Source organism: Epilithonimonas sp. 33E (assembly GCF_059372615.1).
Genome location: NZ_CM182009.1, coordinates 2306857 through 2364527 on the forward strand (window position 1 = coordinate 2306857; position 57671 = coordinate 2364527).

Below are 57671 nucleotides of genomic sequence, written 5' to 3' on the forward strand. Positions count from 1 at the left end.
TAATCGCTGGCATTTTCGGTTTTATTATAAATTTCCAAAGCTTCATTCAACTGATTGTTTGCGTAATAGGTGTCAGCCAAACGCAATTCTGCATCCGCTTTGAATTCCTGTTTCGGGAATCTCAGATATTCCTTAAAATATTCCTGGGCCTGCGCAAAATCCTTAGACTTGAAATAAGCATAACCTAAGTCATAGTCCAATTGTTCTCTTTCCGGAAAACCTTCTGCAGTTTCGTTTTCAAGTTTGGTGTAAGTTGCAATGGCAGATTTATAATCACCTTTCTGGTAGTAAGTCTGTCCTAACCAATATTGTGCTTTTTTATAAAAATCTTTATTGAGATTGAATTGAAGACTTCTTTTAAAATACGTTTCGGCGGCATCAAAATTCCCTTTATTGAATTCCTCAGAACCTAAAAGATAAGAAACCTCCTGCTCTATCTTTTTAGTCTCATTCGTTTTCTGGTCAAGTTTCGAAAGGGCATCCAGAGTTGCTTTATAATCTCCGGAATACAGATAAGATTTAACCAAAAGCGACCTCATTTCCTGAGATTTAGAGTTAGGATATTTATCCAGATATCTCTGAATTACTTTTGAAGAGTTCTCAAATGGATTTCCCAATTCATAACTCAATTTGGCGTATTGTTCCAAAGCCAGTTGCTGAACTTTTGCATCATAATTCATCTGTGACGCATTACGATAAGCAGAAAGCGCTTCTTGTTTTTGATTATTTTGCAGATAAGCATTCCCGAGCTGATAATAAGCGTTTTGAGCCAGCGGAGATTGGCTGTTAATTAATTGATTATAATACCCTACTGCTTCGGCATTTTTACCCATTTGAGAAGAAACAAACCCCATTTCGTAAAGGTCGGTTTCCGACGGCGTTTGTTCTTTATCAAGGAACAATTTCAGATGTGGATAAGCTGACTGGTAATCGCCTTTCATAAAGTAGCTCTCTCCTACTATTTTGTGGATTTCTGTATCGTAAGCAGTTGTTTTTCCGTTGTTCAGGATTTCATTCCCTTCAGAGATTGCCAGATCATAGTTTTTCTGATTGTAGTACATCTGCACATAATAAGGCTTTACCAGATGTGCATAGTCTTCATTATTCTTGATTTGGTCAAAGTAAACAAATGCATTTTCATTTTGCTTGTCAGCATAATAAAGATGTCCTAACATATAAGAAATTGCGGGCTTGCTATTTTCATCAGCATTTTTAAATGATTCTTCCAAAGCTTCGATTGCTCCTGCTGAATCTCCTGTCATAAACTTGGCGTAGCCGAGCTTCATAATATGTTGCGTATTTTCTTCTTTGCTCAGCTGGTATTGATTGACTTTCTGCAAAGTTTCCAAAGCTTTTTCAAAATCCTTTTTTGCCAGGTAATAATCTGCCAAAGGTCCGTTGGCCTGAGCAAAATACGCCGACTTTGGATATTCTTTCATAAAAGCATTCAGGCCTTCTTCCGCATATTGCTGCTGCAAAATCACGCCAATCACATTGCTGAAAAACAATGATGCTTCCTTCCTGGATTGACTTAGATTTTTGTTATAAAAATATTGGTTGGAATATTCGTATTGGGAAGCGTTGTAAACTTTGGTGTTGTAAAGATTCTCTGCCAAACCAAAATGATAGTCTTCTTTCTGCGTAAAATATTGAGATTGTTGCGCCTCAGAAATCCCGTAAAGCGATAACATCGAAGCCAGTATTACTTTTTTTGAATTCATATAGATTTTCAAAATTATTGTCAAAGCCTCAGCTTCAACAAAGTTTGTTCCTTTTTCAACGAAAATAGCGAAAAGATATTATTTAAAGGAAACTTAAATGGAAATTATTAATATAATACTTTGATCTCCTCATCGGGATATCTTCAATAGCAATTGTATTCATAGGTTGTCCGTCTGAGGCTCTCGAAGACTTTCTGAACTAAATTTCCTTTAGCTGAATCGATATAATTCAAAAATACCTGATGTCGCGGATTTGTAATCCGAGATCAATAACTTTTTAATAGTAAAAAGCACAGATTGTAAATCCGCACTATCTGGGTCCCAACGCAAGCATTGTCGGCAAGATCACGATCGGCAATAATGTTTTGATTACGCCTAATTCTTATGTCAATACCGATGTTTCCGACAATTCTGTCGTCGTGGGTAACCCTGCCGTGATTACGCCTAAACAAATGCGACGGAGGGTTATATTAACAACAAAGTTCAAATTAATTCATTTAGAATTACCGAAGATTATATAAAGTAGTCATTTGGTGATCTTGTAATGGTGACAAACGTGCTTAGTAATTTCCGTAATCGTGACTCATTCGATAGAAAATACTCTTATCACACCATAAGAGTTATTCTTATGCACCGATAAGAGTAAGACTTATGCACCGATAAGAGTAGGACTTATGCCTCGATAAGAGCAAGACTTATGGCTCGATAAGACTTGAACGGAAGCTCGAGATTATCTCTAATAATACCCTCGCATTGATATTTACAGTACTTCCTTAGACCAACACATCTGGAACACCTGTTATGGTTCTCAATATTTTAGATAGCCTGTTTTCTAATTTCCCCTGTTCTGGCTATCTACAATACCATTTCAAACTTTATTTTCCTATCTTATTTCTATAAAAATAGTATTGAATATCAACACTATTTTTATTTACCAACTTGTTTGGAACATGACCCATTTGGAACACCTGTTATGGTTCTCAATATTTTAGATAGTCTGTTTTCTAATTTCCCCTGTTCTGGCTATCTACAATACCATTTCAAACTTTATTTTCCTATCCTATTTCTATAAAAATAGTATTGAATGTCAATACTATTTTTATTTACCAACTTGTTTGGAACACTACCAGATTAGTTCTAACTATTTAATATTATTATCTTCTAATTTACCTATTCTAATAGCTTTTTCTAAATCACCCAAGGTTAATTCTTTTTCCTTTAGAGGTTTTTTCTTGGAAAAAATATTTATAAAAAAAGTGCTTCCTTCTGGTTCAAAATATTTTGATAGATTAATATTCTCAATATTAACATTAAATTTTTTACTAAATTCATAAATCACTTCATCCGCATCGTCTCCATAAATTCCAAGATCTTTGTTTAATGTAGTGGATTGTTTCAACTCTATATTGTGATTAAATGGCCATATTTTATTAATAAAAGATATTAATTCATTCCAAGTATTATTTTCCATTTCGTTTTTTAGGTTTAGTTTTTATCTTTTTATTATGCACTAATATTTGACTCTTTGTAATATAGTAATTATGATTTCCCGAAACTTCAATATTATAAACTGCCGTTCTTTCCTGCAAGATCTTAATATTGATAATTATCTTATTAGAACCGTCTTTAGTTTTAACAACATCTTTTAATTTCAGATTCCCGGCTTTTATCCAGCCTTTATTTTCTACATAAAAAGGATGTTCTTCTGTAACAAAGATAGATTCTTTACCTATTGTTATTTCAAGGATTTTGTCTGTAAATCTTTCAGATGTTTTTTCAACCTTTGAAATTTCTGTCTGTTGTAATTTTTCGTTATAGGATAAAACAGAATCACCTTCTTTTATTTCTTCAATCTTATAAAACCCTTTTTTTCCTAAAACTAAGGTTCCTGCCTTAAAACAAACACCTGCTTCCATCATCCATCCTCTGTTATCAGGGTGTGCTCCTTCATATTGCGGTATAATATCCATCCATTGTTCTGCAAGCCAAGGGGCAAAATTGTATGAATAATCCCAAACCATCATTCCTATACCAACAACAGGAACAGTTCTGCCTAATTGTCCTCCTAAATTCCTTGCTGTAGCGGGTAGTATATCCCACGTTTTCCAAGTAGAAGGTATGATTTTCCTAAAAGCAATAGAAGCGACTGAAGTATTTCGTGTTGCTCCTTCCATAACAAATCCTCTCATTCCGATTTTAGGAAGTAAACTTTTAGGAATCAAAGGTGATCCTAATGCTGTAAGAGTAGGACCTACCATATGTTTCCAATTATCTGCAAGACTAAAATTATTAAGCCCAAGCCCCGCATTTTTTTGGTTCATAAAACTATCAAAACTACCTTGATCCATTTTAGTTCTGTGTCCTACCAATCCTTGTATGTTTTGGTAATTTTGTCCACCTATATTAGTGTATCCGCTTGCAGGAGCTCCATTTGTCCACCAAGAAAGGTAGCCTTTGTTCACATTTACCCCACCAAATGTATCTCCTCCGCTAAAACTACTCCAAAAATTACTAATGCCACCGCTTCCAAAACTTCCTCTGTAACTTCCTAACTGGTCGGTAAGATTACTAAAGCTTCCACCACTTGTGAGGTAACTGTGAATTAAATTGATGTCGCTTCCTGTGAACTGCCATCCTCCGTCAATTGGTTTTATATCTCTCCCATCAGGGTCGGTAAACATTATCGGGTTGTTTGCTACATAAGCATATGGAGATATAGAAGTAAAGTCTTCCGCTAATTGGTCTATGCCGAACCAACGCCCTAAGTCAGGAAAGTATTGACGCCATCCGTAATCGTATGCGCCCGTTTCTTGTAGTTCCTTCCCGTTGTACTTGTAATTGACATAATTACCACCCGCACCAAAATAACTCTGCGTGTCCTCCTTCCTGTGGTTCATCCCAAACGGATAGTAGTCATTACTGTCGATCGTTTCCAGAACACCTGTGCTGCCCTTGGAGTAGCTCAGCCGTACATTCCCCAAATGGTCTTTGTACTGGTAAATATAACGCTTATTCTCATAATCATAAAAGCCTTCGGCATCTTGTAATGGTGGCAAACGTGTTTAGTAATTTTCGTAATCGTGACTCATTCGATAGAAAATACTCTTATCACACCATAAGAGTTATTCTTATGCTTCGATAAGAGTAGGACTTATGCCTCGATAAGAGCAGGACTTATGCCTCGATAAGAGCAAGACTTATGGCTCGATAAGACTTGAACGGAAGCTCGAGGTTATCTCCAATAGTACCCTCGCATTGATATTTACAGTACTTTCTTAGACCAACACATCTGGAACATCTTTTATGGTTCTCAGTATTTTAGATGGCCTGTTTTCTAATTTCTCCTTTTCTGGCTATCTGCAATACCATTTCAAACTTTATTTCTCTATCTTATTTCTATAAAAATAGTATTGAAATTCAATACTATTTTTATTTACCAACTTGTTTGGAACACTACCCTTTTTATAAAAAAGATGTTCTTGCAAATAGCATTCATAATAAGCATACAGATATGCTTTCTTAAATTTTAGAATTATTATCCTAATCATAATCATACCTAATCGCAAAAACCCAAAATAATACACATAGAATAACAAATACTAAAACAATTCTTTTAGATTGTTTTACCGTTTTTTTATCTGAGTAGAAGGTGTTTATTTTTTCAGTTAAATCATTATCTCCTATCATTTTCGTTGTTGAAAATAACTGAAAAGCGGCAATACCTACTATAATAGGATAGAGATATATTTTTTGAGGAAGACCAATCGTCTTATCAACCGTCATTAATATAGGAAGTTCTAATAAAAATATTAATATCGCTCCAAGGGTTGTAATAGCATAAAAATTTTTATTCCTATGATCTCTATAATAATGATGCTGTTGTAAATAACACTCATAATAGGCATACAGATATGCGTTCTTTAATTTATTCATTACCATACATAATTACCCATACCCAAAATAATACACATAATATCACAAAACCAAATACAATCCTTTTAGACTCTTTTACTATTTTCTTATCTGCATAAAAGGCATTGATATCTTCAGTCAAATCTTTATCACCGCCTACCAATTTTGATGTTAAGAATATATACCCATATGCAATTATTGTCAAAATAATATACATCCATTTTCCTATATTAAGTTTATTTCCAAAAAAAATTGTCATTGGAAACCATAGTAGTAACCATATGGGGAAACCTAGTGCAAGTACCGAATAAAAATTTTTATTTTTATGACTTTCATAATAATGATGTGTCTGTAAATAGCATTCATAATATGCGAATAGATATGCATTCTTTAATTTTAGAATTATTTTCCTAATCATAATCATACCTAATCGCAAAAACCCAAAATAACACACATAGAATAACGAATCCTAAAACAATTCTTTTAGATTGTTTTACCGTTTTTTTATCTGCATAAAATTTATTTATGTTTTCTGTCAAGTCATTATCATTTCCTGTTATTCTTGATGTAAAAAAAATGTGAACATATGCTATAATAACAAGTAAAATATACATATATTTTTTTATTCCAATTGTTTTATTCACTAATATCATAATTGGAAACAAAAACAAAAATACTAATACAACTCCCAAAGTTGTATTAGCGTTGAAATTTTTATTATGGTTACTCTTGTACAAAAAATGTTCTTGCAAATAACACTCATAATAGGCATACAGATATGCATTCTTTAATTTATTCATTACCATACATAATTACCCATACCCAAAATAATACACATAATATCACAAAACCAAATACAATCCTTTTAGACTCTTTTACTATTTTCTTTTCTGCATAAAAGGCATTGATATCTTCAGTCAAATCTTTATCCCCACCTACCAATTTTGATGTTAAGAATATGTGTGAATAAGCAATTATAATAAGGAACACATACATTAATTTTCCTATATTAAACTTATTTCCGAAAAAAATAACGGAAGGAAAAATTAGTAAAAAACCAATAACAGCACCAAGAGTCGTTATTGAATAAAAATTTTTATTTCTATGGTCTCTATAATAATAATGCTGTTGTAGATAACACTCATAATAGGCATACAGATATGCATTCTTGATTTTTAAAATTATATTTCTCATTTTAATAATTATCATATTTATGGGTTCCCTGGATTTCATCTACCATTGTCCAAATATTCCAGTAATCAACATTGGTCTGATCGATGCCCATTGCTATAGCCGGTCCTACGTAAGGTATATCACCTGCAAGAAATCCAACAATACCCCTAGAAATATATCCGGGATGATGTGATTGTCTAAATTGTTCAAACGAAAGAAATAATCCGGCATAACTAACCCCCTTTACAACTTTACTATCAGAAACATACCTTAACATCCTTGCACGGCTGATAAATTTGTTCGCAGAGATGTAACGGTTACCATTAAGGGCACCATTCACTCTTCTAAGGTTATAAAGATTAAATGGGTTAGAAGCTTTTATCATCTTACCACTATTTAACAGATCTCCTGCAATCTGGTCGGCTAGCCCTAATGTGCTTCCTATTGCAAAATCTGTCTTAGCCTGTACACTACTGGCATCATTCAGGAATGACCAGTAATTACCACCTGATTGCGAAACTTTAACCTTATTCTGAATAACTCCATACATTCTTATATCAGCTTCGTCATTTCCAATAATTTCCATAGTATCAACACCTGGCGCATTTGTCCACCAACTCATATATCCATTCTTAAATGACACAGCACCTCCATCGCGAAGATAATTAAATATAGATCCGGCATTAGCTCCTGTAAATGTAGCCCCACTACTAGTTGCAGAATAATATTGATATAAAGGATTACTCATCATACCATTATTGCCCATGGACAATAATGGCTGGTAAGACTGTCCGTGTAAAAAACTCGTCTGTCCAGATCTGTCACTCATATTTCCATTCTCATTTATCCATCTCCCATCGGGATCTGTCAACATTGTTGGGTTGTTAACTACATAAGCATACGGTGAAAAGCTTTGGTACATCTCAGACAATTGGTCCATCCCGTTCCACTTCCCGATATCCGGCATATACTGCCTCCAGCCATAGTCATACATTCCCGTTTCCTGCAGCTCCTTCTGGTTGTACTTGTAATTATACGGTGTTCCGGTAGCATCATATACAGAATAATAGCCCGTCCCCACAAAGTTCATCCCAAATGGATAATAATCATTACGGTCAAGAACTTCTGCGCTGCCTGTATACGGGTTCTTAGCGTAGCTCAAACGAACATTACTCAGATGGTCTGCTTAGTAAAAATAAAATATTTTTTTTAAAGTTTAACTTTATTCATATTTTTGATGAAATAATTAAGATGAAATATATATCAATTTTTTTTCTCTTATTCTTTTCCAACTGTACTTTTAATACATCTCGTGAGAATAGAGAAGAGGATAAAAAAGAAGCAGAAAAAGTCACGCAAAAATTCTTTACTTTAATTAAAGAAAATAATAAACAAGCATTATATAATTTGTTCAGTGATAAGTTTTTTAATGTAACCAGTAATGATCAACTAAATCAAATGTTAGATATTGCGGATAAGGAGGGAGGAAAAATAAAAAAAATAACCTTATCACACTGGGAAACAAATGTTGTCAAAGGAACCGATCCTAAATCTGAATACTATCTTGCTTATTATAATATAAGAGATAAAATGAATACCGAAGAAATTTTTTCTCTCCAAAAAGAAAATAACGATATAAAAATAGTAGGATATAAAATAAATTTGGATAATAGAAAAAGAGATACTATTAAATAGCATCTCTTTTCAGTCTGTCATATGAAGTTTTTATCTATCCGTAAAGCCAACAAATAGTGCACATAAAACCATAAAATAATAATCATAATCATTATTTTCTAAAAAAGTTACTTCATATTTATACGAAGAAAAAGAGAATTTTCGTTGAACATTTCCAATAACTTTATTATTAAACAATAAGTTCGCTTTATATGTCCCTACTGTAAGCAAATTTTCTCTTATTGTAAGTTCATTTCTATTTATCAATATGCTATTCTTTTTAAACTTTATTTCATTCTCTAGATTTTGTTTTAAAATTATAACTCTTCGAAAAAATAAGAAACTAAATGACTTATATATCAGTAATTCCTCGTTTTTATTTCCAACAATTTTAACATCATCAAAGAAAAAAAATCTATTTAATCTTTTAAATATCAAATCTCTTCCTTTATAGAATCCAGTAAATGATGTACCTGTTTCAAAATAGTATTCCATTTTACTTAAAACCTACGATTATATTAATATCTAAGCCCAGAAATGCTTTGAAACCACCTCCAAATGTTGCACAAGCAGAGCAATTTTCTGCATTTCCTACTTTTATTTTTGGACCAATAGAAGTATCTAGTCCCATCTTTCTGTTATTTGCTTGAGATGGTCCAATATTTCCTTCCCATTCTAAACTACCGTTGTTAGGATAATATTCTAATAAATCTGAGCCTTCTGTAGGCATAATATCATTAGTGATATAGTCTAATTTACCACCAGCGGATAAACGATCTGCAAGCAATTTTATACTACCGCCAGCAAAATTATGTCCTTTACTGTCTCCACCAACAGCATATGCTCCCTTACGGTTGCTCCAGCCGAAACTGCCTAAATCACCTGTCATAATACCCCCTTCAAGAGATCCGAAAGGCATTTCTAAACCTAATTGTACTCCAAAAGTTCCTTTACCGTCTACTTGAAAAACGAAACTATTCATAAAATTAACAGCTTTATTCCACACATGATTCCAAAAGCCATTGTTTTTAATCCCGCCCTTCAACTTAAGCATCCAATAATGCCCAATACTAGTGCCAGATTCATCTGTCCACCATTTTAAGACTCCATTTGTTACCTGTGCTCCAGCAGTGCCCCCACTATAGTAGGCAGACATAATGTCCCTATAAGCATCAGTACTCCCAAAAGTAGGGTTGTTACTAGAGTTACTGTACATTCTACCATCTGCATCTAACTGTAAATGTGGCTTAAAGGAATTCCCCATCAGGAAGAAAGTCTGCCCTGATCTGTCACTCATATTTCCATTCTCATTTATCCATCTCCCATCGGGATCTGTCAACATTGTTGGGTTGTTAACTACATAAGCATACGGTGAAAAGCTTTGGTACATCTCAGACAATTGGTCCATCCCGTTCCACTTCCCGATATCCGGCATATACTGCCTCCAGCCATAGTCATACATTCCCGTTTCCTGCAGCTCCTTCTGGTTGTACTTGTAATTCTACAATCCCGCTCAACTTTTCGCAAACTTCCTACTCAAAGTTTCCTCGCGCGAGGCTTTACACTGTGAACGCCTGCTCTTGCCCGCTTTTCCAAAGATATAGGTTTCAGTTGAACAAAAAATAAGGTTTCTACTGTTTTTTCTTTCAATTGAAAAAAAAGATGTAATAAAAGACGCTTTAAAAACATAAATCTTTAAAGCATTGACTTACGCACTTGATTTTACATTGCAACAAACTTAAGTTGTAATTACATTTGCCCTATGGAAAATACAATTACCATTTTAGCCCTACTTTTCCTTGTTATTTTAGCAATGACAGCCTTTGTTATTGTGTCTAAGAATACAGGAAAAGCAAAAAAGTGACTGCGTAAATAATAGTAACGCAATCACTCCCTTTCAATTTAGTTTTAGATAGTCCGCCGTGCAGAGCGGACTATCTTTTTACAAAGATATAGTTTTTTCTTATTGATTGGTTTTGTGGTTCAGGTGGACTTTCTTTTGGCGGTGTGTTTATTGAAATATGGAAAACTCAGCCCTGCATTTGCCCCGGAGTTTCCCACATTCCAACAAAGTTCTCACAACAACAGCGACAACCTTTATAAATTCAATAGATGGGTAAATGAGATACACGTAAATACGGAAGGTGGGTAAAATAGATACAGGCTTTCCGCCAGCCTGCGTAAAAAAGATACAGGTAAGATCAGAAGGTGGGTAAAATAACTACACGTTATCTGTCAGCCTGCGTAAAATAGATATAAGCCGGCATCGTCTTAAAAAAGCCCCAGCTGTCAGTTTACCCATTTCAGAGCTCTAAAAAAACGTTTACAAAAAATAAATACTGATTTTCAATAAATTACAAAATTTTTACAATTTGATCTCCCGATTTTCAGAGCTTCTGAAAAAATAACACCGATTTAACCGCAAGATGTGTCTTTGTATATACAAACTTTTCAAGTTTGATATCCTAAGACCCTCTTGCCTTTTTTTCAAAAAGGGGAAAAAACTTCGGAACTCGTTTTTTTCTTGACTGGCGATTTTTCTTATATTGGTCTTATGGATTTTTGGACAATAATTTTTAAGGTTTCAGCGATTATCGGCATTGCAATATTTTGCTGGGATGTCGCATTGGCTGTTTATAGGTATTTTAAAAATCCTTGTTCCGGATTTTTGTTCGCATAATTATTAAAAAGAGTCGATTTCAGACCCAAAAGATGCTCATTTTGTCGCAAAAACCATTTTACTACCTCATTGGGTGGAATTGATTGATTGCGGTCTGTAATGCATCGATTCCCGTCTCTTTATATTTCTCGGTGGTGTCTGCGTGCTTATGTCCAGCAAAATATTGGACTTTTCTAAGGTTCTCACCTTGGTCTAATCTCAGTTTAATAACGCTCTGGCGGATTCTTACACTGGTTATTTTCTTTGTAAAATCCTTTTGATAGGTTGATACAAGATAATTGATATCGTCTTTAGTGATTCCCGAACCGAGTTTATTCAGTAGAAAAAAAGAAGTTCTTTGTCTTTCTAATTGATTTCTGTCTTTCTGCAAATACTGATAGAACAACATTATCTGCTCTGCTTTCAGATCCAAAATTCTTTCGTTGGTTATTCCTGTTTTATGAACTTTTATTTTTGCGTTTTGTAAATCCAAGTCCTCGATTTTCAGTTTCTCGATATCTCCTACCAGCAAAGCCTGATTGACAATCAGGCTCATTACGATTTGGTTTCTTTTCGCAAGTATCGGATAACGTTCTTCCCTCGGTTCTAAAAGCTTCTTTAATTCCTGTTCCGTGAGCAGTTCTTGTAATTGTATTGGATTTTCCTTGCCGTCCTTTATCTTGATATGGGTTGCTGTATTCGTTTTGACCTTTCCTGTCTTTACCAAATAATCGTAGTATTTCTTGATGGCGTAAATCGTTCTCTTTACACTTTGGGGATTGTAGTTCTTCCTTAGCAATTCTATATAGTCCATCAACTTTTGGTAACCGATTTTTTCGGGATTTTTATAGTGCTTTTTGAACTTTGATATTTCGTAGAGATAGTTTTTTACCGTTCCTTCAGATAATTCATTGTTTAAATATTGTTCCAGTTCCATAATTGATTCTTGTATAGATTTGAGTTGTGCCTAAATATTGGTGTCCTAAAAAATCTCTTACTTTCTCAAGTTCCATTCCCTGCTGTAAAAGTTGTGTCGCAATAGTATGTCGCAGACAGTGCAGTGTAAATCCCTGTCGGTATAGTCCTGATTTTTTGAGAAGGTTTTTAAACTCGATGTAAATTCTTTCCGCAGTAATATCCAGAAGGCTGTCATTGTCATTTTTTAAACGTCGGACTTCGGCTTCAGATGAAAAAATAAAATGTTCTATATCCGTTTTCACTTGCTTTGTAAATGGGACAACTCTTCGCTTTTTACCTTTCCCTCTTCTGATGTATAATAAATTGTTTTCTAAATCAATGTCTTTTAGTAACAGAACAGCAGCTTCTGCCCGTCTGAGTCCGCAGGCATAACACAGGTGCAGGATGATTATCTGTAACGAGCTGCTTTTGTTGTATAATCTTTGGATTTCCTCTTTCGTAAATACTTTTCTTTCCTCGGTTTTTGCGGTCTTTATTTTCAGTTGATAAGGACTGGTTTTTATTTGTCCGGTTCTTTGCACGTAATCAAAGTAAAGTTTGATGGCCAGTAAAATAGAGTGAATATAACTTTCACTTAAAAACTTGTTTGTCTTCTTGCTTTTGATGGTTTTCAGATAGGTATAATATTCTAAAATATCTATATTGGTAATTTCTGCAAGGTCTTTCCCAAGATGCCGTAAAAGTTCTTCTACCCGTCTTGGATAGGTATTAACAACGGTTTTGCAATATCCTAAGTTCTGTAGTTCTTTTCTAAATTGAAGTATGATATCTTCATTCATTTTATTAAGTATGACGGTTTTACTTTTGTAATATTTTGGATTCTGGATCGCCAGATTCATTTCTAATATTTTATAATTGGTTTTCAATGACTTAAAACATCATAGATGTTCATTCTTGTGAACCATTGGCGAACCACAGTGACCCATACCTTATTTTTTATTGGTTTTTAAGTTCTTTAATCTGTTTCAACAGATATTCTTTTATCTCTGTCCTAAGCTTTTGATAATTATCCCAATAACTTACTTTATAGCGGATTCCTGTATTGTTATAACCGCCAACCTGCTTGACGTATTCCAGCTCCAAAAGAGTGTTGATGTATCGCTGTAACTGCGTTTTGGACAGATTGAACTCCTGTCGGATTTCTCTTTGTACAAAGTCTTTTTCAGGACTTTTTATAAATTTCTTCAGCTTTTCGAAGAACTGTCTCAGACTTCCGTCCAGTTCGTCAACTTTCAGAACGATGCTCTCAAACAGTACTTCTGTTGCCTGTTCTATGTCCTCAATAGCTGTAATTAGATAATTGTTTTTGACCTCTCGCTGATACTGGTTTAAAAATGTGACCTGTTTTATCACCGCCTGATACATTTCATTTAATCTCCTTATTTTATGGACTTTATCAGGAAGATTGAGTTTTGTTGCATAGGGATTGATGACCTCGTAATATTTCAGATTTCGTACTAATTTCTGTATAAAACCGATGGCTTTTTGTTGTTCCTCCGAACTTACTTCGCCTGCATTTCTTCGGTTTTGATAATTGATAATTCTCTGCGTTTGTTCCTTGCTTTCATCGACTGCCAGTAAAAAACTCCTACTCATATTATCCTCGTAGGTTTCGCCTTTTGTTGTTGCAGATAAAGAACTGAATTGTCCTTTCACGATTTTATGGGAAGATTTGTTGTTTCCTTTTTTGTCTTTAATGGTTACTGAACTTCTCAGAACCTGATTGCTTATAAATTCACGAAGCGCATATAGGGCATCTTCCTTTAATCCGTCCAAGTCTTCGATGATGATTATTTTCTGGAACAGGTCGAACTCGCCCCAGTTGTACAAGCTTGATTCCGTGATTCTCGTAAACCGAAGTACGTCCTCCTGTGGCATCAAGTCCGCTATTCTTGAGATAATATGCGTTTTTCCGCTTCCGCTCGAACCTTGTACCAATGCGTGAAGAGGATTTTTATTGAGATAGCTGATGATAATTAAAAAAAGTAACATCCTGCTGTTTTCTTCCCCGATAATTCCTGCTTTCTCTATCATCTGGTTTAGGGATTTCAATAAATCTTTCTGCTCTAAAAAGTTTATTACGGACAAATTCGGGGATACTTTCGGGGGCACACTCTTGCTTACTTCCGTAAAGTCAGTATTTTTTGTAATCCTGTCAGGACTCGAACCTTTTTCTTTTTCAACTGAAAGAAAAATATCTTTCCGTTTTTCCAACAGCTCTATAAAGATATTTTCATCGTGCAGTTGCAGGGTCTCGTTAACATCCTTGCTAGGAAGTTCAACTGTAGATACTTTGTAATTCTTAAATTCTTCCGCATATTTATCGATCGCTTTTTTTCCTGCATCATCATTATCAAAACAGAAGATAATTTCTTCAAGTTCCTTTAATTGGCTGATGGCTTCAGTTATTTCCGCAGTAAGTCCGTTTGCTCCAAAACAGCTTATCAAACTGTAATTATCTCTGATTTCTTTCATTTGGAGCAGGCTTGCACAGTCTATTATCGCTTCGGTCAATATCAATTTCTTGGTGTCTGATTTTGGGTAACCAGGATAAATGCCTTTTCGGTCTTTTAAATAATAATGTTTGTATTTGTCATCGTTAAGGATAGAGCGGAAGTACATTCCTGCAACTTGATTCTTCTGATTTCTAAGCGCAAAACAGAGACACCATTTAGCAAAGGGGCTGTAGCATTTTTCCTTGGTTCTGCTGTTGATGAGTCCTTTGTCCTGCAATAAACCAACTTCCAAAGCCTGCTTCAAAAGTTCTTCCGTTTTTCGTTCCCCGTGGTGGAACTGCCCTGAGTTATAGCCGATTTCTGTTCTCGTAAGATCCAATCCTCGTTTTTCCAGATATTCTCTTGCAGGTTTTGAGTTGTTGATGGCATTTCTAAAATAAGTAAACATATTCGTTAGGAACTGCTCTCTGCTTACGGTTAAATTTCCGGAACTTGAATTTAAAATCTCTTCAGCTTTTTTTATCGCTTCGTGCTTACTCAGGTTTTCTTTGTGCATAATAAAATCTATCACATCGATACTTTTTCCGTGGGTCTTGCAGTTCGAGGAAAAACAATACACCGTCTGTGTTTTGTAATACACCTGCATCGATGGTGTTTTGTCCTCGTGGAACGGACAGCACATTTTGGCGCTCTTGTCAGGCTTTAATCCATAGTAATGTAGGATGGTGGAGATAGACAGCTGGGATTTTATTTCAGTGATTTCCATAAAAACTTACGTTGTGTTATTTTGATACATTACAAAAGTAAAATAAAAGTATCATTTTAACAACATTAAAATTATCAAAATTACACATATTGCATAATTTGTGCTTTTTAGATAACTTCGTATAAAGTTTTATTTTATGCAAAACATCGGTAAAAACATAAAGAAAATACGTGAGACAAAGGGCTTGACACAGCAAACCATAGCAGACTTAATCTCAATGCACCGCTCTAACTATTCTCGTGTAGAGGCGGGCGACCGTGATGTATCCATTGAAGCTGTTGGGAAAATTGCAAAGTTCTTTAATATGTCTATTGATGATTTAGTAAACTTTGAAGGCGAGATCCCCAATGAAGTAACTTTTGAGGACAAAAACACGATTGAGCAAATGCAACTTATTCAACAACTTGATGAAGAAGATAAAACGACCGTTTTTAAGATTGTCGAGACTATGCTCACAAAGAAAAAATTCAAAGACTTTTTCAATAAAAATGTAGCCGCTTTGTAAATGAAAAGTATCTTATTTTTCTTCTGCTTATCTATTGGTGTTCTTGCCTCTGCTCAGGAAAAGAAAAAAGATTCCGCTACGACTGATAAACTATATGAGTATAAGGCTCGTATCTTTTATCCGACTGATTGCTCTTGCACTGATAGAGTAATTTATAAAGAACTCAAAAAAGGAGACAAGGATTTCAGTCCATATCAATACAAATATCAAAATCCGATTAAATTGGATTCTATTGCTGATGAAAAGAAAAAAGAAGAGATACTTTCCTTTATCCGTAAAATATAATCTCTTTCCATAATAAAAAATCAAACCGCCCCAAGCAGGCGGTTTTTTTGTGCCTAAAATTTCGCTTTTACATCAGCTGACGCTTTTGGACGTCTTAAACCGTTACAATAAATTCAATCACTTTTTTTTCAGAAAAACCGCTTTTGAAGTCGTTCTAAACGACTTTTTCCAACAATCCAGCTTTTGGCGAGGGGTAACCCCTGTACCGTAAATTAAGCAAAAAGTGCTTCGCTCATTTCGCGATGTATCTTGTGAAGTTTTGCGTCACAACTTTTTTTAAGCAGTATTTCTAAGATTGCAAAAAGATGTCCTTTCGGGGGAAGTTTAGCAAAACGTCCTTTGCTCCAAAGTGATATTATTTTTGACCCAGTTGATTTTTTTGATTTTATGTTTTCGTGTAACACATCTTTTCCGGAAGTCAGTGTAAAATTGCACAAAACCCGATGGATACAGACTTTGCAAAACGTGTCCTTTCGTATGAAAAACACTTTTTGGTCTTTTGTCTTTCAATTGAAAAAGGAAAAATAACATCATTATAAGATTGAACAAAGATTTCAATTTTATAAAAACACATAAAAAACGGATAGTATAGAATACTAAAAAAATACAGATATGGAAGCAATAGATTTCAATATAGATACAATTTATAATTTTTTAAACCCCATTATTATGCAAACACTTTCTATTTTAGTAGCAGTTGCATTACTGCTTGTGTTTTTCGTTGGCTTCATCCTGCCACGATTTTTAAGGAGTGACAAGAACATTTTCTTGCGTATGAAGAACCGCCTGTTCGGCGAGTTCGAGTATCATCAAAAGGATAAGGACACTCCTTAACCACAAAAGCAAAAGCGTAACCTTTGGGTTACGCTTTTGTTATTTTATTAATCAGCTCCTCGATGAGCCTGCTCTTTTCTTTCTCTGATTCCAACAGGCGTTCGTATAGCTTTTTGTTCTCCTCATAAGATTCCAGCAGTTTGTCTATTGGATTAAAAGTTGGTTGATAAATCTCTGTTCTCAAAATAGCAATACCGTTATCGTTGGTATTAAATGTATTTGAGATAATATTAAAAAAAGCATCCTCCGAAAAATTCTTCAAAGCTTCAACCGATATTTCCAGCGCCTTGGCGATAGGTTCTAACTTTACATCTTCCAGTTCTTCCGCATTCTCAAACAGGGATACCTTTTGCTGGCTTACACCCAGCAGTTCTGCTAAGGTCTCCTGTTTCATTCCTCGCATTTCCCTGATTCTTGCAATGTTCCTTCCTATATGTTTTTTCACTGTTTCCGCCATTGGTTATGATTTTATCTTACCAAAGATATAAAATTACAGGTCATTCCGCAAAGTCCGTTTTTTACATATTTTATCTTGTAACATACACTTTCCTTTGGTTCAGTACTCGGATTTGTAGGCTCAACTTGCTGTAAAATATTACCAGCATGTCACACAAAATTATTATCCCGAACACACATCCGCAACATCAAAGATTGTCGGATATGATTAACACTTTCGCAAGTAAACACAACGTACTACGTGTATTTATGAGCTATTCCAAGACCTGCCAAAAGCATCTTATCATCATCCATATCAGTGACAGGAACGTTCCTGAAGAAGTTAAAAAAAGCAGATGGGTCAGAAAGGCTCTGGAGCAATGTAATACCCATATCCTCATAATGGGCGAGCAAAATATCAGGGTACACATAAGATTTGGAAGCCTGTATATCAATAGGTATTGTAATGCTTCCACCTTGATGTATAAAAAAGAAGACCACGAGTTTACATATCCTGAACTACCTGAACAACTTAAAAAATTCAAGCAGTTCAGAGAGGATTATTATAATACCCACGACCTTCTGAGTACCGAGATTCGCAAGGCTAAAAAAAGCAGTTCCCTGACAATGGAATATCACATCTATCTATCTCTTTTCGAACATCACGTTCATTTTTTGGAGATTCTCTGCATAGGCGAGTATTTCTCCAATGGTTCGCTTAGCGAACGCCTTATCAGATTGGAAGATTTTCTGCCGGAGATTAAAACGCTGATGTTGAAAAAGACAGAGACTACCTACTTTATTACCGAAGCGTTAAACAGTGCTCAAAAGGCAGACGACCACGAAGATTATATGTACGTTAAAGATGAGTTTGGGGATGCTATTACTGATACGGAACAGAAGTTTTATTATTTGGTAGACCGCATTTTCAGAGAGACAAAAAGAGCGGTCAAAAAACCCGAACAAAAGCCAATATTGATTGAGAACAAAACGGTTTCCCCTTACGAGCCTGTGGTTAAAATATTGACCAAGCATTTCAATATCGAGGAGATTTTCCTTTTCAATCAGCAGGAGATTTATTCTGCCGACCAAAAGACCACTGTTCTATATCTTCTGCTGATAAGCAATAAAATTAGCAATCAAGACCATTTCGATATGATGCAGATGGTCTCTCAACAGACAGAAGGAAGATTCAATATTGTTCCCATTGCGCACTCAAAGGCGTGGATACAGGAGCATCTGTGGGTGTACCAAGAGTTTTTCCAAAAAGTGATGATTCCTGAAAAATCTATTTTCATCTCCGACGTTTCCTCGATAATTCACTGGCATAAAGAGCCATCTAACTATGATACTGACGAGGGCATATACTACAGGCTTTGCAGTGAGCTACTCGAAAATTATAAAATATTGCGCTCACAGGAAGAGCTAAAATCTAATGAAGGAATAGGGCTGATCCTGAGTGGATTCTTCTACAGGGCTTGCGTGATATTCCTATATGTTACCCTTCGATATCGTCCCAATCAAATCAACATCCGTATCTTGTGGAAGCTCTGCCAGTACGTAGACCCTAAGGTAAAAAACCTTGATTACCTTATCCAAAAACTACCCTTTGATTTCTTTGAGTTCCTCAACCCTTCCAAAAACTTGTTCCGGAACTTCTATAATCTTCAGGAGGAACACCTTTCCATACTCGACGAGTTAGCGCAAGGCTTTCTTGACTTCGTGGATAAACAGTTTGATTATTAAAAAATCACTGCAAAAGCAGTGATTTTTTAATAATCTCAACGATTACTACACCTTTTCCCAAGATAATAAAAGGTGGTTAAGTAAATTTAACTCTTCCCTTTTCGATTCATCATTATAAATCGCTTCAATATAACTCATTATCAAACGATATTCATCTTCATTGGATATTTTACCTGTTTCCTTTATTTGAGTAATTTTCCTCTGTATCTTTTTAGAATAAGTCATTAAATCCTTACCAAATTTTTCCCGCAATATTTTATTAAGATCTTCCTGCATTACTGGTGGTCCATCCATTGCCATTTCATTGGTATCATTAAATGCCATTCGTAAACCTTTTAGATAGATCGAGGGACCCACCTCTCTTAAAATTCTTTCTTTTGTTTCTTCACTAAAAGCATCTTTAAACATTTCTCCAAAAGAAGCTTGCTCACTATATTTAGAGTATATAAAATCGATAACCGTAGTACACCAATCTTTTATAAAAGTGGCTTCGATTTCTTGTTTTTCATTTAATTCCTTTTTCATTAGTTCTTTTTTAATAACCTGTAAACGGTGCTAAAGGTCCAAAATATGCGTCTGACATTGAATGATACACTCTACCATAAGGATTAAATTTAGAAACTCCCCTTATAGAGTTTCCTACATTTGGACTACCCACACCGCCATAAGAATCTATTAACTGTTGTTCCCTTCCTCTTATTGCAGAATATCCTGTTGGATATCCTTGAGCTGAAGCATCAAGAACAGGATTACCATATCCGGATAATCTCATATGATGCATTGAAAATCTATTCATCATTATTGAATATGGATCTCCAAAACCACTTGCTCTTCCGGCATATTTTTGTCCATTAGGACCCGTCAAGGTATAAGTTACATATGTTCTATAAGTTGCATCGTAAACTAATGCTCCTGCTAAAACACCAACGATTGCAACATCATCTACAGCTCCTACTACTGTTGCATCATCAGCCAATAATACTCCTGATGTAGCCCAAGCTGCTCCCCAAGGGCTGGTATTCCCCCATCCACCTTTCTGGCTTCCTAAATTAAATCCACCTTGTGCATTCCACTTATCCATATAGGAATTAAACTGACTTTGTATCTGTTGTCCCCATCCAGAACTCTTTCCTGTAAGATAAACAGTCGGAATATTGATAGTTGGCATTCCGCCACCACCGCCTACGCCACGACCTCCGTAAAAGCCTAAAGAAGAATCAAAGTTAAGACCTATCCCGTCGTTATTCATCATATCTCCCCAGTTATTGGAGAATGTCCCGTCGTTGTTATTGGTCCACGTTGTCCCCGAAGCAGAGTGCAGGATTTCATTCATAAATGCCTGCGTGAGCATTCCATTAGGATCAAAGAAGAAAACAGGATTGTTTAATACATAAGCGTAGGGTGATGCAGAATGATAATCTTCTGCTAATTTGTCTATCCCGAACCATCTTCCTAAATCAGGCATATACTGTCTCCAGCCGTAGTCATAAAAACCAGTCTCCTGAAGCTCCTTCTGGTTGTACTTGTAATTCTACAATCCCGCTCAACTTTTCGCAAACTTCCTACTCAAAGTTTCCTCGCGCGAGGCTTTACACTGTGAACGCCTGCTCTTGCCCGCTTTTCCAAAGATATAGGTTTCAGTTGAACAAAAAATAAGGTTTCTACTGTTTTTTCTTTCAATTGAAAAAAAAGATGTAATAAAAGACGCTTTAAAAACATAAATCTTTAAAGCATTGACTTACGCACTTGATTTTACATTGCAACAAACTTAAGTTGTAATTACATTTGCCCTATGGAAAATACAATTACCATTTTAGCCCTACTTTTCCTTGTTATTTTAGCAATGACAGCCTTTGTTATTGTGTCTAAGAATACAGGAAAAGCAAAAAAGTGACTGCGTAAATAATAGTAACGCAATCACTCCCTTTCAATTTAGTTTTAGATAGTCCGCCGTGCAGAGCGGACTATCTTTTTACAAAGATATAGTTTTTTCTTATTGATTGGTTTTGTGGTTCAGGTGGACTTTCTTTTGGCGGTGTGTTTATTGAAATATGGAAAACTCAGCCCTGCATTTGCCCCGGAGTTTCCCACATTCCAACAAAGTTCTCACAACAACAGCGACAACCTTTATAAATTCAATAGATGGGTAAATGAGATACACGTAAATACGGAAGGTGGGTAAAATAGATACAGGCTTTCCGCCAGCCTGCGTAAAAAAGATACAGGTAAGATCAGAAGGTGGGTAAAATAACTACACGTTATCTGTCAGCCTGCGTAAAATAGATATAAGCCGGCATCGTCTTAAAAAAGCCCCAGCTGTCAGTTTACCCATTTCAGAGCTCTAAAAAAACGTTTACAAAAAATAAATACTGATTTTCAATAAATTACAAAATTTTTACAATTTGATCTCCCGATTTTCAGAGCTTCTGAAAAAATAACACCGATTTAACCGCAAGATGTGTCTTTGTATATACAAACTTTTCAAGTTTGATATCCTAAGACCCTCTTGCCTTTTTTTCAAAAAGGGGAAAAAACTTCGGAACTCGTTTTTTTCTTGACTGGCGATTTTTCTTATATTGGTCTTATGGATTTTTGGACAATAATTTTTAAGGTTTCAGCGATTATCGGCATTGCAATATTTTGCTGGGATGTCGCATTGGCTGTTTATAGGTATTTTAAAAATCCTTGTTCCGGATTTTTGTTCGCATAATTATTAAAAAGAGTCGATTTCAGACCCAAAAGATGCTCATTTTGTCGCAAAAACCATTTTACTACCTCATTGGGTGGAATTGATTGATTGCGGTCTGTAATGCATCGATTCCCGTCTCTTTATATTTCTCGGTGGTGTCTGCGTGCTTATGTCCAGCAAAATATTGGACTTTTCTAAGGTTCTCACCTTGGTCTAATCTCAGTTTAATAACGCTCTGGCGGATTCTTACACTGGTTATTTTCTTTGTAAAATCCTTTTGATAGGTTGATACAAGATAATTGATATCGTCTTTAGTGATTCCCGAACCGAGTTTATTCAGTAGAAAAAAAGAAGTTCTTTGTCTTTCTAATTGATTTCTGTCTTTCTGCAAATACTGATAGAACAACATTATCTGCTCTGCTTTCAGATCCAAAATTCTTTCGTTGGTTATTCCTGTTTTATGAACTTTTATTTTTGCGTTTTGTAAATCCAAGTCCTCGATTTTCAGTTTCTCGATATCTCCTACCAGCAAAGCCTGATTGACAATCAGGCTCATTACGATTTGGTTTCTTTTCGCAAGTATCGGATAACGTTCTTCCCTCGGTTCTAAAAGCTTCTTTAATTCCTGTTCCGTGAGCAGTTCTTGTAATTGTATTGGATTTTCCTTGCCGTCCTTTATCTTGATATGGGTTGCTGTATTCGTTTTGACCTTTCCTGTCTTTACCAAATAATCGTAGTATTTCTTGATGGCGTAAATCGTTCTCTTTACACTTTGGGGATTGTAGTTCTTCCTTAGCAATTCTATATAGTCCATCAACTTTTGGTAACCGATTTTTTCGGGATTTTTATAGTGCTTTTTGAACTTTGATATTTCGTAGAGATAGTTTTTTACCGTTCCTTCAGATAATTCATTGTTTAAATATTGTTCCAGTTCCATAATTGATTCTTGTATAGATTTGAGTTGTGCCTAAATATTGGTGTCCTAAAAAATCTCTTACTTTCTCAAGTTCCATTCCCTGCTGTAAAAGTTGTGTCGCAATAGTATGTCGCAGACAGTGCAGTGTAAATCCCTGTCGGTATAGTCCTGATTTTTTGAGAAGGTTTTTAAACTCGATGTAAATTCTTTCCGCAGTAATATCCAGAAGGCTGTCATTGTCATTTTTTAAACGTCGGACTTCGGCTTCAGATGAAAAAATAAAATGTTCTATATCCGTTTTCACTTGCTTTGTAAATGGGACAACTCTTCGCTTTTTACCTTTCCCTCTTCTGATGTATAATAAATTGTTTTCTAAATCAATGTCTTTTAGTAACAGAACAGCAGCTTCTGCCCGTCTGAGTCCGCAGGCATAACACAGGTGCAGGATGATTATCTGTAACGAGCTGCTTTTGTTGTATAATCTTTGGATTTCCTCTTTCGTAAATACTTTTCTTTCCTCGGTTTTTGCGGTCTTTATTTTCAGTTGATAAGGACTGGTTTTTATTTGTCCGGTTCTTTGCACGTAATCAAAGTAAAGTTTGATGGCCAGTAAAATAGAGTGAATATAACTTTCACTTAAAAACTTGTTTGTCTTCTTGCTTTTGATGGTTTTCAGATAGGTATAATATTCTAAAATATCTATATTGGTAATTTCTGCAAGGTCTTTCCCAAGATGCCGTAAAAGTTCTTCTACCCGTCTTGGATAGGTATTAACAACGGTTTTGCAATATCCTAAGTTCTGTAGTTCTTTTCTAAATTGAAGTATGATATCTTCATTCATTTTATTAAGTATGACGGTTTTACTTTTGTAATATTTTGGATTCTGGATCGCCAGATTCATTTCTAATATTTTATAATTGGTTTTCAATGACTTAAAACATCATAGATGTTCATTCTTGTGAACCATTGGCGAACCACAGTGACCCATACCTTATTTTTTATTGGTTTTTAAGTTCTTTAATCTGTTTCAACAGATATTCTTTTATCTCTGTCCTAAGCTTTTGATAATTATCCCAATAACTTACTTTATAGCGGATTCCTGTATTGTTATAACCGCCAACCTGCTTGACGTATTCCAGCTCCAAAAGAGTGTTGATGTATCGCTGTAACTGCGTTTTGGACAGATTGAACTCCTGTCGGATTTCTCTTTGTACAAAGTCTTTTTCAGGACTTTTTATAAATTTCTTCAGCTTTTCGAAGAACTGTCTCAGACTTCCGTCCAGTTCGTCAACTTTCAGAACGATGCTCTCAAACAGTACTTCTGTTGCCTGTTCTATGTCCTCAATAGCTGTAATTAGATAATTGTTTTTGACCTCTCGCTGATACTGGTTTAAAAATGTGACCTGTTTTATCACCGCCTGATACATTTCATTTAATCTCCTTATTTTATGGACTTTATCAGGAAGATTGAGTTTTGTTGCATAGGGATTGATGACCTCGTAATATTTCAGATTTCGTACTAATTTCTGTATAAAACCGATGGCTTTTTGTTGTTCCTCCGAACTTACTTCGCCTGCATTTCTTCGGTTTTGATAATTGATAATTCTCTGCGTTTGTTCCTTGCTTTCATCGACTGCCAGTAAAAAACTCCTACTCATATTATCCTCGTAGGTTTCGCCTTTTGTTGTTGCAGATAAAGAACTGAATTGTCCTTTCACGATTTTATGGGAAGATTTGTTGTTTCCTTTTTTGTCTTTAATGGTTACTGAACTTCTCAGAACCTGATTGCTTATAAATTCACGAAGCGCATATAGGGCATCTTCCTTTAATCCGTCCAAGTCTTCGATGATGATTATTTTCTGGAACAGGTCGAACTCGCCCCAGTTGTACAAGCTTGATTCCGTGATTCTCGTAAACCGAAGTACGTCCTCCTGTGGCATCAAGTCCGCTATTCTTGAGATAATATGCGTTTTTCCGCTTCCGCTCGAACCTTGTACCAATGCGTGAAGAGGATTTTTATTGAGATAGCTGATGATAATTAAAAAAAGTAACATCCTGCTGTTTTCTTCCCCGATAATTCCTGCTTTCTCTATCATCTGGTTTAGGGATTTCAATAAATCTTTCTGCTCTAAAAAGTTTATTACGGACAAATTCGGGGATACTTTCGGGGGCACACTCTTGCTTACTTCCGTAAAGTCAGTATTTTTTGTAATCCTGTCAGGACTCGAACCTTTTTCTTTTTCAACTGAAAGAAAAATATCTTTCCGTTTTTCCAACAGCTCTATAAAGATATTTTCATCGTGCAGTTGCAGGGTCTCGTTAACATCCTTGCTAGGAAGTTCAACTGTAGATACTTTGTAATTCTTAAATTCTTCCGCATATTTATCGATCGCTTTTTTTCCTGCATCATCATTATCAAAACAGAAGATAATTTCTTCAAGTTCCTTTAATTGGCTGATGGCTTCAGTTATTTCCGCAGTAAGTCCGTTTGCTCCAAAACAGCTTATCAAACTGTAATTATCTCTGATTTCTTTCATTTGGAGCAGGCTTGCACAGTCTATTATCGCTTCGGTCAATATCAATTTCTTGGTGTCTGATTTTGGGTAACCAGGATAAATGCCTTTTCGGTCTTTTAAATAATAATGTTTGTATTTGTCATCGTTAAGGATAGAGCGGAAGTACATTCCTGCAACTTGATTCTTCTGATTTCTAAGCGCAAAACAGAGACACCATTTAGCAAAGGGGCTGTAGCATTTTTCCTTGGTTCTGCTGTTGATGAGTCCTTTGTCCTGCAATAAACCAACTTCCAAAGCCTGCTTCAAAAGTTCTTCCGTTTTTCGTTCCCCGTGGTGGAACTGCCCTGAGTTATAGCCGATTTCTGTTCTCGTAAGATCCAATCCTCGTTTTTCCAGATATTCTCTTGCAGGTTTTGAGTTGTTGATGGCATTTCTAAAATAAGTAAACATATTCGTTAGGAACTGCTCTCTGCTTACGGTTAAATTTCCGGAACTTGAATTTAAAATCTCTTCAGCTTTTTTTATCGCTTCGTGCTTACTCAGGTTTTCTTTGTGCATAATAAAATCTATCACATCGATACTTTTTCCGTGGGTCTTGCAGTTCGAGGAAAAACAATACACCGTCTGTGTTTTGTAATACACCTGCATCGATGGTGTTTTGTCCTCGTGGAACGGACAGCACATTTTGGCGCTCTTGTCAGGCTTTAATCCATAGTAATGTAGGATGGTGGAGATAGACAGCTGGGATTTTATTTCAGTGATTTCCATAAAAACTTACGTTGTGTTATTTTGATACATTACAAAAGTAAAATAAAAGTATCATTTTAACAACATTAAAATTATCAAAATTACACATATTGCATAATTTGTGCTTTTTAGATAACTTCGTATAAAGTTTTATTTTATGCAAAACATCGGTAAAAACATAAAGAAAATACGTGAGACAAAGGGCTTGACACAGCAAACCATAGCAGACTTAATCTCAATGCACCGCTCTAACTATTCTCGTGTAGAGGCGGGCGACCGTGATGTATCCATTGAAGCTGTTGGGAAAATTGCAAAGTTCTTTAATATGTCTATTGATGATTTAGTAAACTTTGAAGGCGAGATCCCCAATGAAGTAACTTTTGAGGACAAAAACACGATTGAGCAAATGCAACTTATTCAACAACTTGATGAAGAAGATAAAACGACCGTTTTTAAGATTGTCGAGACTATGCTCACAAAGAAAAAATTCAAAGACTTTTTCAATAAAAATGTAGCCGCTTTGTAAATGAAAAGTATCTTATTTTTCTTCTGCTTATCTATTGGTGTTCTTGCCTCTGCTCAGGAAAAGAAAAAAGATTCCGCTACGACTGATAAACTATATGAGTATAAGGCTCGTATCTTTTATCCGACTGATTGCTCTTGCACTGATAGAGTAATTTATAAAGAACTCAAAAAAGGAGACAAGGATTTCAGTCCATATCAATACAAATATCAAAATCCGATTAAATTGGATTCTATTGCTGATGAAAAGAAAAAAGAAGAGATACTTTCCTTTATCCGTAAAATATAATCTCTTTCCATAATAAAAAATCAAACCGCCCCAAGCAGGCGGTTTTTTTGTGCCTAAAATTTCGCTTTTACATCAGCTGACGCTTTTGGACGTCTTAAACCGTTACAATAAATTCAATCACTTTTTTTTCAGAAAAACCGCTTTTGAAGTCGTTCTAAACGACTTTTTCCAACAATCCAGCTTTTGGCGAGGGGTAACCCCTGTACCGTAAATTAAGCAAAAAGTGCTTCGCTCATTTCGCGATGTATCTTGTGAAGTTTTGCGTCACAACTTTTTTTAAGCAGTATTTCTAAGATTGCAAAAAGATGTCCTTTCGGGGGAAGTTTAGCAAAACGTCCTTTGCTCCAAAGTGATATTATTTTTGACCCAGTTGATTTTTTTGATTTTATGTTTTCGTGTAACACATCTTTTCCGGAAGTCAGTGTAAAATTGCACAAAACCCGATGGATACAGACTTTGCAAAACGTGTCCTTTCGTATGAAAAACACTTTTTGGTCTTTTGTCTTTCAATTGAAAAAGGAAAAATAACATCATTATAAGATTGAACAAAGATTTCAATTTTATAAAAACACATAAAAAACGGATAGTATAGAATACTAAAAAAATACAGATATGGAAGCAATAGATTTCAATATAGATACAATTTATAATTTTTTAAACCCCATTATTATGCAAACACTTTCTATTTTAGTAGCAGTTGCATTACTGCTTGTGTTTTTCGTTGGCTTCATCCTGCCACGATTTTTAAGGAGTGACAAGAACATTTTCTTGCGTATGAAGAACCGCCTGTTCGGCGAGTTCGAGTATCATCAAAAGGATAAGGACACTCCTTAACCACAAAAGCAAAAGCGTAACCTTTGGGTTACGCTTTTGTTATTTTATTAATCAGCTCCTCGATGAGCCTGCTCTTTTCTTTCTCTGATTCCAACAGGCGTTCGTATAGCTTTTTGTTCTCCTCATAAGATTCCAGCAGTTTGTCTATTGGATTAAAAGTTGGTTGATAAATCTCTGTTCTCAAAATAGCAATACCGTTATCGTTGGTATTAAATGTATTTGAGATAATATTAAAAAAAGCATCCTCCGAAAAATTCTTCAAAGCTTCAACCGATATTTCCAGCGCCTTGGCGATAGGTTCTAACTTTACATCTTCCAGTTCTTCCGCATTCTCAAACAGGGATACCTTTTGCTGGCTTACACCCAGCAGTTCTGCTAAGGTCTCCTGTTTCATTCCTCGCATTTCCCTGATTCTTGCAATGTTCCTTCCTATATGTTTTTTCACTGTTTCCGCCATTGGTTATGATTTTATCTTACCAAAGATATAAAATTACAGGTCATTCCGCAAAGTCCGTTTTTTACATATTTTATCTTGTAACATACACTTTCCTTTGGTTCAGTACTCGGATTTGTAGGCTCAACTTGCTGTAAAATATTACCAGCATGTCACACAAAATTATTATCCCGAACACACATCCGCAACATCAAAGATTGTCGGATATGATTAACACTTTCGCAAGTAAACACAACGTACTACGTGTATTTATGAGCTATTCCAAGACCTGCCAAAAGCATCTTATCATCATCCATATCAGTGACAGGAACGTTCCTGAAGAAGTTAAAAAAAGCAGATGGGTCAGAAAGGCTCTGGAGCAATGTAATACCCATATCCTCATAATGGGCGAGCAAAATATCAGGGTACACATAAGATTTGGAAGCCTGTATATCAATAGGTATTGTAATGCTTCCACCTTGATGTATAAAAAAGAAGACCACGAGTTTACATATCCTGAACTACCTGAACAACTTAAAAAATTCAAGCAGTTCAGAGAGGATTATTATAATACCCACGACCTTCTGAGTACCGAGATTCGCAAGGCTAAAAAAAGCAGTTCCCTGACAATGGAATATCACATCTATCTATCTCTTTTCGAACATCACGTTCATTTTTTGGAGATTCTCTGCATAGGCGAGTATTTCTCCAATGGTTCGCTTAGCGAACGCCTTATCAGATTGGAAGATTTTCTGCCGGAGATTAAAACGCTGATGTTGAAAAAGACAGAGACTACCTACTTTATTACCGAAGCGTTAAACAGTGCTCAAAAGGCAGACGACCACGAAGATTATATGTACGTTAAAGATGAGTTTGGGGATGCTATTACTGATACGGAACAGAAGTTTTATTATTTGGTAGACCGCATTTTCAGAGAGACAAAAAGAGCGGTCAAAAAACCCGAACAAAAGCCAATATTGATTGAGAACAAAACGGTTTCCCCTTACGAGCCTGTGGTTAAAATATTGACCAAGCATTTCAATATCGAGGAGATTTTCCTTTTCAATCAGCAGGAGATTTATTCTGCCGACCAAAAGACCACTGTTCTATATCTTCTGCTGATAAGCAATAAAATTAGCAATCAAGACCATTTCGATATGATGCAGATGGTCTCTCAACAGACAGAAGGAAGATTCAATATTGTTCCCATTGCGCACTCAAAGGCGTGGATACAGGAGCATCTGTGGGTGTACCAAGAGTTTTTCCAAAAAGTGATGATTCCTGAAAAATCTATTTTCATCTCCGACGTTTCCTCGATAATTCACTGGCATAAAGAGCCATCTAACTATGATACTGACGAGGGCATATACTACAGGCTTTGCAGTGAGCTACTCGAAAATTATAAAATATTGCGCTCACAGGAAGAGCTAAAATCTAATGAAGGAATAGGGCTGATCCTGAGTGGATTCTTCTACAGGGCTTGCGTGATATTCCTATATGTTACCCTTCGATATCGTCCCAATCAAATCAACATCCGTATCTTGTGGAAGCTCTGCCAGTACGTAGACCCTAAGGTAAAAAACCTTGATTACCTTATCCAAAAACTACCCTTTGATTTCTTTGAGTTCCTCAACCCTTCCAAAAACTTGTTCCGGAACTTCTATAATCTTCAGGAGGAACACCTTTCCATACTCGACGAGTTAGCGCAAGGCTTTCTTGACTTCGTGGATAAACAGTTTGATTATTAAAAAATCACTGCAAAAGCAGTGATTTTTTAATAATCTCAACGATTACTACACCTTTTCCCAAGATAATAAAAGGTGGTTAAGTAAATTTAACTCTTCCCTTTTCGATTCATCATTATAAATCGCTTCAATATAACTCATTATCAAACGATATTCATCTTCATTGGATATTTTACCTGTTTCCTTTATTTGAGTAATTTTCCTCTGTATCTTTTTAGAATAAGTCATTAAATCCTTACCAAATTTTTCCCGCAATATTTTATTAAGATCTTCCTGCATTACTGGTGGTCCATCCATTGCCATTTCATTGGTATCATTAAATGCCATTCGTAAACCTTTTAGATAGATCGAGGGACCCACCTCTCTTAAAATTCTTTCTTTTGTTTCTTCACTAAAAGCATCTTTAAACATTTCTCCAAAAGAAGCTTGCTCACTATATTTAGAGTATATAAAATCGATAACCGTAGTACACCAATCTTTTATAAAAGTGGCTTCGATTTCTTGTTTTTCATTTAATTCCTTTTTCATTAGTTCTTTTTTAATAACCTGTAAACGGTGCTAAAGGTCCAAAATATGCGTCTGACATTGAATGATACACTCTACCATAAGGATTAAATTTAGAAACTCCCCTTATAGAGTTTCCTACATTTGGACTACCCACACCGCCATAAGAATCTATTAACTGTTGTTCCCTTCCTCTTATTGCAGAATATCCTGTTGGATATCCTTGAGCTGAAGCATCAAGAACAGGATTACCATATCCGGATAATCTCATATGATGCATTGAAAATCTATTCATCATTATTGAATATGGATCTCCAAAACCACTTGCTCTTCCGGCATATTTTTGTCCATTAGGACCCGTCAAGGTATAAGTTACATATGTTCTATAAGTTGCATCGTAAACTAATGCTCCTGCTAAAACACCAACGATTGCAACATCATCTACAGCTCCTACTACTGTTGCATCATCAGCCAATAATACTCCTGATGTAGCCCAAGCTGCTCCCCAAGGGCTGGTATTCCCCCATCCACCTTTCTGGCTTCCTAAATTAAATCCACCTTGTGCATTCCACTTATCCATATAGGAATTAAACTGACTTTGTATCTGTTGTCCCCATCCAGAACTCTTTCCTGTAAGATAAACAGTCGGAATATTGATAGTTGGCATTCCGCCACCACCGCCTACGCCACGACCTCCGTAAAAGCCTAAAGAAGAATCAAAGTTAAGACCTATCCCGTCGTTATTCATCATATCTCCCCAGTTATTGGAGAATGTCCCGTCGTTGTTATTGGTCCACGTTGTCCCCGAAGCAGAGTGCAGGATTTCATTCATAAATGCCTGCGTGAGCATTCCATTAGGATCAAAGAAGAAAACAGGATTGTTTAATACATAAGCGTAGGGTGATGCAGAATGATAATCTTCTGCTAATTTGTCTATCCCGAACCATCTTCCTAAATCAGGCATATACTGTCTCCAGCCGTAGTCATAAAAACCAGTCTCCTGAAGCTCCTTCTGGTTGTACTTGTAATTGACATAATTACCGCCCGCACCAAAATAACTCTGCGTGTCCTCCTTCCTGTGGTTCATCCCAAACGGATAGTAGTCATTACTGTCGATCGTTTCCAGAACACCTGCGCTGCCTTTGGAGTAACTCAAACGAACATTACCCAAATGGTCTTTGTACTGGTAAATATACTTAGAATTCTGGTAATCATAGTAACCCTCTGCTGTTGGAAAAAAATCCAGCACCGCTACACCTCCCGTACCGCCGCCTGCCTGTGCCTTGCTCTGTGCAGCAGTGAAGATGGTTTCCTGAAATGCAACTTCTGTCCCCTTACCTTCCAAAGGATTAGCCGATACACTGTAATGGGTCGTATACTGGAACCCATCGATATAATCTGTGCTTATTTTATCCTCCATATTGCCAATGGTGGTAGATAGCACTTTATTTATCTTTACACCGCTTGCCAGATATTGGTAAGAGATATTCTGATCATCCGGAAGCTTTAGGTTTTTTATGAGATCCAGATGGTTATAGATAATTGCCTGATATCCTTTGTCCGGCATAGAGGTCATATTGCCATTCACATCATACCCTATCACCTGCCCGCCGCCAGGGTACCCTGTCGGGTTGCCGCTGTCGTCATCGATAGCCGTCACACGGTTCCCACTATAGGTGTAGAGCAGGTTATCTATATATTCTGCGCCCGGACCGGGGATCACATAGGTGGGTGCTGTTCTGCTGAGAGTCACTATATTGCCGTTCAGATCATATCCTGCAGTCTCGTCATATTCCCCAAGCTGAGGTATGGTATTGCCGGGGATCTGGTAGTTGGCAGCAACCAGCCTGTTCAGAAGGTCATAGCGGTAGTTATAACGTTTGGAGATACCACTTGACCCGGTCTTCCAGTCCATTTCCGAGATATTACCGTTGTAGCAGCCTAGCGCATTGGGATTCTGCGGATCATTGTATTTAACACTGTAGCTGAACAGCTTCCCGCTCTGTAACCTTCCGTTGGCGTCAGTATTAAGCCCTGTGAGCCATCCACGGATATTATACTTATAATCTACGCTTTGCAGGGGAGACTGAGCTGTACCTCCCACCTGCTTTTGAGTAACCTGTCCCAGATCATTATAGGTATAGGCAGCCAGCAGCTCTTCCGGGTTGTTGTTGACCTGGTGGTAATGCTTTTTGAGTGCCTGGTATTCGTATTCATATCGGTTCTTTACCTGTATCTCCGTATCGGAGGTGCGTCTCTTGTGCTGGGTAAGGGTTTTGAGGGTTTTGCCTGCAAAATCCAGTGCTATGGAGAATCTGGTATATCCGCCCAGGTGATTGGTTTGGTGCATCCCGATCAGCCGTCCCTTTTCATCATACCAGTTAACTTTTTTGCTCCAGCGGTTATCGTTAGATTCTGAGGCTTTTACATACGATGCTGTTAAAAGGCCTTTGGTACTCCTGTAGGTTGTCACCCCATTACGGGTATAGGTCTGGTAGGCTGTTTTCAATGTGTTCTGTTCCAGAACCGAAGCGGGCAGCGCTTCCGAACCTGTGGGATAGACGTCATAATAATTAACGCTCAGCACCTCGCTAAAGGTAGCGGGATAAGCATTGGTCTTGCTATAGTATACCGTTAGTCCGCTACTTGTGAAAGAGCTCCCTGCCTGCTCATTATTCAGTCCCTTTTGGTTAACTGCATCCTGTACAGACTCTCTGCTTCCTCCCAAAAACCGCCCCGTATATAGCACTCTCCCAAATTGGTCATACTTCGTAAATATCCATTTTCCTTCTCCCTGCATCTTTGCATCCTGGCTTGCAACAAGGCGGTTCTGCTGGTCATACACCATAGACTCCCACCCTTTACCCGGCTGCTTCTTCATGACCTGCCGGTTACGGCTGTCATACAGGTATTGGTAGCACAGATCATTCAAAACGGTGGAACTCACTTGTAGCTGGGTTTTGATCTCCTCGGTTGCCAGTGGGGGAATAACATATACCAGCTGCCCATATTTGTTATAAACATAGTAGGTGTCGGCATACTGGGTCTGCAACACCGGGATGCCGGGTTTACCTACTTTGCTTGTGGTGGATTCCAGTCGTCTAACCAGCAGCACCTGCCCCTGAGAGTTTTTATACTCTATACTCTGTTGCCCGTCCTCATCTGTGATCGTCGTTTTTGATAGCTGGTTAGCAGCATAATAATAGTTATAGGAAATGCTGCTGCTTAACAGCGCATCCGGATAAGAGGCCGTTGTAAGAAAACGCAACACTTCATTAGCATCGTTCGTAGAATAGCTGATCCTCCTGGTATGGTCGCCGTCTTTATGCCAGACGTCTCCCGGGGAGGCCGATACCGTCACTCTTTCCAGTGGAGAGCCATCTAAAACCGTTTCGCTATAAGCATTGGCAACATGGTAGTATGAGTTGATCGTAGCGCCGTTAACAGCCTGAAAGTTAAGCCCTGAACCGGAAACCGGGTACGGCAGATAACTCTTAAGTGCCTGTCCGTTATGATCATACTCTGTAATTGTCACTATATCCTTGCCCGTAGGAGACCCCTGAGCAACAATGCTTTGCTTGGGACGGCCCAAACCATCCATATATTGGATGCTCTCAGACTTCTCACTGTTATCATCCGATAACCGGGTAACGGTTTTGATATAATTCTCTGACTGGCTCTGCGCTAAGCTTAAGACAAAAAGAAATAAGCTAAATAAATATAATAATTTCTTCATTGGTTTTTAGTTTATGGCTTGTGGTGATACTCGATTTCCTTGATGATAACTCCGTCTGCATTTTTTACACGTTGCAGACGATTCATAGCATCGTACTCATAGATCTCTTTGATCCCACTGGGTGGGATAACCTCACTTACGCCCACCAGGGGGTAATAACTATAGCAGGTGACCTGGTAATCTGCAGAATTAGTAGTTCTGAAACTTTCCAATGCAGATACAAAAGCTGTCTCTTTAGCAGCAAAATCTGTTGTAGCATTGGCATAGTCATCAGACAGGGCCACAAGATTATTGATAGCAGCGGCATCCAGCTGGTTCAGTTTTGCTCCTTCAATCTTAACAATAAGCGATGTCTTGTTATATCCCCAGATCATTGTTACCGGAAAGCCTTCACCTTGGGCATTGGGAGATATTGTATACTGTACAATATTTCCCCTTTCATCATAGCTGTCAAACTTAACATCTTTTTTGGCTGTCCCGGCATTGCTCAGGTCATTCATACTATAAGATAAATTGTAACTGGGATAGATATTACCTGTATTTTCATATTTTACCTCTGCCTTTGAAATGACTTCACCATTTTTCTTTATTTCGGTTTCCAATGGAGTGGTAAGGATATTTTTATCTATTAGGTTCGTAGATCCTTTATCACTTGCATATTGGTAAAAAGCCTCGTCTGTGGTCCCATCAGAATTGGTGATTGTGCTATGGATAACATTGTAATTGCCGGAATCTCTTTCAGATTCAGAGATGACCTCCAGATGCCTGGAAGCATTATCAAAATAGGTTTTGGCAGTATTGATTTCTTTCTTTAGAAAAGCAGTTTTGGTATAATAGCCGGAATGATGACCTTCAAAATAGTCTGGCATATCAATCTCATTAATCACCGGATCAAAAATATTTTGGGCTTTCAAATAATTTTGTGCGTCAAATACTTCTTCTTTATACAGCAGTCCGTTTTTTGTAAGATTAAGATAAGGCCAATAACTATAATTAGAAGAGGATTGGGTACGGGGATAATCGGCAGGTGTTTTATATGTATACTGACTATAGCCCATGCCATTCCCTTTTTTTACCGTGACATTTTTGTATAACATAGCAGTTGTATAGGCGAACACATCCGAACCTGTGCTATAAGTTGAAAATTCATAATACTCTCCGCTGGAATTATTAGGATTTGCAAATTGATCGTATTGATAAGCAGTTACGAATTCTGGTACTGTTCCAGGTGCGGCACTGTTATATTGCTTGATATTTTTTATACGGAGTCCATACCCCGGTGTATAACGCTCATTCTTCAAAGGGAGTGCAAGGGTCTTTTGTTCATGTAATTCTATATAACCATTACCTCCGGTTCCTTTAACTTCGATCTGATAGATACCCGGGGTCAGATTATAGCTTAATACTCCAAAATCCAAATCAGGATTAGAACATACATTGGATCTAACAGGCACAGCAATATTATTTTTTTTCAGACTAGCAGTCATATATAATGTTTCAAGTCCTGTATAAGGGCTTGTACCTCCTATCGGCAAAGGATACTTTTCACTAGTCACGGTTTTCATATAGATGACCTTGGGCTCATCAATCGTAAACTCTAAAATTTGAGTGCCGTACGGTTGATGCAGGTTAAAATATAGAGCATCATCCCCTAATAATTTTGTATACTGCACCTCGGGGTCCATTCTGGTTTGAAGTTCTGTCTGGTAATAAAGAGAAGGATTTGCCCGGTCAAAATATTCTTTATGAAGCTCATAATCATATTCGGTAAAACCTCCCGTAGGATAAATAATACGGTTAAGAACACCTCCACCTAATGTCCATGGCTTAGGATTTGCGGTCGAGTAGTTAAAATCTACAGAGAAAAATGCATGCCGACAGAGCCCCTCTAAACCGTATGCATTGGAGTCCTTGTGAATACGGAAATCTTCTTCACTTTTTTCCTGGTCATAACCAAAACTTGTCTGTTCATAGTCTGTAGTATTCTGTCCATATTTTTTTATCCCTGTCAGAACATCATTGTTATAATCAAAAATATAACGGCTGATCTGTTTCCCGCCCGGCGTGGTTAATGATATGAAATTAAGCTTAAAAGGCTCTCCTAAATCCTGATTCTGATGGTTAGAATAATTGAAATTGATAACTCCTATCCCGTTCATAGTCATCTTAGAAGGTTTCAGCACTTTTTTTGCAATGCCGGTTCCATCTAGAAATGGCTTTTGATAGACGTAACCATATTCTATATTAAGGAAATCTGTACTCTGGGAGTTACTTTTGTTGGTGATTTTCGTCAAATAAAAAATACTGCTGTATACGCCTCCAGAAAAATCTATAGCCGTTTTATCAAAAAAATATTCGTTACCCTGTGTATCCGTTATCGTCAACGTTTCAAAAAAATCGTATGTACTATTAGCTTTTCGTGTAAAATTGATTTTTATGTTAGAGGGCGTCAGAGATAAGATTCTGATTTCTCCGGAATACGCACCTTCTATAATCTTAAATTTTCCTGAATAGCCAGGTATCGAATAATAATAGATATCATCCAAGTTTGACAGATCGGTAGTTTTGTCAAGTGAACTGCCAATTTCCCGTGTTATTGCATACAGATTGGATACAGACCAGCCTATTCCTAATTCAGTATTTCCTTTGATTTGATTTTTCAGTACGGGAGAATAATTGGCTGAAATATTGATCTCCGTATTTCCTAATTTTTGAGATATTAAAGGAACTCCTATATTTGCTGTTCCACTCACTATTGATGGCGGTGAATTGATATAGGTTGACAACGCAGCAGCCGATGCGACCGGATGCCCACCTCCGGTATCATAAGACGCTTGTGATTTGGCATTATTAATCAATAGAAGGTAAATAAAAATTACTATTTTCTTTCTCATAATTTATGTTTTTTACTCTTTCACGATTTTAGCAGTTAGTTTTTTGTTTTGCTGGGTTGGGATACTCGCTTTGATGATGTAAACGCCCTGTGGTAGTTTACTCGTATCAATCTTCGTCACCCTGTTTTTGGTGCTCAGGGTCTGGATCACCTTGCCCGTCATATCATAAACATAAACATCTGCACTCTCGAAGTCCAGCCCGATCTCCACATAACAGTAATCCTTCACAGGATTCGGGTAGATCTGGATGTCCTTGTTCTCCATCAGGTCTTCAATTTGTTTATCCTCAAGCTTCACCACCTTCCAGTTCTCTTTTCCTAGTTCCTCAGCGCTTGTCCCTGCCAGGATATATGAGCCGTCCCTGTTCAGTAATGCGGATGTCAAACGTTCTTCCTTTTTCTTGTCCCTGCCTTCAACATACTTTCGCCACACTTCTTTACCATTCCTGTCAATGTAAAGCATCCAGAACGTCTCATCATTCTTCTCAACCTTACCTTCTGACTGCGTGTAACCACCAATCAGAAATCCCTTGGTTGTTGGTTCTTCATTGTTGGTTGATGGGTTTTTTATTGTGTTAAGGCTCATCATCACATCCCGGTTCTTAAAGTTGTAAGACTGCTGCCACTGCTCATTACCGTCTTCATCCAATGCCAGCACCCAAAGGTCTGTCCCCTCCTCCAGCTTCGCTCTCTTGTTGCCCGAGGTTTCCGAGCGGCTCTCGCCACCAATGATGTAACCCGAGTCTGTCAAAGCCATGGTTTGAACATGGTCGTCCTCGCTGCCGCCGAAGTTCTTCTCCCACTGGACATTGCCATTCTTATCCAGTTTTATGATCCAGTAATCGCCCTCGCCGTAGTTATTGCTGGTTTTGGGGTAATAGTTGACAGATCCTTCGGCTCCGCTCAGGATGACGTTGCTGCTATTGCCGGATTGAGTATTTGCCATGCTGAGCGAAGTCGAAGCATCTCCTTTGTTTTGAACTGAATTGTTTGATAACCCAACAGCAGGCGAGGTGCCCATACCTTGTGCCTTTGTCCCTGTCATGCTGAGCGCAGTCGAAGCATCTCCTTTGTTTTGTTCTGAACCATTTTTAACGTTGACCAGAGTCGAAGAATTGCTGATCCTTGACCGCTGATCATTAATCATTGATAATTCATCATTCCCAATAGCACCGCTCCTGGAATAGATGCCCATCAAGACACCGCCGTCTTTCGTCGGGATCACTTTCTCCACTTCATCCAGGCCTTTGCCACCCAGAATTAATTGACTAATGATCCTGCCTTTCTTATCCAGCTTAATGACCAGAACATCTTTGGAGCCGTAACCTGATTTTGGATGATTGGTAGAGCCTGCAACAATATAGCCTTCGTCCGTAGTTTGGGTAACGCTTCGCGCTTCTTCGCTGTATCTTGTACCGATGGTTTTCTGCCACTGTTCTTCCCCATTCTCATCAATCTTGATAACCCAGATATCCGACGAACCATTAGATTTATCTTTCTTATCCAATCCTAAAGACGAATACGAAGTCCCTGCCAACAAAAAGCCACCTTCCCTGGTTGAAACGGTGGCGCTGAGATAATCATGCTGATTCCCTGAAAAATACTTCTCCCAAACCTTCTGACCCTGCTGGTCCAGCTTAAGGATATGGTAATCGTAACCTTTGTTTTGATTGTGAGTTGATGATGGATTTACTGCAGTTGAGCCGGAGCTGTCACCCTGAGCCTGCCGAAGGGTCTGAATGGATGATCCCGAAACTAAGTATTGTCCATCGATCGTAACCGCCAGTCCGGAAAGAAAATCCTGTGTCCCGGAGTCGAGATTCTTTTGCCAGGAAATCTTCTGCGAAAAGAGTACAGCAGAACCCAGCACCAATAGTGTGGTAGAAATCTTTTTCATAATTTGAGTTTTTATAGTTACTAATCAAATCAGTTGCAATATTATCAACTGATAACGTCAAAACATGACGCTTTATAATTTTTCCGGTAAAAATAATATATTTTTCTGAAATTAAATTATACTTAATAAAAAAAGACATTTTATAAAAAATCCACTCTTGCGAGTGGATCTCCTGCATCAGTTCACCAGATATTGACCGAGGTAGAAACTTATGGAAGCAGCCGTCTGCTTTTCATTATTCAGAAAGGCATAGACTTCCATTGTTTTACCCAGGCAATACGCAGGAAGCGTGACGTCTGCCATCAGGTCGGAGCGCATCACGATACCCTCATAGATCTCCCAGTTCTTCAGCTCTTCGCAGTAGCACACCAGGCTGACCTGATCTGCCGGTGCGGCATTGCCCTGCGTGCTGTTATCTTCCCACTCCAGGTGCAGCACACCGCCTGGCTGCGTAGTGAGCACTGCATTCTGGAAGCTGGTGAGTTCGCCACGGGTAATCAGTACTTTGTTGTAGATCAGCTCCGGCAGACCAGCCACCACCTGTATCGCCTCACTAATTGTATAGGGCACCGCCAGGTTCACCCTGGATTTTACCCCACTCTCTGACCCGAAATACAACGACTGGATTGACTTAACAGGTTGCAAAAAGCTGATCGCCAGCTTAAACTTCATCTGCTGCTCAAGCTGCTTTTCCGTTGGGTTGCGTTTTGAAATTTTAGGACGGCTGCGGATGATGTCCAGACCACGCCAGTTAGCGCCTACTACTGTTCCTACTTTACCGGAGAATCCGCCAAGGATTCCTTTGTTTAATGTTGCCATATCAAAGATTTTTAAAATTTGTAACACGAAGGTATTGCAGAAAACAACAGCCTGTACACCCCTGACCGGTTTTGACCGGTTCTGACTGGTTTTGACTGGTCATGTGTTGTATTCCTTCGGGAATTGTTCGGAAATCCTTCGGGTCTTCTTCGGAAAAAACATCCTTTTTCCGAACAAATCCCGAAGAAGCGTGGGAGAAAAGTGGAATTAATCCGAGAAAACAAAAAGCTTTTCCAGCTAGAATCTGTTTTAATTTTTAAGTAAAATGTTAAAAACATCAAAATTTTATTACATTTGTTTCTTTCATAAATTTTTAACCTAATATGAGTTCACTTTTCAGAAGAAAACACTACGCAGAAAATACAGATAACGGGCAACTGAATCGGGTTTTAGGCACTTGGGATATTGTATTTTTTGGTATTGCAGCCATTATTGGTGCGGGAAGCTTCAGTAGTTTAGGAGAAGCGATTTTCCGAGGCGGTCCGGGTGTTATTGTTTTATATCTGATTTGTGGCTTTGCCTGTGCTTTTACAGCGCTTTGTTACGCCGAATTTGCGAGCAGGATTCCAACCGCAGGAAGTGCTTATACTTATGCTTACGCCAGTTTCGGGGAATTGATTGCCTGGGTTATTGGATGGGCTTTGATTATGGAATATTCTTTCGGAAATATCTATGTTGCCTTTTCATGGTCTGATTATTTCACCAGTTTCATGGGAAGAATCGGGGTTCATATTCCGGATTATTTTACCTGCAGTTACACAGAAGCTAAAAAAGCAGTTCTCAATCATTCGACTAATACGGAATTGATTAATGCCTGGAAATCCGCTCCTGTCATTGGAAATCTGAGAATCATTGTTGACATTCCTGCTTTGATTATCAACGGGTTAATTACCTGGCTTTGTTATCAGGGAATTAAGGAAAGTAAGAACTTCAATAACTTTTTTGTGATTCTAAAGTTATTCGTGATTCTTCTCGTAATTGCAGTTGGTGTCGCTTATGTGAATACAGGGAACTGGTTTCCGACAAGTTCTATAGCTTCGGAACCTTCCTTTATGCCAAACGGATTTGCTGGTGTAATGTCTGCGGTTTCAGGTGTTTTCTTTGCTTATATCGGTTTTGACGCGATTTCTGTTCTGTCAGAAGAAACCAAAAATCCTCAGAAAGACCTTCCAAAAGGTATGTTGATCTCATTGGGACTTTGTACCGTTATCTATATTATTCTGACTTTAGTTTTAACCGGATTAGTCGATTACAGAAAATTTGACGGAATCGGCGACCCTTTATCGTTTGTATTTGACAAATCGAATCTCAATCTTCCGTGGATGGAATTCATCGTTGCTCTCATTGCTATTGTAGCAATTACGACCGTTCTTTTGGTTTTCCAGATGGGCCAGCCGAGAATCTGGATGGCAATGTCCAGAGACGGGCTTTTGCCAAGAAAATTCCAGGAGGTTCACAGCAAAAACAAAGTACCTTCTTTTGCAACAGTTATTACAGGAATTGTAGTTGGCGTTCCGATTCTGTTCACCGATAAAACTTTCGTTCTTGATTTTACAAGCATCGGGACTATTTTTGCTTTCGTTTTGGTTTGCGGTGGTGTTCTAATGCTGCCTCCAAAAGAAAAAATCAAAGGCAGATTCCATTTACCTTATATTAATGGCAAATTATTTTTCCCATTAATTTTTATTGGCGGATTAATATTCTTCTATTTCTACCAGCCGGCATTCTTTCAAAATTTATTGAATATCAGTGATCCGAATGAAGGCGAATTCCGTTTGGCAATTATAGTTTTCATTATAGTTAATCTGGTTTTATGTGGCTTGGCTTTTGTTAAAAATCTTTCATTAATCCCTTTGATCGGTCTTAGTTCATGTCTTTATCTGTTAACCGGGATGAGTCATGAAAATTGGTTCTGGTTTGGACTGTGGTTTGCTATAGGTTTGATAATTTATTTCCTTTATGGATATAAAAACAGCAAACTAAATCAAACCGGGAATGGAGTCTCATAACAGAATTAAAACCTATAAGGAATTTTATCAATTTTATCTTACAGAACACAGTAAACCACTCACAAAAGTGTTTCATTTCATTGGAATACTGTTGGTTTTCATAGTAGTTTTTTATGTTATCAAATCCGGAAAGGAGCGATTTCTTTGGTATTGCCCGATTTTCGGGTATGGTTTTGCATGGTTCAGCCATGCTGTATTTGAAAAAAATACGCCAGCCACATTCAAATATCCCATCTGGTCGTTACTTTCTGATTTCAGATTATTTTTCGAATTACTGATAGGAAAACAAAAATTTTCAAAATAAATAATGATTGTAGTAAATTTATTGTCTATCTCATAATGAAGAATTTCATCAAAACTAATATTTCTCAGGATTCTTTGGCGCTTTTGCTTGTTCATGCTCCGATAGCAATGTCTATGTTGGTTGGTGATGATTTTGTTATCAAGGTTGCTAATCCGCAAATGCTCCAGCTCTGGGGAAAACCTCCACAAATTATCGGCACCAAATTAATTGATGCATTGCCGGAACTGGAAGGTCAGCCTTTCATGGAAATTCTTTCGAATGTAAAAACTACCGGTAAGCCTTATAAAGGTTATAAAGAGAAATGCTATCTGGTAAGAAACGGAATAACCGAAAAATGTTTTTTCGACTTCATCTATGCACCAATCTATAACGATGACGAAAGCGAAATCATAGGAATCAGTGTAGTCGCAACAGAAGTGACAGAGCAGGTTTTAGCAGAAATAAAACTTGCGGAAACCGAATATAAATTCGAAAATCTGATCAAAGAATCCGACTACTCTATTGCCTTATATAAGGGTGAGGATCTGATTATTGATATGGCAAACGATACAATGCTCCACACCTGGGGTAAAGACAAATCGGTTATCGGAAAAAAATTAGCGGAAGCCTTACCGGAACTGGACGGTCAGCCATTCATTAATATTCTGAAAGATATTTTCAAAACCAAAAAAACATACGCTGCAAAAGAAGATAAAGTGTTGCTGGAAGTTGATGGCATACTGAAGACTTTATATTTTAATTTTTCTTATAAACCGCTTATCAATCCCAACGGAGAAGTTTACGCGATCCTGAATTTTGCAACCAATGTTACCGATCTTGTTCTCGCGAAAAAAGAGATCGAAGAAAAAGAAGAAAAATACAGAAACCTGGCGGACAGTCTACCGATTATCATCTGGACTGCGGATAAAGACGGCAATATAGATTACTATAACAAAAAATGGTATGAGTATACCGGGTTTGAAGGAATAGATAACAGAGAGGCGGCAACACATAAGATCCTGCATCCTGATGACATCAACCGGGCAATGCAGACCTGGAATAATAGCCAGAAAAACAAGTCACCCTATGAGATCGAATATCAGTTCCGGGATTATAAATCAGAAGATTCTTACAGATGGTTTTTAGGCAGGGCAATTCCAATAAAAGATCCTAATGAAGATGTTATCCAATGGATCGGCACTTGTACGGATATTAACGAATTCAAGCAGTTCCAGCAGCAGAAAGATAATTTTCTTGGTATTGCAAGTCATGAGCTCAAAACACCGTTAACAAGCCTCAAGCTCTATTCTCAATACCTTGAAAAGAATCTGAGAAAGCAGGACGATAACAACAATGCGGATGTTGCCAAAAAAATGGATGACCAGATCAATAAATTAACGGCACTTGTTAATGATCTGTTGGACGTTACAAAAATCCAGAACGGGAAAATCCTTCTCAATAAATCTGATTTTAATTTTGATGAACTGGTTAACGAGATCATCACAGAACAACAGATGAGCACCAGCCACAGGATCTATCTTGAAGCAGAGAATATCGGGAATATCTATGGAGACAGGCATCGTATTTCGCAGGTAATGAGCAATCTTATCAGCAATGCTATCAAGTATTCTCCAAATTCTGATAAAATCCAGATCACGACAAAACTAACCGAAGAAGGCTGCGTCCTGTTCTCTGTAAGAGATTATGGAATTGGTATTCCCGAGGATAAAAAAGATAAAGTTTTTGAGCAATATTACAGGGTCAGCGGAAGTAAGGAACATACCTTTCCGGGACTTGGATTAGGTCTTTACATCTCTTCCGAGATTATCCAAAGAAGCGGTGGCAGGATTTTTGTAAATTCTGTTGAAGGAAAAGGGTCTGATTTTTGTTTTGAGATTCCGAAAGCCGATAACCCACACTAATTACTTAGAATTATTTACAAAAAATGTCAAATTCAAAAAAAATAATAGTTGTCGATGACAGTCCTGCAATTTTGGATTCAGTGAAATTAATGCTTAATATGGAAGGCTTTGATGTCATGAATTATGAAAAAGGATCCGAAATGTTTAATTCTCTTACGATCTCCTCAAAGCCGGATGTTATACTGATGGATATGTGGCTATCCGGAGAAGATGGAAGAGATATCTGTAAAATGTTAAAAGCACACCAGGACTTCAAAAATATTCCTGTGGTCATAATGTCCGCAAGCCGGGGCTTGGGAGATTCTGCAATAGAGAGCGGCGCTATAGACTTCATCCCGAAACCTTTTGATTTGGGAGAAATTGTAGAAAAAATCAGATATTATTCCAGCAGTTCTGCAGAATAATGTATTCTCGAAGTTTAATATATCTTCTACTCTTTTTCTCAAAGACGTTGCAATCATTCAACTCTTAAAATTTATGGACAAATAATACTCAATAAAAAAGCAGTTTAAAAATTTTAAACTGCTTTTCTTTCTTCAATGGTTGAAAAATTAGAAATCGACCGTCTCTGGATTTAAGCCGGAAAAACCTGTTTCTTGCAAAGTTTTTAAAGCTTTCATATCACTTTCCGTAATTTTAAATCTTTCAAAATGAAGATTGTTTTTTATATTTTCAGGATTTTCAGATTTAGGCAAAACAATTACGCCGGATTGCAGACAAAACTGAATGCACAGAATCGCAGGAGAAACTCCATAATGATCTGCAATTTCTTTCAGATCTTCATCCTTCAACAATCTTCCTGAACCGATAGGACTCCAGGCTTCTATTGCGATTCCGTTCTCTTTACAAAAATCTACAACACCCTGCTGAACATAACCAGGATGAAACTCTATCTGATTAACTGCCGGAATTACTTCTGCAGTTTCCAGCAAGGCTTCCAGATGCGGAAGCATAAAATTGCTGACACCAATGGTTTTTACAACGCCGGATTTATACAGTTCTTCCATGGCCTTCCACGTTTCCGCATTGATTTCTTTCCAGTTTTCAAATTGTTTCGCATTAGCAGGCCAGTGGATCAATAGCAGATCCAGATAATCGGTTTTCAGTTTTTTGAGAGACTGTTCTAAAGAATATTTTACACCATGTGCGCTTCTGTTGCTGTTCCATATTTTGGTCGTGAGATACAGATCTTTTCTTGCGATACCCGATTCTTCAATAGCCTCTCCTATTTGCGCTTCGTTCCCATAGATATCGGCTGTATCAATATGCCTGTAACCAACTTCCAAAGCTATTTTCACGGTTTCCTGAACACTTTCTGTCGTCTGCCATGTTCCAAAGCCAATCTCAGGAATCTCTGTACCGTTGTTAAGAATTACGTTCTTCATTTTTAAATATTTTGATTTTTCGAAAGCCAAAATTACGCCAATGGAAAGAGATTCTAAAATAATTTGGCTAATAGAAAAATCAAAAAATTATAATGATTCTTGTGATGATATTTTATAAATTTGAACTATGGAAAAACAGGAATTCGGATTACTTGGTAAGAATATCTCTTACTCTTTTTCAAAGAAATATTTCGAGGAAAAATTCAAAAAATTATTTTTAAAAAATCATTCATACAATTTCTTTGATATCTCTGAAATTGAAAATGTTACACGTTTTCTGGAAAACCCTAATCTTGTCGGGATGAATGTCACAATTCCCTATAAGCAAGCCATCATTCCTTTTCTTGATGAACTGAGCGACGAAGCTTTACAAATTGGCGCTGTGAATTGCGTAAGTTTTCAAAACGGAAAAAAAATCGGTTATAATACAGACGCTTTCGGGTTTGAGAAGACTCTTCTCATTAATAAAAAAGATTACCACAAAAAAGCTTTGATCCTGGGTGATGGCGGTGCTGCGAAAGCTGTGAAATACATTTTGGATAAGCATAACATCGAACATCAAACCGTTTCCAGAAAATCCGAAATTAATTTTGAAAATCTGACCGAAGATTTGGTAAAAGATTCATTATTGATTATCCAGACAACACCAGTTGGAACTTTCCCGAATGTTGATGATTCTGTTCAATTTCCTTTCGATGCAATTACGGATAAACATTACGTTATCGATTTGATTTACAATCCCTCAGAAACCGCTTTTCTAAGACATTGTGCAGAAAAAGGCGCTACAACCTTGAATGGTTTTTATATGCTGGAACAGCAGGCGGAAAAAGCCTGGCAGATTTGGAATAGTTGATTTACAAATAATCTTTAATGATTTTCCAACTTTCCAATTTCTCCTCAAACTTCACCGTATGAAGTGGGCTTGTTGAAGGCAAAACTTTAATCGGGATTTTGAAATTCTTGCCTAGAATCTTCAGAAGGTTTTTGTAAGACTTCTGTCCGTTGCAGAAGATGATTTTGATATTGGGATGACTTTCTATCAGTTGAGGAATATTGTTATCAATTTCATTTTTGATTTCCGTATCCAGGCTTCCTTTTCTTTCGCAGCTTTCGATAACATCCCAAAGAGCGATTTTGTTTTCTTTCAATAAATCTATTCTTTCTTGATAGTCCAAAGAAAATTCCTCATCAAAAAGGTGAAATAGTATTTTCCAGAACTGATTCTGTGGATGCGCATAATATTGCTGCATCTCCAAAGACTTAACACCCGGAACAGAACCGAGAATCAGAATTTGTGAATCTTTATCTACAATTGGTGGAAAAGAATTGATTCGGTTCATTTTGTTTATCGCAAAGTCGTAAAATTCATTTAATTGATTAGTAATAAAAGTCGCAAAGTTCCTATTTAAAGAAGTTAAATCTTTGTGCTTTGAAAATATAATTTAAAATTAAAATTTTGTGCCTTTGCGTTAAAATTCTACTTAAGATTATCCAGAATTTTGAACAGAGCATTACTGATGCTTCCGCCCTGATAATTATTGAGAATAATGGAAAACACATAATTCTTCCCATTTTTAGAAGTCTGATAACCTGCAAAAGATTTGCTGTCCTTGATTGTTCCGCTTTTCATTTTGATGCCATTCTGAGTAGGGAAACCTTCATAAAAAGCATCGAACCAATTTTGTTTTTTAGCATATAAAAGAGCCTGAACCTGGGCTTTTGCAGAAACATAATTCTGGGGTGACAATCCGCTTCCATCCGCGAAATTGATCATCATCGGATTGATCCCTTTTGATTTCCAGAAATCTTTGAGAAAATCAACACCCGTTTCAAAAGTTGGATTATTTCGTTTTTCTTTTGCCATTGTTTTGATCAGCGTTTCTCCATAAAGATTGATACTTTTTCTTAAAAACCAATAGACAATTTTGTCAAGAGTTGGCGATTTATATTCAAAAATCTGATTCTGAACCGGAGCTTTTAAAATTGATTTTCCGGCAAGCTTTTCATTATAATAAGTTGTGATTTTACCGGAAATTGAAATACCATTGTCTTCCAGCAATTTTTTGATTTCGACAGCCAGCTGCATTGGTGGATTCGGGGTTGCGCCGGAAACTGTTGATACTTTTCCTGCGGGTAACATTCCATTGATCATTGCGGTTTCGGAATGTGGTGCTGTGAAGATCAGACTCTGGTCAGAACTTCCACCCGTTTTCAGTTCATTGATCCAATTCACATTATCCAAATCGTAGGAAAGACTCTTGAATTGGCTTCCATTAATATTAATATCAAATTGGTTCTCTCTCCAATTAACTCCAAAAGTTCCTGCACCGTAATAATTCCCCAAATCATTCCACGGCCAACCGCCGGGTGTACTTTGAAAATCGAAATAAGAATCATCGATAATCAGATTGCCTGATATTTTTTTGATTCCAGATTTCTTAATAGCTTCTAATAATTGTTGTTTGAAATTTTCCGGTTTGTAATTCTCATAGCGCCAAGTTCCCAAAGTCGGGTCACCATTGGAAGTAATGTAAAAATCGCCGTCCAGATTGCCATTCGATATTTTCCCAGAATATGAAGCGGCTGTTTTGAACTGATAATTCTTCCCCAACGTTTCCAACGCCGCTGCTGATGTAAAAATCTTTTGTGTACTGGCCGTAGAAAGTCCTTTGTTCCCATTGTATTCATAAACCAAGTTTCCATTCTCATCCGAAACATAGAACGAAAGATTGGCTGACAAAGCATTGGAAGTGGACAGCATTTCTTTCACTGATTTGTCCAGTTGATCAGAAACAGATTGTGAAAAGTAGGTGTGTGAGACGAGTAGTGGGATTAAAAGGAAGTACTTCATTAATGCTTATTCTTTTATTATTTTCTCAGAAATGGTTTTGCCATTTTCTAATTGTGTCCTGATAATATAGATGCCTTTGGGAAAACTGTTTACATTGTACTTATTAGATGCCGTATATTCCTTCAACAATTTACCATCTGATGAATAAAGCTGGACGGTTTTTACTTCTTTATTACTTATAAGAAAATAATCCGTTACAGGATTCGGATAGATTTGTAATGCTGATTTGTCAGTTTCTGAAACACTAAGTCTGGAACAAGAAATTTGCACTGGAACATTGACAGATCCTGTAATTATATCAGATATCTGTCCATAAGCATTCTCGCCCATCCCCCAAAAAGAACCATCTGACTTTAATAACAGTTGAGCAGTTTCTGTTGTCTTTACATAGGCCCAATCTGAGCTGTTACCTATTCGGAATATTTTATAGTCCCAGCTAGCGCCTCCTGGATTTGTTCCACCACCCCAATTCCAAAGTGTTCCGTTTGTTTTTATAGCATAGGTAGCATTATTGCCCACCGTCAGGCTCTGCCAATTATTCGCAACGCCCATCCTTGTAGGCACCACTGCATCTTCAATATTAATATCTGCATATTGCCCCTGTCCATTTTCACCCCACATCCAAATTGAACCATTATTTTTGATGGCAGCACTGTATCGGAAACCCGCTGCAACGTCTTTCCAATCGGTATCATTACCTATTTTTGTAGGAATATACTTATTAACAAGCGTTCCATCGCCCAGCTCACCATTCAAGTTACGACCCCAGGCCCAAAGGGAACCATCATTTTTCAAAGCGAACGTATGAAAACCGCAACCACCGGTAGCTGTCTTCCAGTCCGTGTCGGTTCCTATTTGTGTAGGAGATGATTTGCTGACTGTAGTGCCATTCCCCAATTCTCCAAACTGGTTTCTGCCCCAGCCCCACATCGAACCATTATTTTTGATAGCGATCGTATTCGCACTGGTAGTATGCAGACTTTTCCAATCGGTATCTGTACCTATTCTTACAGGAGTAAGTCTTCTTATAGTGGTACCATCACCTAATTGACCAAATTGATTATCTCCCCAAGCCCATAGTGAGCCATCCGTTTTGATAGCAAGGGTAAAATAATACCCTGTTGCTACAGTCTTCCAATCATTATCCGAACCTATTCTTGTGGGAGTTTTTTTATTAACATTAGTGCCATCCCCTAACTGCCCGTAATAATTATATCCCCACGAGTAAAGAGCACCATCTGTTGTTACTGCCACTATATGCGGTCCACCACTGGCTACTGATTTCCAGCATTGCGCACTTATACAAATAGTAGTGAAGATAGAAAGTAATATAATTGTCAATTTATTAGTCATAGTATTATTTTTAATGGTTATTAGTTTTAATTAATATTAACTTGTGGGTGTTTCTCCCGTTTCATCAGGCACCGTCAACAACAGATTATACTGCTCTATCAAAGCATTCAGTTGGTTAATGACAGTGCTGTAAGGCGATGGCGGCGTTTCTACCAGCAAATGTAATGCATTGATCCTATCTCTCAATGCAAAATAAACGGAATTGGTCTCCTCTCTTTTGATCTTCAGAGTTTCCGGTGTGGCATTGCCATAGTCTTGAGTCCGGTCCAGATAACGGGTACTGAATTCTGTATTGATGCTTCCCAACTCGTTTTTCCAATTTCTCAGCCCCAATGTATCAATGGCCTGGCTAAGCTCCGGTTTGTTGTCCCAGTCATTCATGAGACTATTGATGGTCGCAGTCTCTGCCTGATAATTGAGTCTGGCAATACCAGAGCCATACAGTTTGAAGTTGGCGAGCAAAGCTTCTGCTGCCTGTTTTGTATCCTCCTCATAATGGTATGAGTAGCCCAATGCGATGTAATAGATCCCGTTTACTACCGCATCTCTCCTCTCATCCAAAACCAAAAGCTCTTGAGAAATAGGATTTGCCAAAACCTTTTTGAACAGGTTTTCCAGTTCATTGGTTTTGTCAGAAAGGTCTTTGTACTTGGTTACTATCTGCAAAACTTCAGGATTGTTTCTTAAAATAATTTCTAAAAAGTCTTTTTGGAATTGTAGATAGTTTGCATTTCGAAGATTGTGCAAGTCAATTGATTTGATCATTTTATATGTGTTTTTGAATTAGGGCTTAAAGATAACAATATTTAAAGATTAAGAGAAAGTTTTTAAGTTTTCCAAAATTAATTAACATAAGCCGGAAAATCTGTTGCAGGGATGTGATAAGGCTTCTGCTTATGTGTAACGTATGTTGCAGGGGTACAACAGGTTTTCCGGAACAGCGGAAAGCTTGTCACAAGAGCGTACTCCTTCTTCCGGAAAAGCGGATCATCTGCTGCAACCGTGTTTTAAACTTCTCTCTTTAAGTATTATTCCAAACAGTTCTTATTAAAAGAATTAAACTTTGTTAAAAATAAACTAATCTTGATAATAACCATATTTAGAAAAAATTTTAATCCTAACTTTGATGGAAATTAGAATTATGCCGAAGAAGAACCGCAAAAAAGAAGAGTTATATAATGTTATTACCCATGGTTTTGGAGCGATTCTATCTCTGGTGGCTTTGGTTCTGATGATTACTTATTCCGTTATTAGCGAAAATTCTATTGCAATTGCATCATCTTTGGTTTTTGGACTGAGTTTGATTATACTCTACTCTGCTTCTACCGTTTATCACGCTGTTTACAAACTGAGATGGAAAAAAATCTGCCAGAGAATCGACCATCTAAGCATCTATCTTCTCATCGCTGGAACATATACACCCATCGCATTACTCGGGCTGAAAGGCGCTTGGGGATGGGCGATGTTTGGTGTGATTTGGGGAATGGCTTTAATTGGTTTTATTTTCAAATTCTCTCCGCTTAGGAATAATGAAAAAATATCTCTTTCGCTTTATGCTTTGATGGGCTGGGCGGCCATTATCGCTATTAAACCAATGATAGAAAACCTTTCTACCGGTGCATTAATCTTTATCATATTGGGCGGGTTATGTTATACTTTTGGAATTTATTTTTATGCCAAAGACCGGAGACCATTTTACCATCCGATCTGGCATCTATTTGTTTTAGGTGGGAGCATCATGCATTTTTGTGCGATTTTCTTTTTTATTCTTCCTTAAAATTCTTTGATGCAGAATTAGTAAAAATTTGAATTAAATTTCTATTAATAAACAATCGTCAGAAAACAATTATTTTCTTTAATTATAAAATTGTAAAATATTGATTTAAAAATTAATATCAACATATTTTACTAATAAAAACAAAACAATTGGATTTGATTGCATCTTAAAAATGCTTATCGTAAATTTGTAAAAATCAAAATTCAAAATTATGTCTAAAGCCATTTCTAAGGTTCCTGCCGTTATCAATGAACCTGTAAAAGCTTATATCCCCGGTTCTGATGAGGTAAAAAGCCTGATTGCCACTTATAAAAAAATGTGGAAAGAAAAAACAGAAATTCCAATGATCATCGGTGGAAAAGAAGTAAAAACAGACAAAAAAATAAAACTAAGCTCACCACAGGATCATCAGCACGATTTTGGTTTTTATTACGAAGGCGATATGTCTCACGTTGACCAAGCAATCGGATCGGCTCTTGCAGCAAAATCAAAATGGAATGCCCTGGGTTGGGAACACAGAGCTTCTATCTTTCTGAAAGCGGCTGAATTGATTGCCGGACCATACAGAGATATCATCAATGCTGCAACAATGATCGGACAATCCAAAAATGTTCACCAGACAGAGATAGATGCTGCCTGTGAATTCATAGACTTTTTACGTTTCAATGTAGAGTTTATGACAGAGATGTATGCGGAGCAGCCTGTTTCTGACAAAGGTATCTGGAACCGTGTAGAATACAGGCCGCTTGAAGGTTTTTGTTTTGCCGTGACACCTTTCAACTTCACAGCTATCTCCGGAAACCTGCCAACCTGTATGGCTCTTATGGGAAATGTTGTGGTTTGGAAACCGTCTGATAAGCAGGTTTATTCTGCGAAAGTGATTATGGACGTTTTGAAAGAGGCCGGACTTCCGGACGGTGTTATCAATATGATTTTCACTGACGGAAAAGAAACTGCTGAGAAAGTTTTAGCACATCCGGACTTTGCAGGTCTTCATTTTACAGGTTCTACCAAAGTATTCCAAGGTATGTGGAAAATGATCGGCGACAATATCCATAACTACAAATCTTACCCTAGAATCGTTGGAGAAACCGGAGGAAAAGACTTTGTAATGGTCCATCCTTCTGCTAATGTTGAAGCAGTTGCAACAGGCTTGGTGAGAGGTGCATTCGAATACCAGGGACAAAAATGTTCTGCTGCTTCCAGAGCTTATATTCCTAAATCCCTTTGGAATGATGTAAAAGCTGTAATGGAAGCTCAGATCAAAACGATCAAAATCGGCTCTCCGGAAGATCCTTCTAATTTTGTAAATGCTGTCATTGATAAAAACTCTTTCGAAAAATGTAAAGGTTATATTGACAGAGCAAATGCTGCAAGTGATGCAAACGTAATCATCGGCGGAAAATACGACGATTCCAAAGGCTGGTTTGTTCATCCGACAGTTATCGAAACAATCAATCCATATTACGAAAGTATTGTTGAGGAGATCTTCGGTCCGATCTTAACGGTTTATATTTATGAAGATGAAAACTGGAACGAGACTCTGAAACTGGTCGATACTTCGACTCAATATTCTTTGACAGGTTCTATTTTTGCGCAGGACAGATACGCGATTGAAGAAGCTTACAAGGCTTTGGAAAATGCTTCAGGAAACTTCTATATCAATGACAAGCCAACCGGAGCAGTTGTTGGTCAGCAGCCTTTCGGAGGTTCCAGAGCGTCCGGGACTAATGACAAAGCGGGTTCTAAAATGAATCTTCTGCGTTGGGTTTCTGTAAGAAGCATCAAGGAAACTTTTGTGTCTCCAAAAGATTATAAATATCCATATTTAGGATAATTCCTGGATTTTAATGTCAATATGTCATTCCGAGAGAAGAAAATCATGATTGGTAAGATTCTTTCAGAATGACATTTTGTATTTTTAATAACCTCACATTAATTAAATATGAAAAAGGCTCTTATAATAGTTGATATACAAAATGACTTCTGTGAAGGCGGCGCATTAGCCGTTCCGGAAGCTAACAGCATCATTCCTTACATCAATCTTCTGATGGAAGAAAATGAGTATGACCAAATCGTTTTAACTCAAGACTGGCATCCGGCAAATCATAAAAGTTTTGCTTCAAACAATGGAAAAAATGTTGGCGAAACCATTTCTCTAAACGGCGTTCCACAGTTTATGTGGCCGGATCATTGTGTTCAGGGAACTTTTGGAGCAGAATTCCATAAAGATCTGAACCGTGATAAAGTCACTCATATTATCCAAAAAGGAAAAAACTCCGAAATTGACAGTTACAGCGGTTTCCAGGATAACAATCATTTTATGAAAACCGGATTAGAAGATTTTCTGAAATATCACGATATTCAGTTAGTAGAGATTGTGGGATTGGCTTTGGATTATTGTGTGAAATTCACTGCGATTGATGCTTTCAATGCCGGATTTATTACTTGTTTACATTTTAACGGAACAAAAGCTGTAAATGTAAAACCAGACAGTGCGAGAAACACAATTTATGATTTGGTTGAGAAAGGAATTACTATTTTAGCGTAAATCACACTTTACTTTTTTTTAAGTCTTCGACTCCGCTCAGACTGACATCGCTGAATTAACATTTAGTATCAGATTTGTCACACTGATTGGAGTCGAAGTGTTTTTATGACTTGCTCTATTGATTTCTAAACTTCCGTTTAAGCTTCGTTTTATGTCTGGAATAGTGCGTTTGATCTGAGATTTTATCTGTAGAGATCACACTGATATTTCCGTCCACTTCCAGAATCGCTAATTTTACGTCAGCCACTTTTTCGATCCCGTGCTCGTGAACAGCCTCTTCCAATTCGTCTTCTGAGATTTGGACCTTTCTCAAGATTTCCGGATACACTATTCCGTCCTTTACAAGAATATAAGGATGATCTTCAATCAGTTCTTTTACTTTTTGATTTTTAAAAATAAATTTCTTCACGACGAAATTCGCAACAAACAAGACCAAAGCTGCAACAATTCCGCCTTCCAGACTGCTGTTAGAGCCGACCATTGCATTTTGGACTGCATTACTTATCAAAAGCAAAAGAATCACATCACCTGCATTGAGCTGTGACAATTGATTTTTGCCAAAAACACGCACGGCAATAACCATAAAAAAATAAACCGATAATGACCGTATAACGATATCTAGAATTGAATTCAACGACTAAAATATTTATAATTAAAGATAACTGTTTTTAGGATAATACGTCAATTGTATTTGCATATTTTTTGTATTGTAAAAGCTTTTTGAGAATAACACCATTTTTAAACTATATTTGAAATTAAAACTAAACGATGAAAAAACAACTTTTCATACTCGCTGTATCATTATGCCTTTTATCTTGTAAAAAAGAAGTCAAAAAAATTGCAACCATTGATAAACAGGAAATTACTATTGATACAATTTCTACCGAAAAGAAAAATCTTTCCAATTTTCATGTCTTCGATTTATATTCTATGGAAAATACCGGCAAGTACGATATATTTGTTTCTATGTCTGATATTTACAATGATTCTTTAGCTATTCCGAACGACATTATTGAAAATCAAAAAACCAAGACTTTTGCGGAGTTAAAACATTTTGAACTAACAGGAATTTATAGAGAAAAATTACTAAAAGGAACTTCTCTTTCGGAAACTGACACATTATTTCTTTACAATTACAGGGATGCCAAATTGCAAAAATTCCCGGTTCATGAGTTGAAATCAGTTGCCAATCTTGATCTTTATACCAGTGAAGGTGAAGAAATTTCTCATTACAATTATATGGTTGGTTTCGAACTTAATCAACCTGAAATTTCTCAGGAAGTAGCGATGGATAAAACTAATTATTCCTTAGCCACTTTTGGAAAAAGCAATCCATTTTCCGGTGAAAAAGTGGTTCCGGTACATTGGCAGAAAACAAATCGTGATAAATTTCCTTTGGCATTGAAAAATGAAAAGAATTTAGAAAATACTTACCAAGCAAAATTTGAAAACCTTATCTATTATATTCAGGATTACAAAGGCGAATACGGCATTTCTAAAAGGCTATTAGCTGTAGTTAAAAACAACAAAGTTATTTTCGCAAAGACATATAAAACAGGAGAAGGCGCAGAATTCAACCCTTTGAACTTTATCAATAACAATGAATATAACGATTGGCAATGGACGGGAAAATTATTCAAAAATAAACCACCTGTTATTTTTGGTTTTGTATCAGAATCATTTGGCTGCCCATCCATAACTTTTTTAGACCATTCATATCCCGAGTTTTATATAGATTGTGACAATAGACATTAGAAATATTCTAACACTGACTATGATGAAAAAACCAGTTTTAATTATATCTGCACTTATAATAATTTTTAGTTGCAACAAGAAAGAGAAAATTCCTCAAGAAAAGGCAACAGTTCCCAAAACAGAAACATTGGAAAATAAATCTGATGAGCCCGATGAAGACCCGGCTTATGTTTTTCCGAAAACCGGAAAGAAAGTGGAAGATTTCATCATCAAACCTGATATTTTCGAAATACAATATCAAGCAGATGGCGATTTGAATGGCGATAAATTAGATGATATTGTCATTGTAAGAAAAGACAAGAAAAATAAAACGGCACCTCGCTCTATGCTGGTACTTCTACAAAATCAAGATAAAACATATCGGTTGGATAAAATCTCGCATCTTGCAATGCCTGCAGAATATAACGACAGTGATTTCAAATTTTATGACACAGAAGATGTTTCTATTGACAAGGGTATTTTGAGCATTCAACTTTATGGGATTGGTCCAAGTGGTAATCTTTTCAGTCATTACAAATATTTCGGTAAAGATTTGCTTTTAACCAATATCGAAACTTTCAATATGGGCGCCGGAAGCCATCAATCTCTTGATTATGATGTGATGAAAGGAGAACTATTTCAGGAGCTTATCAATACAATAGAAGAAGAAATGCCTTCCACAAAAAAAACGTTTCATTTGAAACCACAGAAAATCAAATTTGAAAATGCGTCTCCAGATGCTGTAATTGAGGATACTTATAAAGTAACCGATGCGGAAAATCAAAATTGAATAACTTTAAAAACGAATGTTGATTATCTTTGATTCAAATATTAAAGTAATTATGGTAAAGAAATTTTTTTTAGCATTCAGCATTTTTGTTGTGTCGATATTATTTGCACAAAAAAATAACGATCAACAATCGGTTGCCGAAGTGTCAGAAAAACTCAGATTAGCAATGATCAGTGGTGATAAAGCTGTTTTAGAATCATTGATTCTTCCGGAACTGACTTACGGCCATTCCGGCGGACACATTGATGATGCTAAAGAATTTGTAGAAAAATTGCTCAGCAAAAAATCAAATTTCCTGACGATTGAAAACACCAATCAAAATATTCAAATCGTAGATAAAACTGCAATTGTCCGAAATCATTTGTTTGCTAAAACTGCAGACTTAGGAAAAGAGCCCGGAGAAGTGAGTCTGGATATTTTGTACGTTTGGCAGAACACTAAAAGTGGCTGGAAATTGTTGGCTCGGCAGGCTGTGAAAGCGGAGAAGAAGAAATGATTAATCTTAATTAACAAATGATGAATAATAAATTTGAGTATTTTAAAGAAAAGACAGGTATTGAAATTCCTCAAAATATTGTGAAACACTATTTAAATAGGAAAAATAGTGATTCAGAATTTATGAGATTGTTTAAATCCCAGATTGATGATGTAGAAAAAGGATTGAACCCCGATTTATATATTTTAGTTTCGGAAAATTTCGCAAAAGAAATTCTAAAATTAATCTATGAATACTCTTATGATGAAAGAGTTACAATCTTATTTAAAAATATTTGTGATTACAATAATTATGGAAAAAATATAAAGTTTGATACAGCCATTGAAGTTTTTGTTATTGAGGAAATCTTGTATACAGTTAATGATTACGACTTTAAACAAAATCAATTTAAATTTCCACTAATACAAAAAGCATATGAAAATATTGCTTTAAATACCGAAGAAATAAAGGTTGTTTTACTTCTATGGGGTCATTGTGGAGGGAAAGGAGGAGTAATTGTACGAGGAAAAAATATTGGTTATGATTCATTTTGCGTCCACACCGATTATTCAGAAGTAGAATATAATGGAAACTTTTACTCTTATCAGGGTTTTCCTCCTGAGGAATATGAAACATTGCATACGCCTGTCTAAAATTGATTAAATAAAGAATTTATGATTTTAGCGTTTGATACTTATTATTTTAACAATAAAGCCAAAACAGTTTGTCTAAGTTTTGAAGATTGGAAAATGGAAGATAATTATAATGTTTATACAGAAATAATTTATGATGTTGAAGAATATGTTTCCGGAGAATTTTACAAAAGGGAACTTCCTTGTATTCTCAGTCTTTTGTCA

The 57671-nt window shown here is 36.9% G+C and carries 50 protein-coding genes and 3 pseudogenes (2 of these 53 only partly in view); 23 read left to right on the forward strand and 30 right to left on the reverse strand.

Going from position 1 to position 57671, the window contains the following annotated elements:
- Positions 1-1721 carry the 5' portion of a tetratricopeptide repeat protein gene (locus tag AC5P2S_RS10580; protein WP_494554795.1) on the reverse strand. Its footprint begins 1249 nt before the window's first position, so the window shows 1721 of its 2970 coding nt (coding positions 1-1721); it begins with the start codon at positions 1719-1721; its stop codon lies off the left edge, out of view.
- Positions 1722-2032: 311 nt separating this feature from the next.
- Between AC5P2S_RS10580 and AC5P2S_RS10585 the strand changes: the two are divergent.
- Positions 2033-2247: pseudogene (locus tag AC5P2S_RS10585) on the forward strand (hypothetical protein); the annotation flags it as partial.
- 615 nt (positions 2248-2862) lie between these two features.
- Here AC5P2S_RS10585 and AC5P2S_RS10590 read toward each other — a convergent pair.
- The 6 genes from AC5P2S_RS10590 to AC5P2S_RS10615 form a co-directional block, all read right to left on the reverse strand.
- Complete coding sequence (locus tag AC5P2S_RS10590) at positions 2863-3192, reverse strand: DUF1493 family protein (RefSeq protein WP_494554796.1); 330 nt, start codon at positions 3190-3192, stop codon at positions 2863-2865.
- The gene (locus AC5P2S_RS10595; RefSeq protein WP_494554797.1) at positions 3182-4777 is read right to left on the reverse strand and encodes a polymorphic toxin-type HINT domain-containing protein; all 1596 of its coding nucleotides are present in this window, start codon (positions 4775-4777) and stop codon (positions 3182-3184) included. The genes AC5P2S_RS10590 and AC5P2S_RS10595 overlap by 11 nt, the downstream gene beginning before the upstream one ends.
- A gap of 484 nt (positions 4778-5261) precedes the next feature.
- Positions 5262-5654, reverse strand: coding sequence for a hypothetical protein (locus AC5P2S_RS10600; RefSeq protein WP_494554798.1), 393 nt, complete (start codon positions 5652-5654; stop codon positions 5262-5264).
- A complete protein-coding gene (locus AC5P2S_RS10605) occupies positions 5647-5892 on the reverse strand; it encodes a hypothetical protein (RefSeq protein WP_494554799.1) in 246 nt (81 codons plus the stop codon). The genes AC5P2S_RS10600 and AC5P2S_RS10605 overlap by 8 nt, the downstream gene beginning before the upstream one ends.
- A 533-nt stretch (positions 5893-6425) precedes the next feature.
- On the reverse strand, positions 6426-6827 hold the full coding sequence (locus tag AC5P2S_RS10610; RefSeq protein WP_494554800.1) for a hypothetical protein: 402 nt from the start codon (positions 6825-6827) through the stop codon (positions 6426-6428).
- A 1-nt stretch (position 6828) separates the two neighbouring features.
- Positions 6829-7968 carry an RHS repeat-associated core domain-containing protein gene (locus AC5P2S_RS10615; protein ID WP_494554801.1) on the reverse strand — a complete coding sequence of 380 codons (1140 nt, stop codon included), beginning with the start codon at positions 7966-7968 and terminating at the stop codon, positions 6829-6831.
- Positions 7969-8057: 89 nt separating this feature from the next.
- Here AC5P2S_RS10615 and AC5P2S_RS10620 point away from each other — a divergent pair, with 89 nt between their 5' ends.
- Positions 8058-8501: a hypothetical protein gene (locus tag AC5P2S_RS10620; RefSeq protein ID WP_494554802.1), complete on the forward strand. Its 444-nt coding sequence runs from the start codon at positions 8058-8060 to the stop codon at positions 8499-8501.
- Positions 8502-8531: 30 nt separating this feature from the next.
- Here AC5P2S_RS10620 and AC5P2S_RS10625 read toward each other — a convergent pair whose 3' ends face one another.
- The 5 genes and pseudogenes from AC5P2S_RS10625 to AC5P2S_RS10645 all read right to left on the reverse strand — a co-directional run bounded on the left by AC5P2S_RS10625 (position 8532) and on the right by AC5P2S_RS10645 (position 15339).
- On the reverse strand, positions 8532-8975 hold the full coding sequence (locus AC5P2S_RS10625) for a hypothetical protein (RefSeq protein WP_494554803.1): 444 nt from the start codon (positions 8973-8975) through the stop codon (positions 8532-8534).
- A 1-nt stretch (position 8976) separates the two neighbouring features.
- Positions 8977-9966 (reverse strand): annotated as a pseudogene (locus AC5P2S_RS10630) (RHS repeat-associated core domain-containing protein); the annotation flags it as partial.
- 1255 nt (positions 9967-11221) lie between these two features.
- Positions 11222-12076 (reverse strand): tyrosine-type recombinase/integrase, encoded by an 855-nt coding sequence (locus AC5P2S_RS10635; protein ID WP_494554804.1) that lies wholly within the window; start codon positions 12074-12076, stop codon positions 11222-11224.
- Positions 12048-12956, reverse strand: coding sequence for a tyrosine-type recombinase/integrase (locus tag AC5P2S_RS10640; RefSeq protein WP_494554805.1), 909 nt, complete (start codon positions 12954-12956; stop codon positions 12048-12050). The genes AC5P2S_RS10635 and AC5P2S_RS10640 overlap by 29 nt, the downstream gene beginning before the upstream one ends.
- Before the next feature lie 97 nt (positions 12957-13053).
- Complete coding sequence (locus tag AC5P2S_RS10645; RefSeq protein WP_494554806.1) at positions 13054-15339, reverse strand: MTBMA_p00010-related P-loop-containing protein; 2286 nt, start codon at positions 15337-15339, stop codon at positions 13054-13056.
- A 136-nt stretch (positions 15340-15475) separates the two neighbouring features.
- Between AC5P2S_RS10645 and AC5P2S_RS10650 the strand changes: the two genes are divergently transcribed.
- The 3 genes from AC5P2S_RS10650 to AC5P2S_RS10660 all read left to right on the forward strand — a co-directional run bounded on the left by AC5P2S_RS10650 (position 15476) and on the right by AC5P2S_RS10660 (position 16963).
- Positions 15476-15844: a helix-turn-helix domain-containing protein gene (locus tag AC5P2S_RS10650; protein WP_494554807.1), complete on the forward strand. Its 369-nt coding sequence runs from the start codon at positions 15476-15478 to the stop codon at positions 15842-15844.
- Positions 15845-16129: a hypothetical protein gene (locus AC5P2S_RS10655; protein ID WP_494554808.1), complete on the forward strand. Its 285-nt coding sequence runs from the start codon at positions 15845-15847 to the stop codon at positions 16127-16129.
- A 612-nt stretch (positions 16130-16741) separates the two neighbouring features.
- Positions 16742-16963 (forward strand): hypothetical protein, encoded by a 222-nt coding sequence (locus AC5P2S_RS10660; protein WP_494554809.1) that lies wholly within the window; start codon positions 16742-16744, stop codon positions 16961-16963.
- Positions 16964-16991: 28 nt separating this feature from the next.
- Here AC5P2S_RS10660 and AC5P2S_RS10665 read toward each other — a convergent pair whose 3' ends face one another.
- A complete protein-coding gene (locus tag AC5P2S_RS10665) occupies positions 16992-17420 on the reverse strand; it encodes a helix-turn-helix domain-containing protein (RefSeq protein ID WP_494554810.1) in 429 nt (142 codons plus the stop codon).
- A gap of 146 nt (positions 17421-17566) precedes the next feature.
- Here AC5P2S_RS10665 and AC5P2S_RS10670 point away from each other — a divergent pair, with 146 nt between their 5' ends.
- Positions 17567-19144 carry a hypothetical protein gene (locus AC5P2S_RS10670; protein WP_494554811.1) on the forward strand — a complete coding sequence of 526 codons (1578 nt, stop codon included), beginning with the start codon at positions 17567-17569 and terminating at the stop codon, positions 19142-19144.
- Positions 19145-19189: 45 nt separating this feature from the next.
- On the opposite strand, the gene AC5P2S_RS10675 is transcribed toward AC5P2S_RS10670, so the two are convergent.
- The 5 genes and pseudogenes from AC5P2S_RS10675 to AC5P2S_RS10695 form a co-directional block, all read right to left on the reverse strand.
- Positions 19190-19669 carry a hypothetical protein gene (locus AC5P2S_RS10675; RefSeq protein ID WP_494554812.1) on the reverse strand — a complete coding sequence of 160 codons (480 nt, stop codon included), beginning with the start codon at positions 19667-19669 and terminating at the stop codon, positions 19190-19192.
- Positions 19670-19679: 10 nt separating this feature from the next.
- Positions 19680-20660 (reverse strand): annotated as a pseudogene (locus tag AC5P2S_RS10680) (RHS repeat-associated core domain-containing protein); the annotation flags it as partial.
- A gap of 1255 nt (positions 20661-21915) precedes the next feature.
- Complete coding sequence (locus AC5P2S_RS10685; protein WP_494554804.1) at positions 21916-22770, reverse strand: tyrosine-type recombinase/integrase; 855 nt, start codon at positions 22768-22770, stop codon at positions 21916-21918.
- Complete coding sequence (locus tag AC5P2S_RS10690) at positions 22742-23650, reverse strand: tyrosine-type recombinase/integrase (RefSeq protein WP_494554805.1); 909 nt, start codon at positions 23648-23650, stop codon at positions 22742-22744. Before AC5P2S_RS10690 ends, AC5P2S_RS10685 begins: the two co-directional genes overlap by 29 nt.
- Positions 23651-23747: 97 nt before the next feature.
- A complete protein-coding gene (locus AC5P2S_RS10695; RefSeq protein ID WP_494554806.1) occupies positions 23748-26033 on the reverse strand; it encodes an MTBMA_p00010-related P-loop-containing protein in 2286 nt (761 codons plus the stop codon).
- Between the two features lie 136 nt (positions 26034-26169).
- On the opposite strand from AC5P2S_RS10695, the gene AC5P2S_RS10700 reads away from it, so the two are divergent.
- The 3 genes from AC5P2S_RS10700 (at position 26170) to AC5P2S_RS10710 (ending at position 27657) form a co-directional block, all read left to right on the forward strand.
- On the forward strand, positions 26170-26538 hold the full coding sequence (locus AC5P2S_RS10700) for a helix-turn-helix domain-containing protein (protein WP_494554807.1): 369 nt from the start codon (positions 26170-26172) through the stop codon (positions 26536-26538).
- The gene (locus tag AC5P2S_RS10705; RefSeq protein ID WP_494554808.1) at positions 26539-26823 is read left to right on the forward strand and encodes a hypothetical protein; all 285 of its coding nucleotides are present in this window, start codon (positions 26539-26541) and stop codon (positions 26821-26823) included.
- Between the two features lie 612 nt (positions 26824-27435).
- Positions 27436-27657 (forward strand): hypothetical protein, encoded by a 222-nt coding sequence (locus AC5P2S_RS10710; protein WP_494554809.1) that lies wholly within the window; start codon positions 27436-27438, stop codon positions 27655-27657.
- Between the two features lie 28 nt (positions 27658-27685).
- Here AC5P2S_RS10710 and AC5P2S_RS10715 read toward each other — a convergent pair whose 3' ends face one another.
- Complete coding sequence (locus AC5P2S_RS10715; protein ID WP_494554810.1) at positions 27686-28114, reverse strand: helix-turn-helix domain-containing protein; 429 nt, start codon at positions 28112-28114, stop codon at positions 27686-27688.
- 146 nt (positions 28115-28260) lie between these two features.
- On the opposite strand from AC5P2S_RS10715, the gene AC5P2S_RS10720 reads away from it, so the two are divergent.
- Positions 28261-29838: a hypothetical protein gene (locus AC5P2S_RS10720; RefSeq protein ID WP_494554811.1), complete on the forward strand. Its 1578-nt coding sequence runs from the start codon at positions 28261-28263 to the stop codon at positions 29836-29838.
- Between the two features lie 45 nt (positions 29839-29883).
- Here the strand turns inward: AC5P2S_RS10720 and AC5P2S_RS10725 are convergent, their stop codons facing one another.
- From AC5P2S_RS10725 to AC5P2S_RS10745, 5 genes are all read right to left on the reverse strand, one after another.
- Complete coding sequence (locus tag AC5P2S_RS10725) at positions 29884-30363, reverse strand: hypothetical protein (RefSeq protein WP_494554812.1); 480 nt, start codon at positions 30361-30363, stop codon at positions 29884-29886.
- 10 nt (positions 30364-30373) lie between these two features.
- The gene (locus AC5P2S_RS10730) at positions 30374-34075 is read right to left on the reverse strand and encodes a DUF6443 domain-containing protein (protein ID WP_494554813.1); all 3702 of its coding nucleotides are present in this window, start codon (positions 34073-34075) and stop codon (positions 30374-30376) included.
- 11 nt (positions 34076-34086) lie between these two features.
- Positions 34087-36969, reverse strand: coding sequence for a hypothetical protein (locus tag AC5P2S_RS10735; RefSeq protein ID WP_494554814.1), 2883 nt, complete (start codon positions 36967-36969; stop codon positions 34087-34089).
- Between the two features lie 12 nt (positions 36970-36981).
- Entirely contained in the window at positions 36982-38865 is a 1884-nt protein-coding gene (locus AC5P2S_RS10740) for a T9SS type A sorting domain-containing protein (RefSeq protein ID WP_494554815.1), read from the reverse strand.
- Between the two features lie 177 nt (positions 38866-39042).
- On the reverse strand, positions 39043-39684 hold the full coding sequence (locus AC5P2S_RS10745) for a DUF6266 family protein (RefSeq protein WP_494554816.1): 642 nt from the start codon (positions 39682-39684) through the stop codon (positions 39043-39045).
- Between the two features lie 323 nt (positions 39685-40007).
- Here AC5P2S_RS10745 and AC5P2S_RS10750 point away from each other — a divergent pair, with 323 nt between their 5' ends.
- Genes AC5P2S_RS10750 through AC5P2S_RS10765 form a run of 4 tightly spaced genes read left to right on the forward strand, consistent with a single transcriptional unit; the run spans position 40008 to position 44302 of the window.
- Positions 40008-41693 (forward strand): APC family permease, encoded by a 1686-nt coding sequence (locus AC5P2S_RS10750; protein WP_494554817.1) that lies wholly within the window; start codon positions 40008-40010, stop codon positions 41691-41693.
- Complete coding sequence (locus AC5P2S_RS10755) at positions 41680-41997, forward strand: Mpo1-like protein (RefSeq protein ID WP_283418146.1); 318 nt, start codon at positions 41680-41682, stop codon at positions 41995-41997. The genes AC5P2S_RS10750 and AC5P2S_RS10755 overlap by 14 nt, the downstream gene beginning before the upstream one ends.
- A gap of 35 nt (positions 41998-42032) precedes the next feature.
- Positions 42033-43898, forward strand: coding sequence for a PAS domain-containing sensor histidine kinase (locus tag AC5P2S_RS10760; protein ID WP_494554818.1), 1866 nt, complete (start codon positions 42033-42035; stop codon positions 43896-43898).
- 23 nt (positions 43899-43921) lie between these two features.
- Positions 43922-44302: a response regulator gene (locus AC5P2S_RS10765; protein WP_283418144.1), complete on the forward strand. Its 381-nt coding sequence runs from the start codon at positions 43922-43924 to the stop codon at positions 44300-44302.
- A 147-nt stretch (positions 44303-44449) separates the two neighbouring features.
- On the opposite strand, the gene AC5P2S_RS10770 is transcribed toward AC5P2S_RS10765, so the two are convergent.
- On the reverse strand, positions 44450-45283 hold the full coding sequence (locus tag AC5P2S_RS10770) for an aldo/keto reductase (RefSeq protein ID WP_494554819.1): 834 nt from the start codon (positions 45281-45283) through the stop codon (positions 44450-44452).
- Positions 45284-45410: 127 nt separating this feature from the next.
- On the opposite strand from AC5P2S_RS10770, the gene AC5P2S_RS10775 reads away from it, so the two are divergent.
- Positions 45411-46136 (forward strand): shikimate dehydrogenase family protein, encoded by a 726-nt coding sequence (locus tag AC5P2S_RS10775; RefSeq protein WP_494554820.1) that lies wholly within the window; start codon positions 45411-45413, stop codon positions 46134-46136.
- Position 46137: 1 nt separating this feature from the next.
- Here the strand turns inward: AC5P2S_RS10775 and AC5P2S_RS10780 are convergent, their stop codons facing one another.
- From AC5P2S_RS10780 to AC5P2S_RS10795, 4 genes are all read right to left on the reverse strand, one after another.
- Complete coding sequence (locus tag AC5P2S_RS10780; protein ID WP_494554821.1) at positions 46138-46623, reverse strand: DNA-deoxyinosine glycosylase; 486 nt, start codon at positions 46621-46623, stop codon at positions 46138-46140.
- Between the two features lie 137 nt (positions 46624-46760).
- Positions 46761-48134, reverse strand: coding sequence for a D-alanyl-D-alanine carboxypeptidase/D-alanyl-D-alanine endopeptidase (dacB, locus tag AC5P2S_RS10785; RefSeq protein WP_494554822.1), 1374 nt, complete (start codon positions 48132-48134; stop codon positions 46761-46763).
- Positions 48135-48140: 6 nt separating this feature from the next.
- Positions 48141-49487 (reverse strand): RCC1 domain-containing protein, encoded by a 1347-nt coding sequence (locus AC5P2S_RS10790; RefSeq protein WP_494554823.1) that lies wholly within the window; start codon positions 49485-49487, stop codon positions 48141-48143.
- Positions 49488-49523: 36 nt separating this feature from the next.
- Complete coding sequence (locus AC5P2S_RS10795) at positions 49524-50252, reverse strand: DUF6261 family protein (RefSeq protein ID WP_494554824.1); 729 nt, start codon at positions 50250-50252, stop codon at positions 49524-49526.
- A 361-nt stretch (positions 50253-50613) separates the two neighbouring features.
- Between AC5P2S_RS10795 and trhA the strand changes: the two genes are divergently transcribed.
- The 3 genes from trhA to pncA all read left to right on the forward strand — a co-directional run bounded on the left by trhA (position 50614) and on the right by pncA (position 53815).
- On the forward strand, positions 50614-51264 hold the full coding sequence (trhA, locus tag AC5P2S_RS10800) for a PAQR family membrane homeostasis protein TrhA (protein WP_494554825.1): 651 nt from the start codon (positions 50614-50616) through the stop codon (positions 51262-51264).
- A gap of 211 nt (positions 51265-51475) precedes the next feature.
- Positions 51476-53101, forward strand: a complete 1626-nt coding sequence (gene pruA / locus AC5P2S_RS10805) for an L-glutamate gamma-semialdehyde dehydrogenase (RefSeq protein WP_494554826.1) — start codon at positions 51476-51478, stop codon at positions 53099-53101.
- Positions 53102-53209: 108 nt separating this feature from the next.
- Positions 53210-53815: a bifunctional nicotinamidase/pyrazinamidase gene (gene pncA, locus AC5P2S_RS10810; RefSeq protein WP_494554827.1), complete on the forward strand. Its 606-nt coding sequence runs from the start codon at positions 53210-53212 to the stop codon at positions 53813-53815.
- A 115-nt stretch (positions 53816-53930) separates the two neighbouring features.
- Here pncA and AC5P2S_RS10815 read toward each other — a convergent pair whose 3' ends face one another.
- Positions 53931-54449: a DUF421 domain-containing protein gene (locus tag AC5P2S_RS10815; protein ID WP_494554828.1), complete on the reverse strand. Its 519-nt coding sequence runs from the start codon at positions 54447-54449 to the stop codon at positions 53931-53933.
- A gap of 134 nt (positions 54450-54583) precedes the next feature.
- Here AC5P2S_RS10815 and AC5P2S_RS10820 point away from each other — a divergent pair, with 134 nt between their 5' ends.
- The 5 genes in view from AC5P2S_RS10820 to AC5P2S_RS10840 are tightly spaced (at most 52 nt apart) and all read left to right on the forward strand, a layout consistent with a single transcriptional unit that may run on beyond the window.
- Complete coding sequence (locus AC5P2S_RS10820) at positions 54584-55570, forward strand: hypothetical protein (RefSeq protein WP_494554829.1); 987 nt, start codon at positions 54584-54586, stop codon at positions 55568-55570.
- Positions 55571-55589: 19 nt separating this feature from the next.
- Positions 55590-56339 (forward strand): hypothetical protein, encoded by a 750-nt coding sequence (locus AC5P2S_RS10825; protein ID WP_494554830.1) that lies wholly within the window; start codon positions 55590-55592, stop codon positions 56337-56339.
- A 52-nt stretch (positions 56340-56391) separates the two neighbouring features.
- Positions 56392-56835, forward strand: coding sequence for a nuclear transport factor 2 family protein (locus AC5P2S_RS10830; protein ID WP_494554831.1), 444 nt, complete (start codon positions 56392-56394; stop codon positions 56833-56835).
- Positions 56836-56852: 17 nt separating this feature from the next.
- Entirely contained in the window at positions 56853-57467 is a 615-nt protein-coding gene (locus AC5P2S_RS10835) for a hypothetical protein (RefSeq protein WP_494554832.1), read from the forward strand.
- Positions 57468-57488: 21 nt separating this feature from the next.
- Positions 57489-57671 carry the start of an endonuclease V gene (locus tag AC5P2S_RS10840; RefSeq protein WP_494554833.1) on the forward strand. Its footprint extends 321 nt past the window's final position, so the window shows 183 of its 504 coding nt (coding positions 1-183); its start codon is at positions 57489-57491; the stop codon falls past the right edge of the window.

Excerpts from the sequence above, each read along its gene's own strand:
- AC5P2S_RS10695 (WP_494554806.1), bottom strand. The coding sequence starts at position 26,033 with ATGGAAATCACTGAAATAAAATCCCAGCTGTCTATCTCCACCATCCTA.
- AC5P2S_RS10755 (WP_283418146.1), top strand. The coding sequence starts at position 41,680 with ATGGAGTCTCATAACAGAATTAAAACCTATAAGGAATTTTATCAATTT.
- AC5P2S_RS10820 (WP_494554829.1), top strand. The coding sequence starts at position 54,584 with ATGAAAAAACAACTTTTCATACTCGCTGTATCATTATGCCTTTTATCT.
- dacB (WP_494554822.1), bottom strand. The coding sequence starts at position 48,134 with ATGAAGTACTTCCTTTTAATCCCACTACTCGTCTCACACACCTACTTT.
- AC5P2S_RS10700 (WP_494554807.1), top strand. The coding sequence starts at position 26,170 with ATGCAAAACATCGGTAAAAACATAAAGAAAATACGTGAGACAAAGGGC.
- AC5P2S_RS10620 (WP_494554802.1), top strand. The coding sequence starts at position 8,058 with ATGAAATATATATCAATTTTTTTTCTCTTATTCTTTTCCAACTGTACT.
- AC5P2S_RS10745 (WP_494554816.1), bottom strand. The coding sequence starts at position 39,684 with ATGGCAACATTAAACAAAGGAATCCTTGGCGGATTCTCCGGTAAAGTA.
- AC5P2S_RS10640 (WP_494554805.1), bottom strand. The coding sequence starts at position 12,956 with ATGAATCTGGCGATCCAGAATCCAAAATATTACAAAAGTAAAACCGTC.
- AC5P2S_RS10675 (WP_494554812.1), bottom strand. The coding sequence starts at position 19,669 with ATGAAAAAGGAATTAAATGAAAAACAAGAAATCGAAGCCACTTTTATA.
- AC5P2S_RS10735 (WP_494554814.1), bottom strand. The coding sequence starts at position 36,969 with ATGAGAAAGAAAATAGTAATTTTTATTTACCTTCTATTGATTAATAAT.
- AC5P2S_RS10765 (WP_283418144.1), top strand. The coding sequence starts at position 43,922 with ATGTCAAATTCAAAAAAAATAATAGTTGTCGATGACAGTCCTGCAATT.
- AC5P2S_RS10610 (WP_494554800.1), bottom strand. The coding sequence starts at position 6,827 with ATGAGAAATATAATTTTAAAAATCAAGAATGCATATCTGTATGCCTAT.
- AC5P2S_RS10715 (WP_494554810.1), bottom strand. The coding sequence starts at position 28,114 with ATGGCGGAAACAGTGAAAAAACATATAGGAAGGAACATTGCAAGAATC.
- AC5P2S_RS10645 (WP_494554806.1), bottom strand. The coding sequence starts at position 15,339 with ATGGAAATCACTGAAATAAAATCCCAGCTGTCTATCTCCACCATCCTA.
- AC5P2S_RS10790 (WP_494554823.1), bottom strand. The coding sequence starts at position 49,487 with ATGACTAATAAATTGACAATTATATTACTTTCTATCTTCACTACTATT.
- AC5P2S_RS10730 (WP_494554813.1), bottom strand. The coding sequence starts at position 34,075 with ATGAAGAAATTATTATATTTATTTAGCTTATTTCTTTTTGTCTTAAGC.
- AC5P2S_RS10720 (WP_494554811.1), top strand. The coding sequence starts at position 28,261 with ATGTCACACAAAATTATTATCCCGAACACACATCCGCAACATCAAAGA.
- AC5P2S_RS10710 (WP_494554809.1), top strand. The coding sequence starts at position 27,436 with ATGGAAGCAATAGATTTCAATATAGATACAATTTATAATTTTTTAAAC.
- AC5P2S_RS10775 (WP_494554820.1), top strand. The coding sequence starts at position 45,411 with ATGGAAAAACAGGAATTCGGATTACTTGGTAAGAATATCTCTTACTCT.
- AC5P2S_RS10650 (WP_494554807.1), top strand. The coding sequence starts at position 15,476 with ATGCAAAACATCGGTAAAAACATAAAGAAAATACGTGAGACAAAGGGC.
- AC5P2S_RS10795 (WP_494554824.1), bottom strand. The coding sequence starts at position 50,252 with ATGATCAAATCAATTGACTTGCACAATCTTCGAAATGCAAACTATCTA.
- AC5P2S_RS10590 (WP_494554796.1), bottom strand. The coding sequence starts at position 3,192 with ATGGAAAATAATACTTGGAATGAATTAATATCTTTTATTAATAAAATA.
- pncA (WP_494554827.1), top strand. The coding sequence starts at position 53,210 with ATGAAAAAGGCTCTTATAATAGTTGATATACAAAATGACTTCTGTGAA.
- AC5P2S_RS10665 (WP_494554810.1), bottom strand. The coding sequence starts at position 17,420 with ATGGCGGAAACAGTGAAAAAACATATAGGAAGGAACATTGCAAGAATC.
- AC5P2S_RS10625 (WP_494554803.1), bottom strand. The coding sequence starts at position 8,975 with ATGGAATACTATTTTGAAACAGGTACATCATTTACTGGATTCTATAAA.
- AC5P2S_RS10685 (WP_494554804.1), bottom strand. The coding sequence starts at position 22,770 with ATGGAACTGGAACAATATTTAAACAATGAATTATCTGAAGGAACGGTA.
- AC5P2S_RS10830 (WP_494554831.1), top strand. The coding sequence starts at position 56,392 with ATGGTAAAGAAATTTTTTTTAGCATTCAGCATTTTTGTTGTGTCGATA.
- AC5P2S_RS10705 (WP_494554808.1), top strand. The coding sequence starts at position 26,539 with ATGAAAAGTATCTTATTTTTCTTCTGCTTATCTATTGGTGTTCTTGCC.
- AC5P2S_RS10770 (WP_494554819.1), bottom strand. The coding sequence starts at position 45,283 with ATGAAGAACGTAATTCTTAACAACGGTACAGAGATTCCTGAGATTGGC.
- AC5P2S_RS10690 (WP_494554805.1), bottom strand. The coding sequence starts at position 23,650 with ATGAATCTGGCGATCCAGAATCCAAAATATTACAAAAGTAAAACCGTC.
- AC5P2S_RS10655 (WP_494554808.1), top strand. The coding sequence starts at position 15,845 with ATGAAAAGTATCTTATTTTTCTTCTGCTTATCTATTGGTGTTCTTGCC.
- AC5P2S_RS10725 (WP_494554812.1), bottom strand. The coding sequence starts at position 30,363 with ATGAAAAAGGAATTAAATGAAAAACAAGAAATCGAAGCCACTTTTATA.
- AC5P2S_RS10760 (WP_494554818.1), top strand. The coding sequence starts at position 42,033 with ATGAAGAATTTCATCAAAACTAATATTTCTCAGGATTCTTTGGCGCTT.
- pruA (WP_494554826.1), top strand. The coding sequence starts at position 51,476 with ATGTCTAAAGCCATTTCTAAGGTTCCTGCCGTTATCAATGAACCTGTA.
- AC5P2S_RS10635 (WP_494554804.1), bottom strand. The coding sequence starts at position 12,076 with ATGGAACTGGAACAATATTTAAACAATGAATTATCTGAAGGAACGGTA.
- trhA (WP_494554825.1), top strand. The coding sequence starts at position 50,614 with ATGGAAATTAGAATTATGCCGAAGAAGAACCGCAAAAAAGAAGAGTTA.
- AC5P2S_RS10600 (WP_494554798.1), bottom strand. The coding sequence starts at position 5,654 with ATGAATAAATTAAAGAACGCATATCTGTATGCCTATTATGAGTGTTAT.
- AC5P2S_RS10825 (WP_494554830.1), top strand. The coding sequence starts at position 55,590 with ATGATGAAAAAACCAGTTTTAATTATATCTGCACTTATAATAATTTTT.
- AC5P2S_RS10750 (WP_494554817.1), top strand. The coding sequence starts at position 40,008 with ATGAGTTCACTTTTCAGAAGAAAACACTACGCAGAAAATACAGATAAC.
- AC5P2S_RS10670 (WP_494554811.1), top strand. The coding sequence starts at position 17,567 with ATGTCACACAAAATTATTATCCCGAACACACATCCGCAACATCAAAGA.
- AC5P2S_RS10740 (WP_494554815.1), bottom strand. The coding sequence starts at position 38,865 with ATGAAAAAGATTTCTACCACACTATTGGTGCTGGGTTCTGCTGTACTC.
- AC5P2S_RS10780 (WP_494554821.1), bottom strand. The coding sequence starts at position 46,623 with ATGAACCGAATCAATTCTTTTCCACCAATTGTAGATAAAGATTCACAA.
- AC5P2S_RS10605 (WP_494554799.1), bottom strand. The coding sequence starts at position 5,892 with ATGACAATTTTTTTTGGAAATAAACTTAATATAGGAAAATGGATGTAT.
- AC5P2S_RS10660 (WP_494554809.1), top strand. The coding sequence starts at position 16,742 with ATGGAAGCAATAGATTTCAATATAGATACAATTTATAATTTTTTAAAC.
- AC5P2S_RS10835 (WP_494554832.1), top strand. The coding sequence starts at position 56,853 with ATGATGAATAATAAATTTGAGTATTTTAAAGAAAAGACAGGTATTGAA.